This is a genomic window from Acinetobacter sp. YH12219, assembly GCF_013417875.1.
Classification (GTDB): domain Bacteria; phylum Pseudomonadota; class Gammaproteobacteria; order Pseudomonadales; family Moraxellaceae; genus Acinetobacter; species Acinetobacter amyesii.
The window spans coordinates 1-57,671 of record NZ_VPDC01000015.1 but is presented as its reverse complement, the minus strand read 5'-3'; the positions used below and the strand labels follow the sequence as shown (position 1 = coordinate 57,671).

Below are 57,671 nucleotides of genomic sequence, written 5' to 3'. Positions count from 1 at the left end.
CCGCAGGACATCAGTATTGGAAAGAAATTTGTACAGAACAACACAGTGCCGGTTTGGTCAGCGTGATATTTAATGAAAAATATAGTTTGCAAGATGTACGCCGCTTTTGCGATGCGCTGAAACTCTTTAAGCTCGGTTTTAGCTGGGGTGGCCCAGTCAGTTTAGTCATGCTATATAACTTAAAAGATATGCGTGTACTCGAACATTCACATATTCAAACCGGCTTACTGGTTCGCTTTTGTATAGGACTAGAACATCCTGCAGATTTAATACAAGATATAGAAAACGCACTACAACATTTAAATAAACAACAACTCGAATAAATACAGGAACATCTATGGGTACACCAATTATTATTGGCAAAAAGACACAAGACACCACACAAGATGTGGTGCTTCATTCACAATTTGCAAACCGCCATGGTTTGATTGCTGGGGCTACAGGTACTGGTAAGACGGTGACGTTGAAGGTGTTGGCAGAAAGTTTTTCTCGGCTGGGTGTACCCGTATTTTTAGCCGATGCCAAAGGGGATGTTTCTAGCCTTGCTAAAGCAGGTGAAAACAATCCTAAATTTGACGAACGAATTAAAAGTTTAAATATCGAGAGCATTCCTTTTGCAGCCTCCCCTGTGGTGTTTTGGGATTTGTTCGGTGAACAAGGACATCCCATTCGCACCACCATTTCTGAAATTGGCCCACTGCTCCTTGCCCGAATTCTCAACTTAAATGACACGCAAGAAGGTGTGTTATCTGCGGTCTTTCGTATTGCCGATGATCAGGGCTTATTGCTCATCGACTTTAAAGACTTAAAAGCCATGATCAGCTACGTCAGTGAACATGCATCCGAATTTAAAAATGAATATGGCAATTTATCACCTGCAAGCTTAGGTGCAATTCAACGTAATTTGCTCGCATTAGCCGATCAAGGCGGTGACAAGTTCTTTGGTGAGCCTGCACTCAATATTATGGATTTCATTCAAACGGATGCGCAAGGTCGTGGCAACATCAACCTGCTCGCCGCCGACAAGTTAATGAATACCCCTAAGCTCTATGCAACCTTTTTACTTTGGATGCTGTCAGAACTGTTTGAACAATTGCCCGAAGTTGGAGATATGGATAAACCCAAACTGGTGTTCTTCTTTGATGAAGCGCATTTATTGTTTGATAATGCCAGCCCTGCTTTACAAGAAAAATTTGAACAAGTGGTACGTCTGATTCGCTCTAAAGGGGTCGGTATTTACTTTGTAACGCAAAATCCACTTGACCTACCTGAGAGTGTTTTAGGACAACTGGGTAACCGTGTTCAACATGCGCTACGTGCATTTACCCCCAAAGATCAGAAAGCGGTCAAGACGGCAGCAGATACTTTCCGAGCCAATCCTGCGTTTAAAGTCGATCAAGTGATTACGGAACTGGCTGTAGGTGAAGCACTGATTAGCTGTCTAGATGAACAAGGCACACCTCAAATTGTTGAACGTGCTTGGGTGATGCCACCCTACTCTTCATTTAGCCCAATTGCTGTAGAAGAACGCAAAGCTCTGATGGCAAATAGCATTGTCGCAGGTGTGTATGACACCGAAGCAGATCGTGAAAGTGCCTATGAACTTTTACAAAATAAAGTGGCGGAGCGCCAACAACAAGCCGTCCAAGCGGAACAAGATAAAATAGAAGCCAAAGAACAAGAAGCGTTGGCCAAACAACAAGCAAAAGAAGCAGATGCACTCGCCAAACAGCAAGCACGTGAACAAGAACGCCTTGCGCGCGAACAACAAAAAGAAGCTGAGCGTTCAGCCAAACAACGTGAAAAACTGATTCAAGACACGGTAGGAACTTTTGCAAAAAGTGCTGCACGCAGCTTGGGCGGGTCGACAGGTCAGAAAATTATCCGTGGCCTCTTAGGTTCTATCTTCGGCAAGAAATAATCTAAAAGCCCAATTAAAAAGTACAAAATTATGGAATCTTTTTATATTCCATAATTTTTTTATGGTTTTTACTAAAACATGTATTGCGCGGATGTATTTAAAAATGTATTTTAAATACATCTTATAAATAACAGCCATGAGAGATCAGCTATGACTCCGCAGCAAATTGACCTAGTAAAAGCTACTGTTCCTGTTCTACGTGAAAATGGTGTCGCGCTGACTGGTTACTTCTATAACCGTATGTTGGGCAATAACCCTGACCTCAAAGAAACCTTTAACATGGGACATCAGCGCAGCGGTGCTCAGGCACAAGCCTTGGCGGGTGCTGTATTGGCTTATGCTGAAAATATTGAGGACCCATCTGTACTTTTACCAGTTGTAGAATTAATTGCGCATAAACATGTGAGTCTTAACATTCAAGCGCCAGACTATAATATTGTCGGCGAAAATTTGCTGCACTCGATCAGTGAAGTATTAAGCATTTCAATGGAAGATCCACTGATTGCAGCTTGGGCAGCAGCATATGGACAATTGGCAGACTTGTTTATCAGCACTGAAAAAGCGATTTATGAGCAACATCAGCAAACTAAAGGCAGTTGGTTAGGTTGGCGTAATTTCAAAATCGCGAAAAAAGTGGCTGAAAGTGATGAAATCACCTCATTCTACCTTGAGCCTTCTGATGGTGGTGATTTACCAAAATATGAAGCAGGTCAGTACATCTCTGTACGTGTATTGGTCGATGAGCTGGGTCTAAAACAACCACGTCAATATACACTGTCTACCAGCCCACAAGACAACTACTTACGTATCTCTGTAAAACGTGAAGATCAGAAAGGTGACTTGGTTCCAGGTTGGGTATCAAATACACTGCATGGCTTGGAGATCGGTTCAGAAATCGAAGTGTCTGCACCAACAGGTAATTTCTTCCTGATTGATTCACAAAAACGCAATGTCTTTATCAGTGGTGGGGTAGGTCTAACACCAATGATTGCGATGCTAAATCAGTTGGTGACTTTAGACATGCCACAACCTGTAACATTTATCCATGCCTGCCGTAGCAAACAAGTGCATGCAATGCATAAACACATTCAGGATTTGGAAGCAAAATACCCACGTCTTAGTACCTTTACAGCGTATGAGTTCCCTCATGCTAATGATAAGTTAGGTGAAGATTATGATGCTGCTGGTCGTCTAGACTTAGGCAGCATGGATACTGCACTGTTACCGATCAATGCGGATTATTACCTTTGCGGTCCAATGCCATTTATGGCTGAACAACAGAAAGCTTTAATTGCTCGTGGTATTCCTGCTAGCAATATTCACAGCGAAGCTTTCGGCACTGGTGGTGTAAAACACTAACTAAGCTATTCACCTGAAATACAAAGGGTTAGTTTAGTTATGCTAGACTAGCCCTTATTTATTTCTCTCAGACTCACAGTATTATCATGCAACTCAATAAATTCACCGATTATGCATTACGCATTTTGCTCTATATCGCACGTCCTCGTGATGTGCCTTATAACATTGCTGAAATTGCAGAAGACCTGCACGTTTCGCGTAATCACTTGGTGAAAATTGTGCATTTTATGGCAAAGCAAAACTGGTTAATCACCAGCCGCGGCAAAGGTGGCGGCATCCGCCTTAACCCTGAAGCACTTGAGGCTCAGCTCGGTCAAATCGTACGGATTTTGCAAGGTAATCACCAGATTGTTGAATGCAATGACCCACCCTGCGTACTGCGCAGTCAGTGTGGTTTAAAAAGCATTTTAGACCAAGCTTTAGAACAGTTTTATCAAAGTCTCGATCAGTACAAACTTGCCGATGTTTTACAACCAAGCAGCGCATCTAAATTTACAACACAATCTCCAATTCAAATGATCAATCTCTAATTTCACTTTGCCTGCGACAAAATTCGCTTGCCTGCCCGACTTCCTTTATAATGCGTGTTGTTAAATCAGTTATTGAAGTTGGGTTATGCATCAGCACAGAGGAAAATCACGAAACAGTAAGGCGGCCAATGCGCCGAAGCAAAAGATTACTTATGAGAAAAAAGTAGACTCTGCGATTACTGAATATGCTGTGCGCTCGCTCAACTGGCTACGCAAAGCTGAGTTCTTAATGAGTGCGCCTAAACTCAACCTCTGCGTTGAAGATACCGGCTATGAAATTGCCTTTGCTGGCCGCTCAAATGCGGGTAAGTCGAGTGCCATTAATGCGCTCACCAACCAAAAGCAATTGGCTCGTGCGTCGAAAAAACCGGGTCGTACCCAAATGATCAACTTTTTCAGTCTAGGAAATCCTGATCAACGTTTGGTCGACTTACCGGGTTATGGCTATGCCGCTGTACCTGAAGCGATGAAAATCGTGTGGCAAAAAGAGTTAGAAAACTATCTGATACACCGTGAAAGTTTACAAGGTCTTGTGCTGTTGATGGATATCCGTCATCCACTACAACATTTTGACGTCATGATGTTGGAATGGGCACATTCACGTAAATTGTTCGTGCATGTACTGCTCACCAAATCAGATAAATTAAACCGTGGCCCAGCCTCTAAAGCACTACAAGAAGTGAAAGCGGCATTGAAAAAAATGAAACTTAACTTCTCTATCCAATTGTTCTCATCATTGAATAAACAAGGTTTAGAAGAGTTAGCGAGTGTCATGGCGGGTCGTCTAAACTTCACTCTAGAGCAATCCACAGAGTTTGATCTCGACAGCATACCTGAAGCATCGGAAGATGATATTGAAATCGATGCAGATGCGGAAGCATTCGATGACGTCGACACTACATCTGAAGATTTACCCCAAGCTGAAGACAAAAAATCAGACCACTAATCCATTATTTTTAAAGTCAGCGCAAGGATGATTGTCTGACAAAAAGTATCATCTGAAGATAATGAAATGTCCTGTATTGCTAATCACAATGCAGGATTTTTTTTGGATACTGAATACATCAGATGTGTACTCGATCACATAAAAACAAGGATAGGTCATGAAATTACTCTCCCGCTTGAGAAACACAAAACTTGGATCATCAATCGAATATAAAATTAAGCCACGTAAAGTGAAATTTGAGTGGCAAGATACTCAAGTTGACTGGGTACCCAACCAACCTTTTGTCAGCTATTTTATTAATGAAATTAATATGATCTTACCGGCAGGTGAGTTTTGGTTTTGCCGTCTGTATAACAAAGTATTGCCACAAATTAGAGATGAAAAACTAGCAGAGGACGTTAAAGCATTTATCCGCCAAGAAGCCATGCATGCTCAGGCGCATAACTCTGCCAATAAAGAATATCTATCTCAGCACAATATCAGTATTCAACGCAACCTTGAAATCATGGACTTTCTCTTTGGCAAACTGCTTGCGGACCAACCTTTAGGGCTCAACGTACCCAAAGCCTTGGATCATCAATGGGATCTCTTTCGTTTAGGCGTAATTGCAACAGTTGAGCATATGACCTGTGTATTAGGCAAATATGCTTTATACAACAAAGAGTGGGAACGCCTCGGTGCCGATCCGAATATGCTCGATCTAGTAAAATGGCATGGTGCAGAAGAAATAGAGCATCGTACCGTGGCTTTTGATTTGTATCGTCATCTCGGTGGGGGCTATATTTCTCGCTATTATCAAAGTGTGATCGTGATTGCTGCCGTACTTGGTCTATGGGTCGATGGTGCTGCACATATCATGCAGCAAGACTCACGCTATGCATCGATTAAACCTGCCGTATACAAACCGTGGATTTGGCGTGAATGGGCGCGTATCGCGCAAAAAGACAATCGCTTATTGCCACATCCGCTTTGGTTAGTGTCACAGCAATTGGGGTATTTAATGCCTTGGTACGATCCTGTTCATGAAGCAAAAACTGAAGATGCGATTGCCTATCTCGACAACTCTCCTGCTGCAAAACGTGCCGCACTGAAAGTTGCTTAAACACCATTTAAAATTTGTATTAAGCAGGGTTCGCCCTGCTTTTTTTTGTGCTCACATCCATTACGCTCCATTTTTATATTGAGCAATCAACACACTCAAGATGGATAGGCTCATAAGTTCGATGTTTAAAGTACAGGTATTCCGAGTTCCCTATTTTCTTTAAAATGCATCTATACTCAGTCTCATCCTAAAATAAAAATACACCGTTCAGGAGCACTCCATGCACGCTCACATCTCCGTTATTACACTGGCCGTGAAAGATTTATACGCTGCATTCGCGTTTTATCAGGAGGGTTTAGGTCTTAATAGCGCAGGGATTATTGGGACTGAATTTGAACATGGCGCTGTGGCATTTTTTGATTTACAACACGGTTTAAAGCTTGCACTCTGGCCGCAAGATAGCCTTAGTCATGACACCGGAATCAGTACATCAGCGTTTTGTCCAACTCAAATGTCTCTCGGACATAACGTTAACAGTCCCGCAGTCGTCGATCAAATCATGCAACAAGCCCAACGCGCAGGTGCAAAGACAATTAAGCCCGCACAGCCCACGTTTTACGGTGGTTATGCAGGCTATTTTCAAGACTTAGACGGGCATCTGTGGGAGATCGTCTACAACCCACATTTTAGCTCTTTATCTGCTTAATTCGACAACGCTGGTTCATCTACATCTCGCGTATGACGATCCACCACCACACTAATCATCATATCGCCCTGTACGTTCACCACAGTTCGCACCGTATCTAATAAGCGGTCAATCGGCAGCAATATCGCAATGGCTTCCGCAGGGAGCCCAACCGATTGTAAAACCATAATCATCGTTACCATTCCAGCGCTTGGAATACCCGGCGCGCCGAGTGACGCAATCATGGCGGTTGCACAGACAATTAACTGCTGACCCAAGGTTAAATCTAAGCCCATCAAGTTAGCAATAAATAACGCAGCAGCAGCTTCATACAATGCTGTACCATCCATATTTAACTGTGTGCCCAATGGAATCACAAAACCTGCTGTTTGAGGACGTACGCCTAAATTTTCCTGCGCACATTTCATCGACAGTGGCATCGTTGCTGAACTTGAACTAGTTGCAAAAGCAGTGATTAAGGCAGCTCGTGTTCCTCTAAAAAATGTCAGTGGGCTCATTTTCCCAAAAATCCATAGCAGCAGAGGTAACACCACTGCCCCATGGAAAATCGTCGTCCCTGTGACCACCGCAGCAAACTCGGCGAGGCGACTCAACACTGAAATATCTTCTGTAGCAATCAATTTAGCCAATAATGCAAAAATACCAATCGGTGCAAGCTTCATCACCCAGCCGATGATCATCATCATGATGTCGAAAAATTGCTGACTGAGCTTTCTCACGCTTCGGAACTTTTCACCGCCTTTGACCAAGGCCACACCTAGAAATAGTGAAAACACCACGACTGCGAGTACGTTGCCATCACTAAAGGCTTTAAACGGATTGATCAGTGTATTTTGAATAAAATTGGTAAAGAATGAACCTGCTGTGAGGGTGTCAGGACTCTGATGTTGTTGCATTGCATCTTGGAACATGACGATGTCCACGCCCTGCCCAACTTTAAAAATATGCGCACATGCTAGACCCAAGATCAGTGCCAAAGTCGTGGTGGTGACACAGCAAGCTAAGGTAATTTTCCACGTACGACTCAGCTGACCACCCGCTTGTAAATTCGATACCCCCACCACAATCGAACTAAAGATCAGCGGAACCAAGATCATTTTCAGCAAGCCAATAAAAATACTACTGGCAATCCCCAGGCCATACAGGCTGGCGGATAAAAACTGCGTCTCTGGAAACTGAATTAATAAAAAGCCAAATGCCACACCCAATATTGCGGCAATTAAAATCTGCGTATTTAAGCTCATTGTGCCTTGCATTTATCATCCTTTATTCAGGCACTATGCCATGCGACCCATTGAGAATCGAGGAATTTTTTGTCACATATACTGCTACAATTCTGCAAAGCATGTATTCAACCCAATTCAATTTGTACTGCACCCTAATTAGATAACTCGATTCCGTGAGTAGTTGCATAACCCCAAATTGACGGAGATAAAAAACCGAATCAGAAGATTCGGTTTTTTCAGTATTTAGCTTTTACGACTTAACACATAGTGCTTAAAGTTTATTGGGTTTCAATTTCGCGTAAACGGATCAAGCCTTCTTGTGTCGTACTACAGACCAACTCACCGTTTTGCCACATGCGACCGAAATTTAGACCACGTGAACTAGCACTGACCGTGGCATCCATGTCATAAAGCATCCATTCATCCACACGGAATGGCTTATGGAAATACATGGCATGGTCAATACTCGCACACTGCAAACTTGGTGATAAATAACTTAAACCATGTGGACGTAGTGCAGTCGTCATCAGCGTAAAGTCTGAATAGAATGCCGCAATAGCCTGATGTAAAGAGATGTCATCAACGTCAGCAGCAATTTTGTCATGGGTACGAATATAGTGTGCATACGATGGCGCAGCAGGCTGCGGTTGGTACGGGTTTTGCGGATCAATCGGGCGAATTTCCACATGACGGTCGCGCATAAAAGATGCACGGACGTTTTCAGGGACAAATTCCACCATCATTCGTTTCAGCTCAGCTTCAGATTTTAAATCTTCCACGGCTGGATATTCTGGCTCTGCAACTTGATAGTTCAACCCGTCTTCTTGCTCTGCAAATGACACCATACACATAAAAATCGTTTTACCATGTTGAATCGCACGCACCTGACGACTCACAAAACTGCGTCCATCGCGAATACGATCCACTTCATAAATGATCGGTGCATTGATATCACCGCCGAATAAGAAATATGCATGTAAGGAATGAGCTGGTCGATCTGTCGTATAAGATGCCGCACGGAGCGCCTGACCTAAAACCTGTCCACCAAAGACACGTTTCCCGACCAAATTTCGGCTTTGCCCACGAAAAATATTTTCTTCTAATTTTTCAAGGCTGAGTAAATCAACCAACTCTTGTGTTAAGGCATTCATAACAAACCTATCTATCATTCGGGATTAAGCTAACGCAGGCAACATCAACAGATGTTTAAATATATTTTCCATTTTGCCATAAATCCAGACTAAAACCCTAAAGATTCGCTGACTGATCTGTCACCTTGCTGATGCAATATAACTGCTAAAAATACGTTTTTTAACGATAAAATCTTACAATATCTATGCAATTTGTCAGAAAATGACATACAGTTTTTAAGTACAATTACGCAGAATAGATTCCCCTCAGAATCTCTGTGGTTTGGTCATGAAAAGTAGGAGTTTGTATGTCCAAGAGCGGCTTTGGTCAGATGTATCGAAAGCTTTCGAGTAAACTGCTTGACCTTGTGGTAACACCGCATGTTTTAGGTGAAGTCCCTGTAGAACCTGTAGTGACTGAAACCGATACAGATACCGGCGTACAGACAACGAAAATTACCTGCTACGTTCTGCAAAATCATTCACGGAGTAATGCTTTAATTGTCGATGGTGAAACCCGTCGTTTAAAGCTACACCCTGCACTCGACCCAATGACAGTGGGTACGCAAACAGAAAAAGCCTCTGTGGTGTTTTTACAACATCATGATGAAGACAACTTACTCAATCCACCGCCACATGCATTTCCACCTCGTTTATTACGTTTAATTGAGGTTTTGGAAAAAAATCCTGATGCGGATGTTGAGCTCGTTCCTGTAACCGTGCTGTGGGGCCGTGAACCCGATAAAGAAGACTCTTGGTTTAAATTATTATTTACCGATACCTGGTCTACACCAAGCAAAGTGAAGCAGTTGGTGAATATTGGTTTGCACGGTCGTCAATCGTACCTCGAATTCCATGAGCCACAGTCTTTGCGTCGTTTGGTTGAATATGCCAAAACTACACATCCGAACCTGTCACCTGCGACTTATATTGTCAGCACACTGAATGATTATTTAGATGCACAGCGTGAAGTGGTTTTGGGGCCGGATTTATCTGACCGTCGTAATGTGATGCACGGCCTGATCAAATCTACGGATGTGCAAGATGCGATTCGTCGTGAAAGCATTCGCAGTAAAATCAGTATGGTTGAAGCTGAACGTCGTGCGATTGGTTATTTAAATGAAATCGTTTCTGACTATTCTGCATCAACAGTACGTTTTGCTGACTTAGCACTGACTCGTCTGTGGACACAGCTTTATGATGGCGTCGAAGTGCATAACTTCAGTACCGTTCGTGAACTGGCCAAAGACTACGAGATCATTTACACCCCATGCCATCGTAGTCATATCGACTATTTATTATTGTCATATGTGATCTATAAGCGTGGCTTGATGGTGCCGTACATTGCTGCGGGCGATAACTTAAACATGCCATTTGTCGGGCAAATTTTACGTGGCGGCGGCGCGTTCTTTATTCGTCGTTCATTCCGTGGCAATGGTCTCTACACCACCGTATTTAAAGAATACCTCTACAGTATTTTGGCGCGTAATACGCCGCTTGAATACTTCATCGAAGGGGGTCGTTCACGTACTGGTCGTTTATTACCACCGAAGACCGGCATGCTCGCCATGACTGTCCATGGTCATTTACGTAATCCAGCCAAACCGATCGTGTTCTTACCGACCTATATTGGTTATGAGCGTTTAATGGAAGGTGCGACCTACGTTGGCGAAATGAATGGTAAGCCGAAAGAAGGCGAATCGATCATTGGGATTATGAAAACTCTGCGTAAGATCGAACGTATTTTCGGTAAAGTGCATTTGAACTTTGGTGAGCCGGTTTTCCTTGATGATATGTTGAAACAGCATAATGCAAGCAACATCAAAATCGAGAAAAATGACGACCCAATTCCGCCAGAAGTTTCGGATGCCATTAACAGTTCTGCACACGTGATTTTAGAAAATATTAACCGTGCAGCAGTGGTGAACCCAGTTTCATTGCTTTCACTGATTTTATTGGCAACATCTAAACATACTTTAGATGAAGAGATTTGCATTAAGCAGTTAGATACCTATCGTGATCTTTTAACTGCCTTACCTTACGATGAGCGCATGCAAGTAACACCGCTGTCAGGTAAAGAAATCATTGCTTATGGTTTAAAACTCAAGCTGATTAAACGTGTTCATCATGTCCTTGGCGATATTATTGCCATTGCTGATAATCAAGCGGTGCTGTTAACCTACTTCCGCAACAACATCCTGCACGCATTTATTTTGCCATCACTCATTGCCGCTTTGGTTGAACATAATGGTTCTATTCGCCGTGGTGATTTAATTAATGTCATTCGTACACTGTATCCGTTCTTAAAAGCTGAGTTGTTCCTTAAATGGAATGATGAAGAACTTAAAGATCAGATCTGTGCGTATGCAGAAGTACTGATCAAAGCCAAGCTAATTTCTGAAGATGCAGAAGGCAACCTGATCTCCCCTGCGCCTAACTCAGAGCAGCACAATCAGTTAGTGGTCTTAGCTGCACCCGTGATGCAAAGTCTTGAGCGTTACTACATGACTTTGGCCTTAATCACACAACGTGGTTCGGGCAATATCTCTACGCGTCAGGTTGAAGAACTCAGTCACTTGGTTGGTCAACGTCTATCTGTGTTGTATGAATTTAACTCGCCTGAGTTCTTTGATAAGGCCTTATTCCAAAGCTTTATTAAAGTCTTAACCCAACAAGGTTATATCAGCACCAATGAAAACAACGCCATTGTGTTTGATGAAAATTTCCAAAATGTTGCGCAGTATGCCAACCTCGTTTTGGATGATGTGACCCTGCAAATGTTGCAGCACATTACAACCTTTAGTGATGAAGAGTTAAAAGAAGCACTAGATAAAGTTGCTGCGGAACAAGCTAAAAAGCGCTTGAAACGTAAGAAAAAATAAACGGTTCTGATTTTTTTCACTATAAAAGCAAAAGAATTTGAGCAAAATTAGGGACAAGTTGTAAAAAGCTTGTCTCTATTTTTTGGACTATACAAAAGTATTTAATATTTTCTTTTTTAAAATTAAGGTATGTACATTCCAAAATTTTGGATTTCCATTGGCTAGCGGTTTATTGCCTTTAAATTCATCGATATAAATAATATCAAAGTCCGCATCAAACAATTGTTTAAGCTCTTCCTGTTCAAAACCTATAAATTTTTCAGAAAAATTATTTACCCAATCATCATCTTTCCCTAATAGTTGTATGAGTAAAATGCCTTGCTCACTTAAGGATTCCTGCATTTTCTTTAAAACACTTTCAAGCGAATCCGTAGAACAAAAAAATAAACTGAATAAAGCAATAATTAAACTAGCTTTAGGAAAGCTATAGTCTTCAAAGGCCTGATTAGAAAATAAAAAATTCTTATTGTCTTTAAATTTACTTAGACAGATATTTTTAGCTTCAACAGTTGGATCAAATGCATATACTTTAAAATTATGACGGAGTAGAAATGATGATTCATTTCCTGCACCACAACCACAATCAATCGAGATCTTTGGTAAATTTTCAAAATAACTCAAAGCTTTTTCCAGAATCGGTCTATGGGGTAGATTCTAAGTAAGTTCAGCAAATGATTTTGTCATTATTTAATTTTTATCCTTTGAGATCCATCCGAAAATTTGAACAATACATGTTGTAAAAGACCTATCTTATTCATTTATAGAATTTCTTTTAATACTCACAAAGCTGCTCTGAATTTTATACGTCACGCCAATTTTACATACACATCACAATCAATCGTGCGCTAACTTAAAACCACTCTCCATCATCCGCGTTGCATAAATCTTTTTACCTGTTTCTACTTCACTCTCTAAAACCAATTCGGGTAAATGCATAGCTCTTTGCAATTCCAAGATTCGCTCATGCAAAGGTTGAGGTTGGTTATTAGTACAAATATATGATTTTTCAGGATGTTCCACGTGAAGTAGATGACACAGAAATTTTGCCAAATCATCGATATGTATTCGATTTGACCAATGAATATTGGGATAGCGATTAGTCGTTTCTGCCAGTTTCTGCATTCGTGTTGTCGATGTGCCATAAATCCCAGAGGGACGTACGATCACGCATTCGTTAGGAAATGCTTGTGTGTAGCGATGCTCCATTTCCAGTAACAACATGCCCTGCTCATCGATCGGATGTGGCACAGTGTCATCATCAATCCGCTCCCCCGCATGTTCACCATAGACACGAGTGGAAGACACCACGATTAAACGTTGTATTGGATGATGTGCTAATGCTTGAACAATCGGCTGTACAGAATCGACATAAGTGTGTCGGTAAGCATCCACAGCATTGAGTTGAGCATGACGTGCAGGAGCCAAAAGAACATAGACTACATCAATCGGTTGAACCTGCGACAAATCCAGTTGGTGAACATCTTGGATTAAATGTTCTGCAAAATCATCCTCTTTCGCACTACGACTCACTGTGGTAATTTGGTGACCTTGCTGAAATAATTGTTTAGCAACACGTTGCGATGTTTTACCATAACCGATAAATAGAATATGCATCAAACGACCTATTCTCAGAACTGATCCATTTAGATCATATAAACCGAAGTTGAGGGGACATGGCTGCCGTCCATCAATTGCAAGGGGTTGGCAATGCCGCCGCTGCTTTACTTGAAAAACTAAATATTTTCACGACAGATGATCTTTTGTTTCATCTGCCACGCGACTATGAAGATCGTAGCACGATCATCCCCATGAACCAATTAACCGTGGGCCGCAGTTATTTACTAGAAGGCACGGTCAAAAATATCGACTTCCCACCCGGTAAGCGTAAATCGATGGCCGCCCTTTTGGATGACGATTGTGGCAAAGTCACTTTACGTTTTTACCATATCTACAAAGGCATTACTGATCGGGTAAAACCGGGAAATCGTTTACGGATTTTTGGTGAAGTCCGTGTTGGTGCTCGTGGCTTAGAAATGTATCATCCTGAACTACAGGTGATTACTGAACACACGCCTTTACCTCAAACCCAACTCACTGCGATTTACCCTGCAACTGAAGGCTTAACACAGCCCAAACTGCGTGAATACGTCAAACAAGCACTACAGTTATATAGTGATGACTTACCTGAATTATTGCCAGAAAAATTCACCAATGGCTATGCCCTAAAACAAGCACTGGACTATATTCATCACCCCCCTGTCGATGCCAATATGTTGCAACTCAGCCAAGGTTCTCATCCTGCACAGCAACGTTTAATTTTCGAAGAATTGGTTGCCCATCAGGTCAGTTTGCTCAGCCGCCGTGCTTATATTCAACAAATCGAAGCACCGTCATTCTCTGCAAGTAAGAACTTCACCAAACAGCTTTTAAGTACACTACCGTTTGAAATGACCGGCGCACAAAAACGCGTGTCCAAAGAAATTGCGGTCGATCTGAAAAAGAACAAACCTATGCTGCGACTCGTACAAGGCGATGTAGGTGCAGGTAAAACCTTGGTTGCAGGCGTTGCAGCCTGTCATGCGCTTGAGGAAGGTTGGCAAGTGGCCATGATGGCGCCAACAGAAATTTTGGCCGAACAACATTATCTAAATTTCAAAAAATGGTTTGAGCCTATGGGTCTGACCGTGTCCTGGCTTTCAGGCAAGCAAAAAGGTAAAGCTCGAGCTGCAGCAGAACAAAGTATTCAAGATGGTTCCGCCAATTTAGTGGTCGGCACACATGCTTTATTTCAAGACAATGTTCAATTTGCCAAATTGGGTTTAGTGATTATTGATGAGCAACACCGTTTTGGTGTCGATCAGCGTTTGGCACTTCGGAACAAAGGTCTCAATGGCATGACACCACATCAACTGGTGATGACAGCAACCCCTATTCCTCGTACCTTGGCGATGTCGGCTTATGGCGACTTAGACACCTCTGTCATTGATGAACTACCACCCGGTCGTACACCGATTCAAACGGTCACCATTCCACTGGATCGTCGTGAAGAAGTGCTACAGCGGATTGCCAGCAATTGTGCTGAAGGCAAACAAGCCTATTGGGTCTGTACCCTAGTGGAACAATCCGAAACCTTAGATGCTCAAGCCGCTGAAGCAACTTTTAATGAAATTAAAGAACGCTTCCCAGACCTCAATATTGGTCTGGTTCACGGCAAAATGAAGGCCGATGAAAAGCAAGCAGTGATGCAGCAATTTAAAAATAATGAATTGCAATTACTAATTGCAACCACCGTCATTGAAGTCGGTGTTGACGTCCCGAACGCCTCAATCATGGTGATTGAAAATGCAGAACGCCTAGGGCTTTCACAACTACATCAGCTACGTGGTCGTGTAGGGCGTGGTGCCAAAGCCAGTTTCTGTGCCTTGCTGTATAAAAATCCCTTGTCGCAAAATGGGCAAGAGCGTTTACGCATTATGCGCGAGACCAATGACGGCTTTATTATTGCTGAAAAAGATTTGGAAATTCGCGGCCCCGGTGAGCTCCTCGGCACTAAACAAACGGGCGATATGGGCTTTCGTGTAGCAAAATTAGAGCGAGATGATCATTTACTCAATCAGGCTCACTATGTGGCTCAACAAGTCTTGAATGACCATCCTGCACAGGCTCAAGCGCTTTTAAAACGATGGCTGCCTGAAGCACCCCGTTATGCCTATGTATAAAATTAGGATGATGGATCGATTATCCTAAAAATGCAGATTGGCTTTAAGCAGTAAGCTTGTCGAACAGATTGCTGTAGTGTCGTGATTGCACTTCACAGCAATCTGTGCAAAATACTCAAAAAAGAATGATTAGAATAAAAACATGCTCCAATCTATCCAACACTTCATCCAAAAAGGAATACAGAGCGTTTCCCCTTGCCTGCTCTGCGGTATCGATCGACAACAACATCATTCGCTTTGTACCGACTGCTGGGCACAACTGCCTTGGTTTAAACAAGCGGTTGATCGCCATGAACACAGCATCTCTTGTGCCTTTTACTATGATTTCCCTATAGATCGCATCATTCAAAGCTATAAGTATGAGCAACAATTGCACTATCAAAATTTACTGGCACAGAGCCTTTTAAGCTTGCGCTTAGCTAGGGTTCAAGCCATCGTCCCCATGCCTATTTCAGTAGAACGCCTTAAAGACCGTGGGTATAACCAAATGCTGCTCGTTGCACAGATGATGGCAAAGCAATTGCGCATCCCTGTTTGGCAACCAGTGATTCGTCAAGCACAGCACGCTCAAAAAGGTTTAAGTCGGCTAGAACGCCTAGAAAATATCGAACAGCAATTTATTATCAACCCAACCGAAAAACGCCGTTTCCGTAAAGTCCTCATCATTGATGATGTGGTGACCACGGGGAGTTCAATCCATGCATTAAGTACGCTGTTACATCAGCTACATTGCACGCAGGTATATGCCGCATGCATTGCTGCGGCACAGCCTTAGTTTCAAACATCAACCACTAATAAAGAAACTGAGCAAGCGAAGCGGTTTAGCTTTCAGCAAGAGATCGCGCCTGCTGCTTCACCCAAGGAATCACCACCTCACGTGTTAAAGGTGCAAGTTTTGTTTGTGTATCATCCAAGCTGACCCATTGCATCGCTGCAATTTCCGCATCAATTTTCGGTTCACCTTGCAACTGGACCAGATAGACATAACTCACCAGTAGATGATCGACTTCGTTCGCAGCAGCCGTTTCAAAACGACCAATGAATTGCTCAATCTGCGCAGCGCAGCCAATTTCTTCCTGAATTTCACGCAGCATGGTGATTTCAGGAGCTTCATTGGGTTCTAATTTTCCACCCACTTGCATAAAGAATGCCGTGTGTTTTTTACGAACCACTAAAAGTTCATGCTGTTCATTTAGAATAATGGCTGCGGCAACGGTTATGGTTTTCATCAATCTTGTTCCAAATCCGCGATAAAGGCTGTACGTTCAACCATGCCCCATTTCGGCTCTGGCGCAGTGAAATGTTGAAACTTTTCAACAATCGTTTCAATATTATCTTCTGTAATTAAGCCTTCGATAAAACGCGGATGGGTAAAGCCTTTTTCTGCAGTTGTTTTTAGAAAATTCAATAAATCGTCATAAAAACCATCTACATTGAGAAAGGCACATGGCTTTAAATGAATGCCCAATTGAGCCCACGTCCACTGCTCAAAAATTTCCTCTAAAGTCCCTGCTCCACCTGGAATCGCCACAAAACCATCCGAGAGTTCAGACATTTTAGTTTTCCGTTGTTGCATATTTTCTACCACATGCAATTCGGTTAAATCTGGATGTGCCAATTCTTTATCGACCAAGACTTTTGGAATCACCCCAATGACTTGCCCACCTGCACGCAAAGCACTATCTGCCACGACACCCATCAAACCTGAACGGCCACCACCATAGACTAATGTAATACCTTGGGCCGCTAAATGACGACCGACTTTTTCAGCCACCTGTAAATAGGCAGGATTGTTACCAAGGGCGGAACCACAGAAAATTGCGATAGATTTCATTTATAATCACCATCAGATCAGGAACGCTATGCTGGAAAAATCAACTTTAAACAGATTTTTTCATAAATTAAGCATTAGAACAGTGTTTTTCAGCAAATCCTTGTCTAAAATACACCCATTCATTTTTAACTTACTGCGTAAGGGGAAAAGACAACATGCTTGAAGCCTTTTACGCCACAGAGCGCGGTAGCCTGGAAGATGTCACCATCAATGGTGACTTCGATTTACATCAGGATTTAGTCTGGCTCGATCTCATTGCCCCGTCTCAGGAAGAACAGCAATGGATTATGGATGCCTATGATCAGAATTTACCTACATTAAAATCATTAGAAGATATTTCGTCGAGTGCACGATTCTACCGTGATGACGATGGTATTTTGCACATCAGCACCTATTTTTTAACGAAAAATAAAAATTTTCAGGTCGATGGCGAACCCGAAGAAAATGCCAGCACCTTAGCTACCGTGCAGACAGTTGCCTTTATTTTGCATAAAGAACGCTTATTCACTTTACGGGGTGAAAAGCTGGTGGCTTTCCGTGCCTTTCGTGCCCGCGCGCGTCGTAACGATTATGAAATTGACTATAAAGATCCAACTTGGATTTTATTGGGTCTTTTAGAAGCCAAACTCGATGAACTTGCAGATATCTTGGAAGATATCCACAAGGACTTAGAAAAGTATTCCACAGAAGTACTGAATAACCGTCATCGTGAGATGATTTTAGACTTAGATGACATGATTACCCGACTTGCGCATTTAGAAGATATGCTCGGGAAAGCTCAGCTGTGTCTGATCGACTTACGTCGTGTTCTCACCTTCCTATCACGTCCTCGCGCCTTGGGTAGTCATATTTATGATGCCGACATCCGAGAACTCAGCGAAGACGTACGCTCTCTTGTTGAGCATGATGCCTTCTTGTTCCAAAAGGTTCGATTCTTACTGGATACCACTTCTGGGTTCATTAACACCGAACAGAACGATACAATTCGTCGATTCTCGATTTTACCAAGTATGCTTGCGCCACCGATGTTAGTAGCTAGCGTCTATGGAATGAACACCGATGTACTGCCATTCGCGCATGGTACAACCAGTTTTATCGTGGTCAGCTTAATCATCGTGGCATTCTTTATTGGCCCATTGATGTACTTCCGCTGGAAGAAATGGATTTAATCCGTTCCTATTGCGTAGACTTGCGAGAGTTTCTTATCCCGCTAAAATAAAAAAAAGCACCTTACGGTGCTTTTTTTTTATTTAGATCAATTGCAAGTCATGCTCAAGATGACAGGCTTGAATAATCTTCATCATTTTTTCAGGGACTGCTTTAAACTGTAAACCTTGCGCTTTTGGCGTTTGACGTAACCAACGGACCAAAACAGCTAAAGCCAAAGTACTGCCATGCTCAAGCTCAGCAAGATTGACCACTAAGGGAAAAGCTTGCTGTTGTTGAATCAATTTCAAGCCGTCTTGATAGTACAATTCGGCATTGTTGTAATCGATTTTGCCTGAAACCATCAATTCTTGTTGATGAAGTTTAATCACACATCACCTATCTTATTTTTTCTTGTCTAATGCAGCATCAGCATCAGGTTTGAAGTTCGCAATTGCTTTATCAATGTTACCGCCATTACGTTTTACAGTGGCCGCAAACTGATTACGGAATTGTAAGCCTAGATCGATACCCGAAACGTTGATATTACGGATTTTCCATTGTGAACCTTTATCCGCCAACTGGAAAGAGACTGGAATTTTTTCACCGTTGTTATGGAAATCAATCGTTACAACAGGGTTCTTACTGTTCGATGCTTTATAAGGACGCATGCTATATGTTTGGTTACTAAACTTAGCAAAAGCTGAACCATAGTTTTCGATCAGTGTTGCACGGAAGTTACGTTCAAACTGCGCACGTTGAGCCGCTGAGCTGTATTGATTCGTTGCATAAGTACCCATCACGATACGTGTGAACGCTTGTGAATCGATATACGGGTCTAAGTTTTGACGAACAATCGTTTTCACAACCGCAGGGTTATTTTGTAGTTTTGCGTGGTCTGCTTTTAAACGTGTAATGAGGCCATCAGCCACTTTTTTTACAAATGCAGGTGGTGCTTCGCTTGGAGCAGCAAAAGCTGTACCTGCCATCATAGTTGATAAGATACTTGCTGTAAGCGTCTGTTTTAACAATGTATTCACTTAATTTCTCCTAAAAATTATTCAACAAATGCAGGTTCTTCTGCCGTTGTTGTGTCAGCAGCTTCTGTTTTTTGTTCAGCATCTGCTGTGTTGTCAGATTTGTTCCCTGCACCACCGGTCACAAATTTAGACACCAAATCTTCGATTTCCATCGTACCTTGGGTATTACCAATTTGGTCACCACGTTTTAAGAAGTTGACACCACCACCCGGTACAATTTTCAAATATTTCTCGCCCAATAAACCATTGGTTGCCACCATAATGTAAGCATCTTCATCGATATTGGTGATGGATTTCATGTTAGCAATCAGTTGCTGTTCCATTTCTTTTTGTTTCGCAGGTGTTGCTGCTTCATAGTCTGATGTGTAACGCAGCTCTTCGAGTGCATTCTTTTGCACTTCTTTTAATTGTTCTGCGTTGTAAGAGGTTAATGAGCCATCCATAATGAGATGTGCTGTCACTAAGCGCGTCACAGGATCGAGTTTCAACGACTCCACTTGACCGACTTTGACACCGCTTAAGGTGACTTTGGCACGGGGTTTAATCCCGTTTACATTTTCAAATGTCGCGGTTAATTCATAACTGTCTTCGATGTTATTGCCGACCAAACCACTCACACGCATCGCCAAGAAGAAAATAGCGATAGCAAACAGAATGACAAAAAAACCGACGGCCAGTTCACTCGTACGTGATTTCATTAAATACCTCCGAACATGACCGCAGTCAACACGAAATCTGATCCTAAAACACACAACGAAGAATACACGACAGTACGTGTGGTCGACGTTGCAATACCTTCTGAAGTTGGGACACAGGCATAACCCTGATAGACCGCAATCCATGTACAAATTAATGCAAAAACAAAACTTTTGATGATGGTGCCATTAAAGACGTCTTTAAAGAATTGCACACTGTTCTCGATGCCACTCCAATAAGAGCCTTCATCTGCACCCAGAAAATCAACACCCACCAATTTACCGCCCATGATACCGACCGCAGCGAAAATCACCGACAACATTGGCAAGCTAAAAATACCAGCCCAAAGTCGAGGCGAGATCACACGTTTTAATGGATCGACCCCGATCATTTCCATACTCGACAACTGCTCAGTGGCTTTCATCAAACCAATTTCAGCCGTTAAAGCAGAACCTGCACGACCTGCAAAGAGTAAAGCCGCAACCACAGGTGCAAGTTCACGCAGTAAAGTCAGTGCAACGGCTGTGCCGAGCATCGCTTCACTACCAAAGGTTGACAGAATGCTATACATCTGCAAACCCAGTACCGAGCCAATAAATAACCCAGATACCACAATAATTAGTAATGAAAGCACACCAACACGGTACATCTGATAAATAAACAATTTCACGCCAAGTAAAGTCGGCATGGAAAAAAGAATCTGCAGCAACATAATGGTTGCTACGCCGATTCCTCGAACACGTTCAATGACGCGTCTACCTAATGCGGCAATAGCATTCATGAACGAACCTCATGATTTAAATAGGGCTGATGACTGAATTGATAATCGACCGGACCTTCTACCGAACCTGTCAAGAACTGCTTCACAAAAGGCGAAGCATGTGCTTTTAACTGCTCAGGTGTTCCCTCGCCCTGCACTTTCCCTTCAGCTACCACATAGATGTAATCTGCAATTGATAATGTTTCAGCCACATCATGCGAAACAATAATCGTGGTTAGATCTAAAGCTTCACGTAGCGAACGAATCAAGCGAGTTAAAACCCCCATCACAATCGGGTCTTGCCCTGCAAAGGGTTCGTCATACATGATCAGCTCAGGATCGAGTGCAATTGCACGGGCCAAAGCCACACGACGATTCATACCACCTGAAAGTTCAGAGGGCATCATTTTTTCTGCGCCACGTAAACCAACAGACTCTAATTTCAACGCAACAATTTCAGCGATCAAATGCTCTGGCAACTTGGTATGCGCACGAATTGGAAAGGCTACGTTTTCATATACCGACATATCGGTAAATAATGCGCCGCTCTGAAACAGCATCCCCATACGCGCACGCGCAGCGAAGAGTTCCTGACGTGACATCTGTGCAATGTCCTGCCCATCAAGCAACACTTCTCCATTATCGGGAGTCAATTGACCACCAATTAAACGGAGTAAAGTCGTTTTACCTGTACCAGATGGACCCATAATTGCAGTGATCTGACCACGACGAATTTTTAAACTGACATTGTCATAAATGACGCGCTCTCCTCGCTTAAAACTCAGGTTTTTCACTTCGATCAGTGCCTGAGTCTGAGAAGACGTTTGATTATTCATAGCTGAGGATTTTCCTGCATTTTTTTCAGCATGCATACTATAAAGGATTGAAGTTTAAAATGTTACCATTGCATGAGCGCATATCCCTGCATTCCATCAGGTAAATTGTTTTTTATTATTAATGCGATTTTATAGAGGCTGCTTTCAACCCAATAGAAGAATTTAGTTAAAATAATTGTATATATAGTAAACGATATTACACAATAAGAGTGTCAAACCGATATAAGGCATAAGTACCTCGATCATCACTGTACGCATATTTGCCAACGCGTTTCCGTTCATATTAATTATCATTAAACACATAAAGTTTGATCAAGTATACATTTTTCTAATTAAAAAGCTAATTTAAATCCATAAAAAAAACCGGTGTTTCCACCGGTTTTTTCGATATTTCTTTCGAAATTCAATTAGTCATTGAATTTACGACGTGGACGGTCTTCACCGAAAGTGCGTTCGCCACGTGGTTTATCATCACCGAAACGTTTTGGACGGTCATCGCCGAAACGTTTTGGACGATCTTCACCAAATGAACGTTGAGGACGGTCACCGTTGAATTCACGACGTGGACGATCTTCACCAAATGAACGTTTTGGACGATCGCCATAACCTTCACGAGCTGGTTTGTAATCTACACGGTTACCACGGTTGTCATCGTTAGAACGACGGTCAAAACCACCTTCACGACGTGGACGATCGCTGTTAAATTCGCGACGTGGACGATCTTCAAAACCGCTTTCACGACGTGGACGATCGTTGTTAAATTCGCGACGTGGACGATCTTCGAAACCGCCTTCACGACGTGGACGATCGTTGTTAAATTCGCGACGTGGACGATCTTCGAAACCGCCTTCACGACGTGGACGATCGTTGTTGTATTCGCGACGTGGACGATCTTCGCCACCGAATGAACGACGTTCGCCATCACGGTTGCCTTCACGACGTTTGAAGTTTGATTCACCTTCAAAACGACGACCGCCACCGAAACCACCACGACCACCGCGACCGCCATCACGACGACCACGACCGCCATCACGGCTACCGCGTGCAGGAGGTGGAGATGGCTCAAGACCTTCAATTTCAGATACATTTAAACGTGCATCTAAGAAGTCTTCTAAAGCACGGATTTTACCGCGTTCACGGTAAGTCGCTAAAGTAATCGCGTTACCAGTACGGCCTGCACGACCTGTACGACCGATACGGTGTACATAGTCTTCGTTCTTCATTGGAAGACCGAAGTTAATTACGTGTGAAATAGTTGGTACGTCTAGACCACGTGCAGCAACGTCAGTCGCAACTAAGATTTTTGCACGACCTTCACGAATGCTACGTAAACGACGGTTACGTACAGTTTGTGGCATTGCACCGTGAAGAGCGACAACTGAGTGACCTGCTTCTGCAAGTTCTTCAGCCAACATATCTGTATCTTCTTGGGTAGATGCGAATACAACTGCTTGATCTACAGACTCATCAGATAACCAGTGAGTCAAAAGTTTTTTCTTGTGTTCGAAACCGTCAGTCCAGTGAAGTGTCTGAGTAATGTCAGTATTTGTAGAATGACCAGTTTCAATCGCAATACGCTGTGGATCATTCATCATGCGTTCTGCAAGTGTAATGATACGCGGCGCAAATGTTGCAGAGAACATTAATGTTTGTTTACGGTTAGCAGCCAAGTCGCTGATCGCTTCTAGGTCTTCAGAGAAACCTAAGTCAAGCATACGGTCAGCTTCGTCAACGATTAACGCATCAACGTTGTCTAGTTTAATTTGACGACGGTTAACCAAGTCAAGTAAACGACCTGGAGTCGCTACGACAACTTGTGCACCTTTAAGCTGTTGGATTTGTTTACCGAAAGGCATACCACCCATAATTGCAGCAATACGAACACCTTTCATGTGACGTACTAAAGCAATTGCGTCTTGGCTCACCTGTTGAGCCAATTCACGTGTAGGGCAAAGTACAAGAATAGACGGTGCAGTTACCGCTTTCATGCGCTCTTTGAAAGACATCAATGTGTCTTGACCAGCCAAAGCATTCACAGTTGGGAGTAAGAATGCAGCAGTTTTACCAGAACCAGTTTGGCTTGATACAAGAAGGTCTTTACCTTCTAATGCAGCTGGAATTGATTGTTCTTGCACTGGAGTCGGAGTAGTAAAACCTAGACCTTGTAATGCTAGTTGTAACGACTCATGTAAAGGAAAATCAGCAAAAGTTTTGCTCATAGAGTATTTCACCCCAAAAATGGGTGCTCCATTAAAAATATAAATTCAGATGGACATCGGCAAAAAGCGGCACAGCAAAAGACGCTGAAAATATAGAATCAGCGGCGATCCGAGAACGACGATGCGTATAACGCACACATGATTACAGCCGCAACCTGAAGGAATCGCTTAGCGATTGGGTGGGGCGCGAAATATCGTCCTCTCTTTGGACCGGAACGCGCATACACAATGATAGAAGAGAATGTTCAGGTAATGAACGAAATTTAGTGCGTGCGGGGATTATAGCAGAAAGTTTTTAAATGTCACCTGTTTTAGTCAACTTCAGAATATTTTTTGTAAGAAGCTTTAAGTTATAGGTGTTTAAGCCATTATTTTTGACCGATTAGACAAAAATAAAGCCCTCATAAAGAGGGCTTTATTTCATTATTCTGTCAATAAACTCGAACTAAGCGTTCTATTATTTAGCAGCTTCGCCCCAAGCTGGAACTACAGCTTGCATAAGCGGTTTAAGCATTTTCATAGAACATGCAAGTACTTGACCATTGTCCATTGAGTCGTTACCACCACGAGCATCAACCACAGTACCACCCGCTTCTTTCACAATAAGTTCGCCTGCAGCGATGTCCCAAGGTTTCAAACCAAGTTCGAAATAACCATCGAAACGACCTGCAGCAACATATGCTAGATCAAGAGCAGCAGAACCTGAACGACGGTATTGAGCACCGGCTTCAGTCACATTTAACAATGAGTTGAAATGGTTTTTCGCATAAGAAACCACTTCGCCATTACGAATTTTACGATACGCATGACCCACTGAAAGGAAAGTGTTTTCTAAGCTGTCTTTTACATTTACACGAATACGGCGTTGGTTCATCATCGCACCGCGACCACGGCTTGCAGAGAACAACTCATCTTTCACAGGGTCATAAATAACACCGTGCTGAGTTACACCTTTATGTTGAACTGCAATAGAGATACAGAAATGTGGAACACCATTGACAAAGTTTAATGTGCCATCAAGTGGGTCGATGATCCAACACCAATCAGCGTCGTGACCTTTGCCTTCTTGAAGACCAAACTCTTCGCCTAGGAAACTGTGATTTTTATAGCTTTTGCGTAGGGTATCGATAGTCAATTGTTCCAAATAACGGTCTACACGCGTTACTGGACCATCAATTCCTTTTTCTTCGACTTGTAGATCGAGTTTATGACGATTTTGATGCGCTTTTAAAAGCTCTTGACCAACTAATTGAGCCGCACGCGCAGCCATAACCACCATAGGTTCCATTGAACACCCACTACAAATTTGAAGATACTGATAAAGAATAATGCATAAAAGCCCTTATATCTTATCAAATATAAGGGCTTTTAGGGAAAAAATGTTTCTAAAAATTAGAAATTCAACAAACCACTGTTTGCTTATGTTTTAGCCAGCTCTGTGTCACTGAAGCGCCAATGCCTTCAGCATCCAGTCCAGCCTGATGCAACATTTGAGCATGTGTTGCTTGATGCATGAACTCGTCAGCCAAACCTAAATTCAGCACAGGCTTAACCACGCCTGCTTGGGCTAAATATTCATTTACTGCACTGCCCGCACCCGCCATGACTGCATGCTCTTCAACTGTCACAAACAGTTGCGTACTTGCCGCGATTTGATCAATCAACTGTGTATCTAAGGGCTTCACGAAGCGCATATTAATCACACGCACAGCCACATCTAGCTTTGTCGCTAAAGCCTGTCCTGCCTCTAGTGCCGCTTGAACACGACTACCAAATGCCAGTATAGAAATGGTGTCCTCTTGCTGATCATTGAAGTTTGCAACAATTTCACCACGGCCAATTTCAAGCTCAGTCATCTCTTGCTGAATCTCAACACCCAGCCCATTACCACGTGGGTAACGTACTGCAGCTGGACCTTTATACAAATAAGCCGTATGCAACATTTGACGACATTCATTTTCGTCTTTCGGCGCCATGATCACCATGTTTGGCACGGTACGCATAAAGGCATAATCATATGCACCGGCATGCGTTGGGCCATCTTCACCAACCAAACCTGCACGGTCGATACCAAATGTCACATCAAGATTTTGCAAAGCAACGTCATGAATCAGCTGGTCATAACCACGTTGTAAGAAGGTTGAATAGATTGCAACAACCGGTTTTACCCCTTCACAGGCCATACCCGCAGCCAAAGTCACCGCATGTTGTTCTGCAATGGCAACATCAAAGAAACGCTCAGGGAACTGCTTGGCAAATTGCACCATGCCTGAACCTTCACACATCGCTGGGGTAATCGCCAATAAACGATCATCCTGTGCAGCTTCATCACATAACCACTGACCAAAAACATCTGAATATTTCGGTGCAGTTGCCACTGCAACGGGTGCATTCACTTTACTGATGGCATGGTATTTGATTTGATCTGCTTCGGCAGGTGCAAAGCCTTTACCTTTTTTGGTATAGACATGCACTAAACGTGGGCCTGTGCGTTTTTTTAAGGCTTCAAACACATGTGTTAATTGTTCAACATCGTGCCCATCAAAAGGACCAAAGTAGTCAAAGCCAATGGCTTTAAATAAGTTATCTGCAGCATCGGTCGCAGCACAATGTAGGCGTGAGTTATACGCCCATTCAGGATGCGGTTGAATATAGGCTTCGCCATTTTCAGAAATATTAACCGATTGACCACTTTCCCAAATCGCAGCCAAATGTTTGGCAAAACCACCGGTACTGCATGAGATCGACATATCATTGTCGTTCAATACCACCATGAGGTCAGCATTGTGTGCCACCGCATCGTTCATGGCTTCAAAAGCCATGCCCGCTGTCATCGCGCCATCACCCACGATTGCAACCACATGACAGGGATCTTGCTTGAAGCGACGTGCCAATGACATCCCAAGACCAGCAGAAATCGCTGTTGATGAATGGCCTACACCAAAGGTGTCAAATTCAGATTCTTCACGGGCAGGAAACGCAGCCAAACCATCTTTGGCACGAATCGTCACTAATTGTTCACGACGACCGGTTAAGGCTTTATGCGGATAAGCTTGATGACCCACATCCCAAATCAAACGATCACGTGGCGTTTCAAAACAATAATGTAATGCCACGGTTAATTCGATCACCCCAAGATTGGCACCAAAATGCCCACCACTTTGTCCGGCCGCATACAAAATAAATTGACGTAACTCATCCGCCACTTGCTCTAATTGGCTGCGCTCGAGTAAACGAAGTTGTTGAGGATGGTTAATCGTATCCAGCAACGGTGTTACAGGGCGTTGAGATGGTATTTCTTTATACAGCATAATGTGGCAAAGCCTTCTAAAGCCTGGCAAATTCCTAAGCTCGGTCTAAATGGGTAACTCGATCATATCGTCGAATTGTATCACCTTACAATCAGCCAAACTTGTAGCGATGTAATTTTTAGCAATGATCTCGTTGGGGAGATTTTGAATGAGTCAGATTATCCTGAATAATCTTCCTATTTATCAACTATTATCGTTCGCTTTATACAAAAAAGAAAATGTTCTGCATAAATTCGTCGTTGCAATTCTACCAATGTCCAAGCATTACGCTATACTTTAGCCAATTTATAATCGAATAAACGGGTTAAGCAGTGCCTATAGAATTTGTCGCAACGTCAAGATTACCGACCGCTTTTGGTGAATTCAATATTACGGTTTTTCAGGATCCTGAAACCGGTGAAGAACATGTCGCACTCTCTAAAGGACTAGAACAAGCTCCCACTGAACCTGTGTTAGTACGTATCCACTCCGAATGCCTGACTGGTGATGCCTTCGCTTCACTCAAATGTGACTGTGGCCCACAACTTCAAGCCACCCAAAAATTAATTAATGAAGCGGGTCAAGGGGTGATTTTATATTTACGCCAAGAAGGTCGCGGTATTGGTTTAACCAATAAAATCCGTGCCTATGCCCTACAAGACCAAGGCCATGACACAGTGGATGCCAATTTATTATTGGATCTTCCTGCCGATGCACGTCGTTATGATATGTGTCCTATCATGTTGAATCATCTCAATATTACGGCTGTGCGTCTCATTACCAATAACCCGTTAAAAATTAAAGCGCTCCAAGAACAAGGGGTGAATGTCGTCGATCGCGTTCCGCTGACTGTGGGTTTAAATCCATTTAACGAACAATATTTAAAAACCAAACATGATCGTATGTCGCATATGTATCAAAAGGATGATTTTTAAAAATCCTTTAAATTCTCCATCTATAAATCCCTCCAAACCTCCCTTTACAAAAGGGAGGCTTTCCCCTCTTTAAATAAAGAGGGGTTAGGGGAAATTCAAATCGTCATCGAAAAAATACGATTTTCCGGCACACGGCGTTTTAACCTTAAGTCAAAAGCCATGCAGATATTACGTACAAAAGGCTTGCCTGCATCACTCACCTGAATGTACTGATCAAAAATTTCGAGCAAGCCATCTTCTTGCATTTCAGCCAATTGCGCTAATACTTCATCAAGCTCAGGAAATTGCATTTCTGGACCTGCCCAAGAGGTTTGGAAACTACACATCAAATTGAGAATATGCTTACGGATGATTAAGTCCTCATTTGTCAGCACATGCCCCCGATAGACTGGAATTTCATTCGCTTCTAAACGTGCATAATAGTCTTCAATTTTCTTTTCATTTTGCGCAAAGCTGTACCAACTATCACTGATCGAGGATAAGCCGAGTCCAATCATTACTTGGGTTTTCGATGCGGTATAGCCCATAAAATTACGGTGCAAACTGCCCTGCTGAAAAGCTTGATACATCGGATCTTGGGTTAATGCAAAATGATCCATCCCAATTTCATGATAGCCCTGCGCTAGTAGCTGTTTTTTACCTTCCTCATAGCATTGACGCTTTAAATCATCTTTCGGGACATCAGCATCTTTAAAACCACGCTGACCATTGCCCTTAATCCACGGCACATGTGCATAGCTATAAAAGGCTAAACGATCTGGCATCAAACGATTGGTCTGTTCAATGGTATGCAACACGTCGTTTAAATCCTGAAATGGCAAACCAAAAACCAAGTCATGCGAAATAGAGGTATAGCCAATATCACGTGCCCACTGTGTCACTTGTTCAACATGTGCAAAGGGCTGAATACGGTGGATGGCTTTTTGCACCTTCTCATTATAATCCTGCACTCCATAACTTACGCGTCGAAAACCAACATCATACAAAGCTTGTAAATGCTCACGTGTGGTATTGTTCGGATGCCCTTCAAAGCTAAATTCATGTGTATCGGCAATATCAGCATGCACTAGAATGCCTTGAATCAACCGGGTGAGATGCTCAGGAGAAAAGAAAGTAGGCGTTCCCCCGCCCAAATGAATTTCTTTAATCATCGGTCGATCGACCAAGAGCTGACAATATAAGTCCCATTCTTTCAGCACCGCCTGAATATAAGGCAGCTCCATCTCATGTTTTTTTGTGACTTTTTTATGGCAACCACAAAACGTACATAAGCTTTCACAAAATGGCAGATGAATGTACAGACTGATGCCTTCGCTGTGATTGGTCTCATCAAATGAACGCTTTAATCCCTGTTTCCACTGTTGTAATGAAAACTCAGCTTCCTCCCAATACGGTACGGTTGGATAACTGGTATAGCGTGGACCCGGTACATTATATTTTTGAATTAAAGAACTCGCTTGCTGAGACATCGATGCACCATTTCAATCAATGAGATTCAATTTAAATCTACTTAATGATTATTGTGCTGGGCTTCAGAAGTGAATTCAACCTAGCAAATTTGTCGGAATAGTCCCAATTTCAGTCTGAGCAATTGCTGCTAACTTTGCATGATCTTTTGGTTTAATCACTAGATTTCCAGATTTAAAGCATAGATCCGATGCTGAGTATCGGGAAAAATGCCTTAAGTTTTTACCTAATTTATGCTTTGATGACACTTATCTTTAAATTATTTTAATAAAGGTCACCATGCAGAATCCAACTTCAGCCGATATTCAACGTGTAGATGAATTCCTTCGCGATTTACAGGCACGGATTTGTGCCGCATTGGAACAGCAAGAACGTGCTGGTGGCGGAAGTGCCGAATTTGCGATCGATGACTGGGAACGCCCTGAAGGTGGTGGTGGTCGCTCACGTGTTCTTCAAAATGGAACTGTGATTGAAAAAGGCGGCGTGATGTTCTCGCACATCAACATTTCAAAATTACCGGCCTCTGCGACTGAACGCCATCCCGCTATTGCAGGTGCTAAAGCGCAAGCCATGGGCGTGTCATTGGTAATTCACCCGAAAAACCCCAACGTCCCGACCTCCCATGCCAATGTGCGTTTATTTGTCGCGGAAAAAGAAGGCCAAGATCCGATTTGGTGGTTTGGCGGTGGTTTTGACCTCACTCCATTTTATCCAAATGATGAAGATGTCTTATCTTGGCATCAAACTGCCCATGATCTTTGTGCCCCATTTAGCGATACACTCTATGATGAACATAAGAAATGGTGTGATGACTATTTCTATCTAAAACACCGTGATGAACAACGTGGTGTGGGTGGCTTATTCTTTGATGATCTCAACCAATGGGACTTTGAAACCTGTTTCAAATATATGCAGGCCGTGGGTAATGGTTATTTAGAGGCGATTTTACCGATCTTCCAAAGAAACCAAGACAAAGCCTATACCGAAGCACAACGAGACTTCCAACTATACCGTCGTGGTCGTTACGTTGAATATAACCTGGTCTATGACCGTGGTACCTTATTTGGCTTACAAACTGGTGGACGTATTGAGTCGATTTTAGTGAGTATGCCACCCTTGGCAGGCTGGTCGTATCGTCCTGAATGGGAAGAACATTCTGCCGAGAAAAGGCTCACCGACTTTTATTTAAAACCGCAAGATTGGCTGAATACGCTGAAATAAAACCGATAAACATGTATTTGCCCCTGTCCGTCAGGGGCTTTTTATTGCCTGAGGATTAGAGTATTCATTTGTATGTAATATCTTGATGCATAAATAAATTTTTTAAGCATTTACTTTGTAATCAGATTGCTCAACAATGACACATCTTTTAAACAGCTTTAAGCTATGTCATTGCACAATGTGTCAATAAACTCATGGCTGTAATTTTCTTGTACGGAGTACAACGCACATGACACATCAAACACTCAATAAAAAAGCAGTCAGTCTTACTGCATTGGTGTTTTGGAGCTTTGCTGTTGTGCTGATTAGCGCTATCAGTACCAATATTTTTTCCGAAACGTCTTTGAATGATAATTTGGCTATTGGCTTCATGGTGGTTGCCTTGATTGGTTTAGTCATCAGTGCGGCGAGCATCTTGATTCAAAGCGTCCTAGATATTTGTAATCCTTAATTTTCCGCCTTTATTTCACGATTTTAAGACTGCCCGAACTTTAGCCATCCTCGGTTTTGGCGTATATTGTCTGCTCTTTCACATCTACATGGACGCTGTGCAATGAGCAAACAATTTGCCGTGATTGGCAACCCGATTGAACAATCACGCTCACCTGAACTTCATCATGCCTTCGCTGAAAAAACAGGCCTCGACATTCAGTACAGCAAACGACTTGCGCCACTCGATGGTTTTCAGCACAGTGTCGAATCCTTCTTTGCCGAAGGTGGCATCGGTATGAATGTCACTGTTCCGTTTAAAGAACAAGCCTATGCACAATGTGCCGTCCTTACTGAACGTGCCAAAATTGCAGGTGCGGTCAATACACTATGGATGCAAGATGGCACACTCCATGGCGATAATACCGATGGACAAGGCCTAGTCGATGCCATCCGTGCCTTAGATTGGAATTTAGAACAGACCGATATATTGATCATTGGTGCAGGCGGTGCGACACGTGGCGTGATTTACCCACTGGTACAAGCTGGGGCCAAAAAAATCGTCATTGCCAATCGTACTTTAGCGCGTGCTGAACAATTGGTCGCTGACTTAAAAACTGCTGTCCCCAATGCAGAACTTGCAGCCATTGCCCTCACCGACTTAGCAGGTCAATTTGATCTGGTGATTAATGCCACATCGGCCAGCTTAACGGGTGATGCACTGATTTTGCCTGAAGCTTTACAATTCACGCACGCCTATGAAATGGCCTATGGCAAACCGTCGACGTTTTTGGATCAAGCCAAAGCACGCCATGTTCCGACCTCAGAAGGTTTTGGCATGTTGGTTGGTCAAGCGATTGAATCTTTTTCCATTTGGAATGGCATTAAACCTGATCTAAAAGACTTTCTATAATTCAAAATGATTTGCTCAATTCACTTTCTGAGCAGTCGAAACACCTAAAAAAAGAACCTCAATTGAGGTTCTTTTTTTGATCCAACTTAGTTCTTGTGTTTTTGTATCACCTTATAGGTCTCATAATAAGCCGATTGGCTGAACAACTCTTCGTGTTCTGCTGCTAGGCCTTGCAATGACGCTTCTGATAATTTTCCTTTGATATCATCAGCAAAGGCTTGCGCATAGATTTTTGATGCTTTCACCAAATGCGCTTTTTCAGTTCCTTCCAGTTCATAACTGGCTAAAAAGTTTTGTTGATATAAATGTGCAAATATCGCCTGATCAGTCTTATAAGTTTTTTGCAATTGTTTCCACTCAACCTGAGCTTTGTACTCACCAATCCCCGACTGCACATAATGATTGACTGAAGAACCTAAGTTATCAAAGTCTTGATAGCGATGCAAAGCATGCTTATCACGTAATTGATTTAAACGTTTCAGCGCATTGCCTGTTGGCTCTTTTAAGCCATCAACAAATCGATATGCATAAACTTCTGCAATTTCATTCAAATCATTGGCTGAGTAATAACGCACATACTGAGCGCGATAATTAGCAAATGCCACGACAAATGCCGCTTGATAGGCTTTCACTTCAGATTGATGACGTTTATAACTTTGCAAAGCCACAGTACTTAGATATTCAGGAAGTTCGATTTCTTCATTTGCAGCACGGACATCATCAACCGATGCAGTTTCTGCTTCAGCAAGCAGAGGATCATTTCCCGTGATTGGTGCAAGCAGACCTTTCAACATATTTTCAAAGAGTGAATCTTTACTGACTTCCTCAATGGATTTTGCCTGTTTCATGGCTTGACGATCAATTTTAGTCGCATTGCCATAATTCAAGATTTGGTTGCTACTTTTCAGCTTTAATTGACCTAAACGTGGCTCATTAAAGGCCAATTGATAGTCCATTACTTGGACGCGGCCTTTGTGATCTAAGCCTACATCCATCACAACATTCGAAGATGATTTATCCTGTGCATTCAGCACCTGCGCAATTTCAGCTTGATGCTTTTGCCATAATTGCTGAAATTGTTTTACATCGATAAGTTGTTCACTTTGATATTGCTGGAATACTGGCTTTAACTGCTCAACAGCATCCGAAATCTCAGAATCTGTGTTGGATGCGTCCGCATCAGAGGCCGATGGTACAGAATCTGTTTGCAGCGGTATCACCCGAACATCTTGATAATCCTGACACAGCGTGACTTTACCAATCGGCACCTGTTTGGTGTTCATCAAGGCCTGACAGACTTCCTCAGATAAGTTCGCTGTTTCATCATCTTCTTCGGAAGCCGCATAAACTTCGGTTACTTCAGTATCCGAACTATAGGCTTCTTCGTCATCACCCGCGGTTGCCTCCGCATATGCACTTGCAGTATCAATCGCCTCTTCAGCAGATTCAGCGGCAGAAGACGTTTGTTCGTCTTCCGTTTCGTGTTGGTGATACATCAGGCCATGCATTTTCGCATTGAGCAGCTCATTCACACGTTCTACAGATGCATAAGCCGCATCATAGTCTTCATCCTCAGCTGCTGCCGCTACTGCAGTCCCTCCCGCCGCTTCAGCCGCAGCCATCGCCTCTTCGGAAGCACTGAGATGCGCAGCAGCGTCCACAGATTCATCTTGCTCAGCGTCACTATTGCGCTGACCTTTGATTTGCGTGGTGTAATAGTTGGCGTTCACAAAATCAAAAAGTTCAAGCTGGGTGTAAAGCGCATCGAGATCACCCACATAGCGGATTTTTTTAGTCAGCCCTGCATTTTTTTCATCACGTGTTAAAGCAATATTTTGCACTTGATTCGGCTCTGCCAAGACATAGGGCAAAGCATTCATCTGTTTTAAATAGTCAGCAAATTTTTTCAAATCGTACTGAGCAATCGTCTCTTTATGTTTTGAAAAATCCACATAAGCCAAGCTGCTTTGGCTTTCGCGATTCACCATAAACGGCATGAACGCAAAGTAGTTGGTATAAAATTTATGTTGATTAAAATCAATGATCATCGGCAACTGTGCATTCACCTGCAAGGTCGGTTTTTGATAACTCAATTGCAAGGTTAAGGCAGCAAGTTTTTCTCTAAAATGTACTGAACCGCTATAGCTAAACTGTAAATCATTCAACACATTCAGTAGTGATTGTGCAATTTTGGATTGCGGAGAAACGCCATCATCTTCATCGCTATAGCGCGCTGATGGTGGGATCGATTCATTGGCAATCGCTTGATAGAGCTGTTTCTTTTCTTTTTGGCTAAATGGAATATTTTGGGTTTTAATCAACTGATCCAGTTGTTTTGTAAGTTTAGGATCCAGCTCTGGCTGTGTGCTTATCGCAGGTTTTGACTTGGTTTCAGGCTTTTTTTCATCGAACTGAATATCGGTCTGAATTGAAAATTGCCCTTTCATGTCATAACTGGCATTTTCAAACATTGCGTTTAAGCCTTGAGTGGCTTGTTGCCCGAGAGACTGCTCCGTTGAATTGGTTTTTATGACATGTTGAGCACACCCAGTAATGCTCAAACCCAGTAAACAAAGTGTTATATATTTTAATCGCATAATTGTACGAAAGACCTAAGTTCTTTATGATTTATTAAAAGAAAAAAATGATCAAAAGATCAACATTAAGTCTATCAGAAGTTTATTTTTCACATGTTGGTTAAATATTACAATTCGCCTTTCTGACATTTTTTAAGGGCGTATTCATCAATGTTTTTTTGATGAAATTATGAATAATCAAATCATCAATACAGATAATCCAAAAAAATTTAGATATTAGGATTAAGACTATGCCTGCATATAAAGCGCCTTTACACGATATTCGTTTCTTAATGAATGAAGTGCTCGATTACCCAGCACATTACAAAACTTTGTCTAATGGTGAAGCTGCTGATGCAGACACTGTCGACATGATTTTAGAAGGTGCAGCAGATTTTTGTGAAAATATCCTTTCGCCTTTGAACCAAACGGGTGATGAAGAAGGCTGTCATTTTGAAAATGGCGATGTGAAAACACCAAAAGGGTTTAAAGAAGCCTATGACCAATTTGTACAGGGTGGCTGGCAAGGTCTGTCTTTCCCTGAAGAATTTGGCGGTCAAAACTTACCACAGTCGTTGAATCTCATCAAATCTGAAATGATGGGTACAGCAAACTGGTCATTCCAAATGTATCCGGGTCTCAGCGTAGGTTGTATCAACACCATTCTACAATTTGGTTCAGAAGAACAGAAAAACCAATATTTACCGAACCTTGTTGCTGGAACTTGGTCAGGCACCATGTGCTTAACTGAACCTCAATGCGGTACCGACTTAGGTCAGGTAAAAACCAAAGCGGAACCTCAAGCTGACGGTAGCTATGCAATTTCTGGTACAAAAATCTTCATCTCTGCGGGTGAGCATGATTTAACAGATAACATCGTGCATATCGTACTTGCTCGTCTTCCAGATGCTCCTGCAGGTACTAAAGGGATTTCATTGTTCATCGTTCCAAAATTCCTTGTGAATGCAGACGGTTCAGTGGGCGAACGCAACCCTGTGACTTGTGGTTCGATTGAACACAAAATGGGGATCCGTGCTTCAGCAACAGCTGTGTTGAACTTTGACAATGCGATTGGTTACTTGATCGGTGAAAAACACAAAGGCCTACACGCAATGTTCACCTTTATGAACACTGCACGTATTGGTACAGCGATCCAAGGCATTGCACATGCTGAATTGGCATTCCAAGGCGCTCTTCCATATGCCAAAGAACGTATGTCTATGCGCGCACTTTCAGGTAAAAAAGATCCTGAAAAAGTAGCCGATGCGATTATTCACCATGCAGACGTACGTCGTATGCTTTTAACTCAAAAAGCGATCGCTGAAGGCGGCCGTTCAATGATTTACTATGCAGCTCAAATTGCGGACAAAATGACTGATGCTTTAACCCGCGGTGATACAGCAGCGTTTGAAGCACATGATGACCACTTAGGCTTCTACACCCCGATTCTCAAAGGTTTCTTAACCGAAATGGGTTATGAAGCTGCAAACCATGGTATGCAAGTATACGGAGGTCATGGTTATATTAAAGAATGGGGCATGGAACAAATTGTTCGTGACTCACGTATCTCTACTCTCTACGAAGGCACAACCGGTGTTCAAGCACTAGACTTGATTGGTCGTAAAGTTCTGTTGACCTCTAAAGGTAAAGTGATTCGTGACTACACAGCTGAAATTTTGAAGTTCTGTGGTCAACATGCACGTAACAAATACATGCGTCGTTTTGCGTGGGACTTAACGAAGCTTTGCGCACAATGGAATGCATTAACGGTTCGTATCATGCTTGCAGCACGTAAAGACCGTGACATCGTATCTTCTGCATCTGTAGATTTCTTGATGTTCTCTGGCTACGTGATGATGGCTTATTTCTGGGCACAACAAGCTGCCGTAGCTTCTGAAAAATTAGCAGAAGGCAATGGTGTAGAAGTTCCTGAGTTCTATAAAGCAAAAATCAAAGTGGCAGACTTCTACTTTGAACGTCTATTACCACGCTCACAAGGTCACGCTGAAGCAATGGTCAACCCATCGAAGACCATGACTTCTTTGGCACCTGAACACTTTAGCTTTGACTACTAAGCTTTAAACCGAGTTAAATGACTCAATAAAAAGACCGCTTCAGCGGTCTTTTTATTATCTTCTCTTTTAATTTTGATCTATAGGAATTACGAGTAGTATTCTTAATTTCTTCATGAGGTAATAACAATGTATAAAGATGAACTTTATATGGAGAAATATTGTTGTATTTTTCAAAAAAATAGAACACTTTATCACCAAAACATAATTGTATTTAATAAATATTAAATACTTAAAGTAAATTTAACTCCATAATTTTAGCTTTACATTTGTATCTCATACAACTTCATATCTTCTCCATAGCCTCCCCCTATGATGACTTCATTGATTCATAAAGAGCGTAACCATGAAAAAATTGATGTCTTCATTAATGATTGGTCTGATTGCAACAACTGCGACAATGTCTGCAATGGCAGCGCCTGCATTCGATCATAAAAATCCACCACCTGCTCCACACTTTGATAAAAAACCTGTACCGCCTAAAGCAATACATCACAAATCTGCTGGGCCCCACATGGTGAAAAAAGAGCATCAAAAAGTTCATGCAAAATTTGCCAAACAAAATCATAAAGCAGTAGCTTTTAAAGCTAGTCAACCCAAGCCTGTTCCGCATCATAAGTTACCGCCTATGCCACCGAAACATCGTTAAGCTGAATTCAAAAAAGACCGCTCATGCGGTCTTTTTTAATATTTACTTTGCTTTATCAGCAATAAATTCTTTAATCTCTATGGGTTTATCTTTTACCAACTCAACTGTCCCTTCATTCACACCATTAAAGTTCTTAAAGTGAATTGAAACACCTTGGTCGTTGGCAAGTCGTACACCACTTCCTGAAACTGCTCGTTTCAATTCATACACACGATCAGAATTATCAGTCAATTGTGCGGTTTCAAAATTATCTTTGGTTTTTAACTCAAGGCTTAGATCTTGTGGCCCTGTAAAGTGAATCACTTGCTCATCTTGAGCTACTGCAACATCGTTTGTTTGTGTAGTTGCGATCGTTGCCTCTGTTGCAACATTTTGTTCTGATGGTGCTTTTTTATCGGTGCAACCCACCAAAGCTATAGTTAATAACGTCGTAGTTAAAATATATTTCATTTTCTGAAGTTCCTTTATGCCATGTAAATTCAATTATCAACTGAATAATTTCATACACATTCTGCAAATTACATTCGAAATATGAAAAATTACTTGTCGCTCAAATTTTAAAACAAGTTTGACATAGCTTTCATTACAGGAATTCTTCCAATACTGAATTTAAAAAGATATGTCCCTGCTCGGTACAAGACAAAAGTGTTGGATCACTGACCATCAATTTACGTTCACGTAATGAGTTCAATAACTCGGCAATTGGCTCTAAACTTTCCCCTGTACGCTCACTATATAGCTTGGCTTCCACCCCATGATTTAAACGAAGTGCATTCATCATAAATTCAAAAGGCATATCGGCTGCTTCGATGCGCTTAAACTGAAGATGTTCAGCAGGTACTTTGGCTAAATAGTCTTTCGGCAATCGGGTTTTTTGGAAACGATACACCCCGTCTGGCATGGTCACTTTACCATGTGCGCCTGCGCCAATCGCCAAATAATCGCCAAACTGCCAATAATTTAAATTATGTGCCGACGGCTTTTCTTTACGCCATGCCGATACTTCATAATTGATAAAGCCTTGCGCTGTTAAATAGGCTTCGCCCTGTTCTTGAATATCTTCAAGCACATCATCGACAGGTAAAATTGGTTTTGTGCGGAAAAAAACTGTATTGGGTTCAATGGTCAATTGATACCACGACACATGGGTTGCCCCATTTTCCACAGCAAGTTTTAAATCCAAAAGCGCTTGCTCAATGGTTTGTTCAGGCAGGCCATGCATCAAGTCGACATTTACTCGTTCAAAACCCACCTCTTTTGCATGCTGAATGGCAGAAATCGCATCATCATTCGAATGAATCCTCCCCAGCTTTTTCAGCTGGTCGGTATTAAAACTTTGCACACCGATAGATAGACGATTGATCCCTGCATCTAAATAACCGGAAAAAGGATCGTGCTCAACCGTACCGGGATTGGCTTCCAAGGTGATTTCACAACCTGCTTCAAACGGTAGCAACGCTTTGAGCTGAGCAAATAACCATTGATAGCCTTGGGCAGAAATCAAAGATGGTGTCCCACCACCAATAAATACACTATGGATCAGGCGACCCTGAGCAAAATCGACTTGGGTTTTAAAGTCTTCAACCAACGCCTGTAAATATTCTTGTTCTAAGTCCAAAGACAATTCACCATTCGGCACCGCATGCGAATTAAAGTCACAGTATGGACATTTGCGCACACACCACGGCATGTGAATGTATAAAGATAACGGAACAACTGCAGGATTTAATTCAGCCAAGGAAAATGCTCAAAAGGAACAAAAGAAGTAAGCGCATTTTAACATGACTGCATCAGAGCGCTTATGAAAACTCATCCACAATACAGTAGACTAATAAAATTAAAGAAGAATTAGATGATTAGAAGATGAAAATAAGCAGCCATTTATTGTACTTACTGCCGCTCGCGATGGGTGTTGGTATCGCTATGACCATTCAAACAGCGATCAACAGCCAATTGCGTGAATATTTATATTCACCGCTGCAAGCTGCCCTTTTTTCTTTTTTGGTTGGTACAATAGTCCTCGCCTTTATGGTGTTTTTTCAATCGGCCGAAAAACCGGACTTTGCAAGTTTTGCTCAAATCCCTTGGTATTTATGGCTGGGGGGATGTTTGGGTGTTTATGCCATCAGTATCAGTATTTATACCGCACCGAAACTGGGTTTTTTATCCCTCTCCGGTCTGATTATTTTTGGACAGATCTTAATGTCGATGGTATTTGACCATTTTGGCTTGCTCGGCACTGAAAAAACCCCGATTAACTGGCAACGCTTATTGGGTGGCGTGGTGATTTTTATTGGTGTGCTTCTCACTTTCCAACGCTAAGACCTCATTCCTAAGCACCTCACAAGAAATGAGTACATTCTGTGTCTACTGTCACGGCTGTAACAAGCAGCAAGTATGAATTAAAACAACTGTTTCATTTAATGATCCCGATATTGATCACGCAGTTTGCGCAAGCGGGATTTGGTCTCATTGATACCATCATGGCTGGACACATGTCCGCCAATGACCTTGCAGCCATTGCGGTCGGGGTCGGTTTATGGATACCGGTCATGCTGCTGTTCAGCGGCATTATGATTGCAACCACCCCATTAGTGGCAGAAGCCAATGGTGCTCGCACGCCTGAAAAAATTGCCACCATCGCCCGTCAGTCTTTGTGGGTCGCATTATTTTTAGGGATCATTGCCGCATTAGTCTTACAAGCTATGCCGCTGCTTTTACCGTTATTGGGTGTCCCTGAAGTATTACTTCCGAAGGCGAGCTTATTCTTACACGCCATTAGTTTAGGTATGCCTGCTGTCACCATGTACGCAGCTTTACGTGGTTACTCAGAAGCATTGGGGCATCCACGTCCAGTCACTGTGCTGAGTCTGCTGGCCTTATTGGTGTTAATTCCACTGAACTTTATTTTTATGTATGGTTTAGGCCCAGTCCCTGAACTGGGTTCAGCAGGATGTGGTTTTGCCACCGCGATTTTGCAATGGTTAATGTTCTTTGCTTTGGCGATGTACGTTTTCAAAGGATCGGCCTATCAAAAAACCCAACCTTTCGCTGCTTTTGAAAAAATGAACAGTGAATGGATCAAACGTATTTTAAAACTCGGCTTTCCTATTGGCTTAGCCATTTTCTTTGAAGTCAGTATTTTTAGTACAGCCGCTATTGTGTTGAGTCCCTTGGGCGAAGTCACCATTGCAGCGCATCAAGTCGCCATTTCGATTACCTCGCAATTGTTTATGATTCCAATGTCACTAGCGATTGCGCTGACCATTCGGGTCGGTACTTATTATGGGGAAAAGAACTGGCTGGCTATGCGAAAAGTCCAGAAAGTCGGTATGTTGACAGGGACGGTATTTGCCCTGATTACCATGTTGCTGCTTTGGCTTTTACGTAATGAAATTGTGTCACTGTATACCAATGACTATGATGTGACTCAGCTTGCGGTGTACTTGGTGTTGTTCGCGATTGCCTATCAGTTGATGGACGCATGGCAAGTCAGTGCCGCAGGGTGCTTACGCGGTATGCAAGACACCAAAGGACCAATGTGGATCACCATGATCGCGTATTGGATCATTGCCTTCCCTGTCGGGATCTATCTTGCACGCTTCACCACGACTGGTGCTGCAGGCGTTTGGATTGGCCTAATTGTGGGTCTGACTGTCGCCTGTATACTGCTACTTACACGTTTATTTATGATGAATAAACGTTTAGCTCAAGCGGGATAAGCCCTTAAAAATCATCTAAAAAGTTACTTAAAAATACGGCTACGCTATGCAGAAGATTAATGCAAATTAACACCCTGCATAGCAATGCCATAAATAAAAAGCATGAAGAAGAGGAAAATAAACATGTCCCATGTATTTCGCTCGATCAGTCTCTGTCTGAGCTTAGGCTTTTCCATGTCACTACAAGCTGAACAAACGATCAACCGACATGAATTTCCTTTATATCACGCACCCATTAAAGTCCAATCACAACCCGAATTTGATTACATCAATCAAGCACTTTGGACAGCCTTTCGCTTTTATCATGAACAACAGGCGGACTCATATACCGCACGTTTAAAATTAAGTTGTCAGCAGTCTGGTATGGCGTATACCTATCAGGACTTCATCAAGGCCAATCAAAAGTTTACCTCTGCGGATGATCAGGATTTTATCGTGACGCAAAACCTCATCACCTTGAATGAAAATTTACACCATAACCAATGCAGTAAATATCTCAGTCCACATTTAGAACTGGAAAAAACTGAATCGAGCGAAGCAGCAAAAACCAACTAATTAAGCGCCTCGATGGCATTTTTTAAACCTTGTGGCACTTGGCTGTCGTCCTCTACGTCTTTCACGATCGCCTGCCCAACAATCACATCTGTCCCATTAAAACTCATGGTCGGTGAGCCATACAATTCATAGCCTTCATTTAAAGCTTTGGTCACACGGGCACAGAAATTGACATCATCTTTACCGGTTAAATAGCGATACACTTTCATCGTTCAGTTCTCTTCTAGCGACGCGATATTTTAAACCATTCAGCGCGTGGCTTAAATTTGCCTGAATTATTTTCAGTATTTACATTTTTGCCCATCGTTTTATCAATGGAAATAAAGTCTTAACAATTTAAAGTAGGCAGTTTGTGTTTTGTCGCCTATGATCGGTAATAGATAATAAATGATGATCTTGAGGAACATCACATGGCAAAAACGGCTAGCACACCGGGTCGTCGCTTTATGAAACTTGCCAGTATGACGGCAAGCATTGCTACTAAAACCGTTTCCAATTCCATCCGCAATATCACTGCCGATGAAGAACAGAAAAATGCATCTCGCAGTAAACTTTTTCAGGACATCGGTCTGCAAATTGCAGACACTTTGGGTGAAATGAAAGGTGCGGTGATGAAAGTCGGACAAATTGCCTCGCAGTACAAAGACATTTTTCCACCTGAAGTCGCAAAAGCCATTAGTAAATTACAACGCCAAGCGCCAGCCATGCCTTTTGCTGAAATTAAGGCCCAAGTAGAACAAGAACTCGGCAAACCCCTCGCGCAAATTTTTAAAAGTTTTGAAGAACAACCTTTTGCCGCTGCATCCATTGGGCAGGTGCATAAAGCCGTGTTACCTAATGGTCAGCAGGTTGTAGTGAAAGTCCAATATCCGGGTGTCGAAGAAGCCTGTGACAGTGACTTAAAACAAGTTCGGCTTGCACTTCGTCTGATGGGCGTATTGAAAATTGATCGGAAGTTACAAGACAAGCTATTTCGTGAAATTCAGGACAGTTTGGACAACGAACTGAACTATGAAATTGAAGCACAAAACTTAGATGTGGCCCGTGCGTTTCATAGTGCGCTGGATGACAAAATCATTATTCCACAGGTCTATAAGGATTATTCTTCACGTCATATTTTGACTCTAAGTCTAGAGCTTGGCGACAGTATAGAAACTGCCAGCACATGGTCACAAGAAACACGAAATGCCTTGGGAAGACGGTTATTCCGTGCCATTGGCCGTGAAATTTTCTTCCTTAAACGTTTCCACTGTGACCCACATCCGGGCAACTTCGCCTTTCGTGAAGATGGTTCAGTCATCGTATATGACTACGGCGGTGTGAAAACCTTGTCTCCTGAAATCGTGTCGCACTTTAAGCAATTGATCAATGCTGCACGCAAGCACGATATTCCGCTGATGGAACAGCAACTCGATGCCCTACATTCCCTCAATGAACTCGGTAAATTCCCTGCGGAGTTGTATGAACAATGGCTTGAAGTACTGATGCGTCCACTGACCACACAATACGACTTTGCTGAAAACTCAGCGCACCATGACGGGGTAGAATTAATTAAACCTTCTCTTAAATACTGGGATGTGTTTAAACCGTCACCGGATACCTTGATGGTGAACCGGACTGTTTCAGGGCATTATTGGAATTTGATTCATTTGAAAGTGAATGACAATCTCAATGATCTCTTTGATGAGTTGGTCCCACCTAGCGCTTAAGGGAGCGTAAAGCGCTGATGATTGCCCGATGAATTTCGGGCAATATTTGCATTTTGTATTGTTATGTTATAACATTTCTTTAATCAATAAGTTTAAGGAACAGAAGAATGCGTGCCAACATCCATCCCGAATACCGTGAAGTGCTCTTTCATGACACCAATGCCAATGCCTTTTTTGTCATTGGCAGTACTTTAAGCACCAATCAAACCAAAGAGTTTGAAGGCAAAACTTATCCCTATGTGACACTCGATATTTCAAGTGCATCACATCCTTTTTATACAGGTGAACAACGCCAAGTAAATAATGAAGGACGTATTGCGAACTTTAATAAACGCTTTGCGCGTTTCAAACGCTCACAATAAGTTCAGTTTCGATTAAGTTTTTGCTTTTAAAATTAAAGCATTGAAGAAGTTCAGGGTTCCCCTCCTCCAGCCTGAACTTCTTTTTTTATGTCTGAAATTTTGAGGTTTTCAAGCGTTGTTTTAAACATCTATTTTTAAAATCGACTGAAATAAGTAATATCCCAGCCCCAATACGATGACACCAATCACCACACTGGAAATGGCATAACTAAATGCCAGCCCACTTTGCCCTTGTCTGAGCAGTTGAAAGGTTTCTAAGCCGAAACTGGAAAATGTGGTAAAGCCACCTAAGATTCCGACCATAAGCAATAAGCGTGCTTCATTTTGTAGAACGGGATATTTTTGGCTAAATGCAAAGAACACACCTGCACAAAAGCAACCTAAAATATTCACCCACCATGTTGCCCACGGAAAGAGTACTGTTGGCTTGGCCAATAACAGTCCTGCTGCATAGCGAAGTGTTGCCCCAATTGCGCCGCCACATGCGACCAAAAGCCAGTTCATAGTTGTCCTACTTCAACATCATTGGTATCTACAATTTAGGCAACAGACTGCCTAAGGTCGCCCTTCAATATACACGCATTTAATTTACGCAAATAGTGTTAAATGTTTGGGCCAAAGCTTGCTATAGTCTGCAACACTTTGCGGTATTTTTTATTGAAAGAGGACATTATGGCTCAGGAATTATTAGATCAACTTCAAGCAGGGACTGCGAAATTTTCAGATGTGATTGCATTTATTGAAGCGCGTTATAACCACACAGCAACCGCTTTTACCAATGGCAAACAAGCCAATGCAGCAACTGAAAACCAAGGCAGTGCCAAAGTATTTTCTTTTGCCCAATTGAATGGTCTAAACCAAGCTGAAACCTTAAGTCTTTTTGCTGAACATTATGCTGCTGTATTGGCAACACCAGACGCAACTGACCACCAAAACATTCGCCAATTTATGCAAAATGGTTGGGAAGGTATTCAATTTGACGGTCAAGCGCTCAGCGCGAAATAATGCCTAGGTAGACGTTCTAAATCAGTTCGTCTGCAATAAAAAAGCCAGTACAAATACTGGCTTTTTTTATCGTTCATCATCTGTTCACATCAGGACACTCGAACTCTGCAAGTCCATTCAGCCATCGCGGTTTTTTCCCAAGCTCGTGCATGCTTCAAATGTAGTAATTCTTCACCCGCAGTCGTTGCGGTAAAACGATAAGTTTTTTGACCGCCTCCGCCTAGTACTGGTGTCGTATCCGCAGCATCTTGTTGTTGAGCTGACTGAAACACTTCTTCAACTTTAAAAAGTTTCGGTTGCTCAGCCAAAGACCATACATACCCAGTACTTGGATTTTCGTTTAACAGCACTTCCAAAGTCTGTCCACGATCCATCTCAAGCAAGGTCGGACAACTTTGCTGTTCAGTAAATACATGGGTTTTCCCATCTACAGTTGAACTCATACTGGTACATCCACCAAGCGCCAAACTACTCGCCATCATTAGACTCAAAATAAACTTTTTCTTTATCGTCATTTTCATCATCAAATTATTTTACCTTGAATCTAATGCACACCGATTTCAAATACGATCTCGATGCAATCGAAATTTAGCCTTTGACTTTTTCAATCCACTGAATCGAACTGACACGAAAAACTTCACAAGCCCCATCACCCGTATCTGTTGGGGTCAAAGATGAAGTCCAAACCAAATCTTTGTCTTTCACCTCAACCAAATCCCCTTTTAAACGCACAAGATCTCCACGTTTCACTTGAGTAATTTGTTTCGCAATTTGCGGGTTTGCAGGAATGATGTGCATATTCGACACCATCATCATGGCTTGCTTTTGCGGTACAGGAACACGATCCATTTTCCAATTTAAGAAACGGTCATATTGATTGACTGAAATCGTACGAGCAATTTCTGGCTCTGCAAATAAGCCCCAACTGACCGCATAATCGATCGGAGAAAATTTTGCTTGTTCATCTGTTTGGTAGGTTTTTGAACCTAAAATTCGGAAATCACCTTTAAATTCTTTCAAGGTGGAAATCGACTGGCCTTTGGCAGCAGGTGCTAAGCCTTTGGCAATATTATAATCTGAAGACGCTTGGACACCGACATTCAATAAAAAGCCTGCAAGCACAGTACTTAATGCAATTCGCTTGATCATCGCGTTATCCTCTTACCCTGTAATACTTCACATTACTCAATTTTAATTCTGCAATTGAGCCGACTTCATCTATACATAATGCCCCAACCTGAACATGAGCTTAAAATCCCGTAGGTTGAGCATGATGAATGTCGTTTTCACTAGTTGTAACTCTATATTACGCACACAGTCTGCATAAACCTTATGAACTTGGTAACAAAATGCTGTTATTCAGTCAATTGGCCCATATCCATGCCCTACCACATGATTTAAAATTAAAAAGACATGAATTACACTTTAAAAAAAGCCAACAACAATACTCGCTATGATTTATAAATTTTATCAACAACACATTTTTCCGCATCTTTTAAATCAAGTCATGCAAGTGCCGAGCCTGATGGATAAACGACGCGAACTCCTGTTAGCCGTGTCTGGTGAGGTACTCGAAATTGGCTTTGGTACAGGTTTGAATTTAGCCTTTTATCAAAATGTCGATACGGTTTTTGCCCTTGAGCCCAATCCCGATATTTTTCATTTAGCTGCTGAACGTGTACATGCTGCGCCCTTTGAGGTACAGCATATTTTAGCCGGTGCTGAAAAATTACCCTTTGCAGATGAAAGTCTAGATCATGTCGTGAGTACATGGACCTTATGCAGCATTGCCGATATTGAAACTGCGCTTGAAGAAATCTACCGTGTCCTTAAACCAACAGGGACATTTCATTTGGTTGAGCATGTACAACACAATGAAAATCGGAAAATTAAGCAGTTACAACACCTACTGACGCCCATTCAAAAGAAAGTCGCGGATGGCTGTCATCTGGATCGTCATATGCAAAAGTTGCTTGAAGATGCCCAGTTTGAATGTTTTGAAACGCAGTATTTTGATGCAGAAGGCATTCCAAAAATTGGTCAGCGCATGTTGCTCGCCCGCGCACGGAAGTTGAGTTAAAGCGTCCAAGGCCATGTTTAAGCAAAATCAAATCTAGATAAAAGTACCTAGTCTTTGATTAGTCGAATGGCATTAATTTTTAGGATATGACAGGGCTTTTTATTCAACACATTATAGGTGTTATACGACTTCCCTGTTTTGATGGAATGCACATCCACCCATTCACCCAAAATCTCCACGCGATCACCTGATTTTAAACGCCGAATACGATTTGCGACATCTTCGGATTGAGCAATCACACTAACATTTTGCAATTCGGACTTGAGCTGTTCAATTTGTGTCGAGGGCGCGTCTTTCGCTTGCACACTAAAACAGCGGTTCTGCGGAGACCATTCAAGATGGTATTTTAAAGATTGGATATCATTTGCGCCTGAACTCAGTAGCAGATCAATATTGCTGACATAGGCCAAGTCTTGAAAGCCACCCACCACGGTCGGTGCTGCCGGATGTAATGTACGACTACTCGCACTGTAGTAGCGTTTATCCAACAGCAAATATTCACCGGAAAATGCCTGAGTCGCTGTGACCTGAAAATTTTTCAGCACACCTGTCTGCTCTAAATGTGGAATGGCACGAAAATATTCAGACCATATCCACAGCATGAGCGCAAAAACGGCTGCAGTCGCTAAGAGTTTTTCCATGTGAATATTCTGTCCTTATTACTTTTCGACGGTTCTGAGCCTGAATCACGCGAGCTTAAATATGCTCAAAATCAATTCGGATGGTTTCAAAACGCACTCGCCCTTCGGCAATGGCTTGAGCAATCGCTTGTTGCCCTTTGGTCAAACGTGCGCCACCACTTTTAATATCAATCAGCACCACTTCGATGTCTTCAGCGAGGCCATCGCCATCACGAAAGTCGGTATAGCCATCAAAAACCACATAATCGATCGGGTCACCGAGAAACTTTGCATCGCTAGGTAAATACTGAAATTCAGGCATGATCGGCGCCATTTGTTCGGCCATTTTGCCTTTTAAAACAGCACGACTGGTATTTACACTGCGTTTTTGTGCATGGGCCAAGGCCTGCTGATGTTCCAATTCTAGTTCTGCAATATATTGCTCGTATTCTGCCTTAATCCTTCCATTGCGACTGCCACTTAAAATTAAGGTGGTCAGTACAATCCCAATACACGCGCCAATGAGCATGGCCATCCAGACAGACATTTAAAATTCCTAATCTTTTTAAGATATTACAGCGAAACGTATAGAAAAAACTTAGACTTTGGTTCTTTGTCATATTCCCCGCATTAAACAATGATATGCTAGGGATGAGCAGAATAAAATCTATTTAGGTCGATGAAAACGATATTAATTGCCAATCAAAAAGGTGGTTGTGGCAAAACCATCACAGCAATCAGTTTAGCCTCTGCACTTGCGCAAAAAGGTTATAAAGTGGCCTTGGCAGATGCTGACAATCAAAAGTCTGCACGTCAATGGCTCAAACAGCGCCCAGAGACTGCCGCCCCGATTCAGAGCCTAGATTGGCGTCATGAAAAGTCGATTGGTGATGTACCAAAAGGGATTGAATATCTAATTATCGATGCACCGGGTGCGTTATCGGGTGAACATGCAGATCAGTTGGTCAGTGAAGCCCATGCCATCATTACCCCGCTACAACCATCTTTCTTTGACATCGACTCGACCCGTCGTTTTTTAAAGCATTTGCAAGAAATTAAACGGATTCGTAAAGGTAAAGTCCAAATCTTATTACTGGCCAATCGTGTTAAACCCAATTCTGCTCATTCCAAAGAAATTCAAGATTTTTTCAATAAAGTTGAACAACAGCCCGTTGCTTGGATTTCTGAACGTACCGCTTATGGTCAACTTGCCATGCAAGGTCTTTCAGTTTTTGACAAAACGCAAAAATTGTACCTCGGTATGCAACAACAATGGCAACCTGTGCTCAATGCCATTATTGAAGACGAAGCCGAGTGGTTTTAACCCATCATTCCACATTTCGCTGATATAAAGGCCAATCTTGCAAGGATCTAGCCTGAAAGATATTCACCATAAGTTAACAAGCTCTCGTTTTCGGGAGCTTTTTTTTCGGTTAAGATTGAACACAACATGATGAAAAAATCAGAGCACGCATTGCCAACGTTCGCACCTACATTACAAAAAGTCTTATTGTTCGGATTATTTTTTATCCTGATTTTTTTGAGCTTTAGCGTACTCAAATACTTTATTGTGCCCGTCGTTTGGGCTGCGATTATTGCTTATATGACATGGCCGCTGTATCAATCAGTACATCGTTTTTGTGGCAATCGTGCAAATCTAAGTGCGGCGCTGATGATCTTATTGGTGGTGCTCGTGGTAGGTCTGCCGGTGATTTTTGCAATCTTCTTGTTACAACATGAAGGCCGTAACTTGTATTTTGAATTACAAAAGCAAGTTTTCTCTGGTCATGTCAATGTGCCTGATTTTATTCGCCAACTGCCGTTTATTGGTAAAGAAGTCAGTCGTACCCTGCATGAACTGAACAATGATCCAAACAGTATTATTCAATCGGTACAAATTTGGATTCAGGGGCATTTGAACTACGGTAAAGTTCTGGTCGGCGAAGTCAGTAAAAATATCTTTAAGCTGTGTTTTGCCGTGATGTCTTTATTTTTCTTCTATCGTGATGGTCAAACCATTTTAAGTCAGGTCAGTAAAGCCCTCGAAATGGTCATTGGGCCACGTATTCATCATTATCTTGCCACTATTTCGGATACTACACGTGCCGTCGTGTATGGCATCGGTCTCACCGCCATTGCCCAAGCTTTACTTGCCGGTCTCAGCTATTTTGTCGCCGATGTGCCTAACCCAATGTTATTAACCATCATTACCTTCATGTTGGCACTGATTCCGTTTGGTCCACCGATTTCATATACCGCTGTGTCGTTGTGGTTATTTTCACAAGGTCAAACCATCGAAGCCATTGGCGTCATGGCTTGGGGTGTTTGTGTGGTGAGTACGGCCGATAACGTGATTCGCCCTTTAGTGATTTCAGGGGCAACGCAGATTCCATTCTTATTAATCATGTTTGGTGTTTTGGGTGGGATCGCCAGTTTCGGTCTTGTCGGTTTATTTATCGGGCCAGTGATCTTGGCGGTACTCTTGGCGATTTGGCGTGAATGGTTACATGAAACCCAAATTGAACCCGTCATGATGCCCAAAGCAACATTGGCACATAACTTAGACAATATGGATGATAAGCCTGAACAACCTTAATTCAGGCTTGAATTCATTAAACAAATATTACAATCAAATACTTAAATTATCTGTCATCCTGTATCCGCATCTGTTTCAATGGTTGAAATTCCATAAAAACAGACAGGATGCCAAACATGTCTTCACTATTTAAATTCGGCGCGCTTGCTGCGGTCAGTGCCCTGATGTTTACAGGCTGTGCGAGTACCTCGACTTCAACAGGTCTGAATGCAAAAACCGTGACGGTCAATGCCGTGACTGCTCAAGGTATTGGTCAAAGCATCGGTCAAATTAACTTGGTTGATAGCCCTGCTGGCTTGGTTATTCATACCAATTTAACCCAGCTTCCTCCGGGTCCACACGGTTTCCATATTCATGAAAAAGGCTCTTGTGCCCCAGCTGAAAAAGATGGAAAAGTGGGTGCTGCACTCGCTGCGGGTGGTCACTTTAACCCTAAAGCGGCACCTCACCACGGTACACCGTTAACCGGTCACATGGGTGACTTACCGATCCTTCAAGTTCAAACGGATGGCACAGCAAAAGTGAATTTAATTGCACCGCGTTTGAAATTAGCGGATGTACAAGGCTTAGCCATCATGGTCCATGCCGGTGGTGATAATTACTCTGACGACCCTAAACCTCTAGGCGGTGGCGGTGACCGTATTGCCTGTGGTGTGATTCAATAATCGACCTTGCATATAGATTTGAACAAGCGGACTTTAAGTCCGCTTTTCTATTGAATAAAAATTGACAGTTCACAGAAAAAAGCTCAGTCTAATTTACAAAATCATTCGAATACTTCATAACTCTGTGAACACGCGACTCTCTTGGTTTCAACAGTTTCAATCCAGTGCAATCATTATGTATTGCCTGCAAATTTGTATTGTTTTGAGTGGCACCACGCTCGGATTATATTTTCTCGGTTTTCATAGTTTTATTGTGCCCGTCACCTTAGGTGCGATTGCTACCGCGCTCACGGACTTTGATGACCGACTCAGCATCCGACTGCGTAATTTGCTCTATGTCTGCGTACTCTTCTTTAGTGTCAGTAGTATTTTAGATTTTCTCTATCCCTATAAGCTGCTGTTTATCTTGTATCTTTCACTGTCCAGTGCAGGATTTATTTTATTAGGAGCTTTGGGGCAACGCTATGCCACGATTTCTTTTGGCACGATTTTACTATCGATCTACACCATGTTCGGCTTGGGCGAATATGACACCTGGTATTTTCAACCCAGTTGCTTTGTTCTAGGGGCAATATGGTATGGCTTCACCTCAATTCTTTTTTACCTGATTAAACCCACCCTACCCGTACAGGACAATCTCTCGCGTTGTTTTTTACAAATCGCCGAAGTACTGAATGCAAAAGCACGCTTATTTGACCCAGATAATGTCAACAATGTGGAACATTTACTGTATGAATTATCACTCAAAAACAGTGATGTCATCCCGAGTTTAAACACCACCAAAGCTTCTTTACTCACCCGTTTAAAAGCCTCAAGAGCCAATAAAAACACCATCTACTGGCTGAATTTATATTTCTTGGCACAAGATATTCACGAACAGGCCAATGCGAATTATTTACACTATGAACAAATTCATCAAAATTTTAGCCGTACCGATTTAATTTTCCGTTTTCAAAAAAATATTCGATTACAGGCGCAGGCTTGCCAACAGTTGGCCTACTGTATATTGCATCGGCAGCCCTATCAGCCTGATCCCATTACTGCGCAAGCACTGGCACATTTGCATGCCTCTTTGCAGGAGTGGATGACCAACAATCCGCAAAATATAGAAGTAAAAAACCTACAGCTGATCTTGAGTAATTTGGACAGTGTACAAGAACGCTTTTCGCATGTTCAGGATTTAGATCATTCACAGCAACAGGCCTATCAGCAGCATATTGATAACCTCAATTTACTTGATGACGATATTCATGGGTGGCATGATTTATGGCTCAAACTGAAACAGCATTTGAGTCCCGAATCTGCCTTATTTCGCCATGCCGTTCGCATCGCTTTTGTCTTTGCGATGGGCTATGCCATTTCGCTATTGCCCTTTGCTAAAAATGGCTACTGGATATTATTGACCAGTTTATTTGTCTGTCAGATGCGTTATTTTGCGACCAAAAGTCGTTTAAAAATGCGGACATTGGGAACCATATTAGGGGTCTTACTTGGCATTCCTATTTTGTATTTTGTGCCGAGTGTCGAAGGTCAATTGCTACTGACGATTATTTTTGGCGTGTGCTTTTTCTATCTGAGTGCCAAAAAATATGCCATGGCGACCCTCATGGCAACCTTAATGGTCTTGCTGATTTTTAATTTGAAAGGCGCAGGTTATGCGGTCATTTTACCGCGTATCGTTGATACCCTACTCGGCTGTTTTATTGCATGGTTTGCGGTGAATGTGATCTGGCCAGATTGGGACTTTCGCAATATTTCCAAGACCATTCAAAAAAGCTCTGCTGCGACCCTGCATTATTTTGATGCCGTGGTTGAGCAATATCTCCATGGGAAAACCAATAGCATTGATTATCGGCGTGCCCGTCGTTCAGCCCATAATGCTCAAACTGAACTGTCGAGCATGATTTCAAGTTTAAGTACCGAGCCTGAACCCGACCAAATTTTGATTCAACATGCTTTTCGCTATTTGGTCTATAGCCATAGTCAGCTCAGTTATATTTCGGCACTGGGGAGCCACCGTGAACAAGTACAAGACCAACAAGTCCTTGAACTACTGCAATGGTGTCAAAGCACCTTAGACGACGTCTTAATTCAGCAAAAACCGCTCAACCCTGAGAAAATTCAGCAAAAACTTTTCGAAATTCAAACACTCAGCACTGAAGAAATGCGGTCTAATCACCTACAACTGGTGCTCAAGCAGATCAGTTTATTATTAGAAACATTAGCCGAACTGATTCAGCTCAGAACACAGCTAATTCAGGCGGAAATTAAATAAAATCATTTGGGACTCTTGATGAAAATGCTTAGTTTCGGTCTTAAACGCCTCATCTTAACCACGATTATGGCGACCTCATGTTTAGCTGCGTCTTCTGTTTTTGCAGCACCGACAGCACAAGATTTAAAGCGTATTCTGGAATGTCAGGCCGATTACGACACCTACCATGACACTTTACTCGACTATGAAAAGGTTCTAGGGCAATTGGGTTGGAAACGCCATGATGACCCACATCAACCGTTTATTTATATCTATAAAAATAAGCAGGCTGTAGAGTTTTTTGGCATGCCGACCCAAGAAATTGGCCTGTCTTCCAATGCAGTATTCGCAATCTATCGCCAAGCCGATGTGAAAAAACTTGCCCAAAAGTATGGCATTGAGCAGCATCCAATGTTTGCCAATATGCCATTTTTCCGTGGTGAAAAAATCCTACGCACGGAAGCTGAAACGGATGATCTGCATGCCATCAATCACAAACTAAGCCTGTCTGAAATGCCCGGAAAAAGCCCGATGATTTTACTCGGCTGTAACTATGAATTTGATCAGGGTTCAATTGAGGATGCCTTAGCGGATCTAGAAAATTAATCCGAGCAGATGACTCAGAATTAACTTTAAAAACATTTACTTAGATTCAATATGCGGATCAATTATTTCAACAGGAACGCTTCGTTCCTGCTGTGCTTTCAGGTACACTCAAGGCTGAAATCACTTTGAATTTAGACTTCGCATGAATATCAAGACCTTACGCTTTGTGGGCCTACTCGAAGGCATCTCCTTTTTATTATTGTTGTTCATTGCTATGCCAATGAAGTACCTGATGGATAATCCAATATTGGTCAAATACGTCGGTATGGGACATGGCGTCTTGTTTATCGCCTTTTTGGTGGTGCTATTTGTGGTCTGTGAAAAACAAAAATGGTCGCTCAGCGTATTTCTAATGGGCTTGATTGCATCGATTTTACCTTTTGGCCCGTTCATTTTCGATCGCAAATTAAAAAATGCAGAACAACCTGCAACATCAAATTAAGACGGAATACAACAAATAAAAAAGCCCAATGTTGTTCTACACAGCATTGGGCTTTTTCTATGATTGCATGAACTCGAATTTAAAATTCACCCGACAATTGACGTTGTCGTATAATATCTCGCACCACCAAGCGTGGTAGGCTGAACCACAACATAATGAGGGTAAATCCTGCCAAACTATAGGCCCAAAGGCCAAAGTTTTCATACAGCACGCGCACGATTTCGATCACGGCAAAGAACGTCAGCATCATGATCACAGACACTGCCGCAGCCACTGTGCCCTTCGACATTTCAGACGACATTAAGGCAAATCGATAGAGCACAGAAAAGCTAATCCCTTCACCAAAACTGACCAAACTCATACCAAGAATGAGCAATGTCAGAAAATAACTTTCAGTCATCGTCCCAATCACCACGAGGCTCGTCCCGAGTAACATCAGCGGTAGCCCGATCATCACAGACTGACCTAGAGGCAGTTTGTCGATGATTTTAATCAGGACAATATTACCGAGGATCAGACCGCCCAAAACGGGAAACTGTGCCATGCCGTATTGCATGCTACTCAGTCCTAGTTGCTCCACCAATATGACCGGAGATAGCGCAATCCACAGCATCAGTGGCATAGCCACCATCGGTAGACCCAGTGTCAGCGCCAAAAAGCGTTTGTTTTTTAACACCTGTTTAAAGTCATCAATGATATAACCTACCGGTTGCTTTGGGATGCTGATGTGCTGAGTCGGCATCTTGGCTTTTAAACCAAACCAACTCAGAAAAGATAGAAATGCGATTCCTATAAAACCCCAATGCCATGACACGTGATCAATCATAAAAGCACCGAGGACAGGGCCGATCAGTGGCGCCAGTAGTGAAATATTCGCCATGATCGCCATGACTTTGATGGCATCACGCTCTTCAAAAGTTTCCTGAACAGCAGCATAGCCCACGGCAGAAATGACCGACAAACCAAAACCTTGTAAAAAACGCAACGTTAAAAAGCTTTCGATATTATGCGTGAGCAATATCGCTAGACAGCATAAGCTAAAGAATGCCACACCACCCAACAGGACTTTTTTACGGCCTAATCGGTCTGACAATGGCCCTAATATCGCAGCGACACAAGCACCTCCCAATAAGTAAAATGACATCGACGAGGGCGCCCATGCACTACTCACGCCAAACTCTTGGGTAATCGCAAGCATGGCGGGTTGGACTAAGTCGTTTCCGATATAGACAGAAAATTCAAATAAAACCAGTGCCAAGGGAAACATTAAGGTGGCACGACTTAATTTTGTGGTTTGTACGTTTTGCATTGTTATCTACATATCAAATGTGTGCTGTCGAGCTTGAAATGACAAATAGGGAGAGACACTTCAGCCCAATGACGAGCATTGTAATATTAATTTTAAAAATGAATTTGCGGCATATCCGCCATATGTGCGTCGTATTCACAAGACGCTAGATAGAGATAAAATGAACTTCAACGAACCGATCTGTCGGTTTGAGTCCGACTATTTTAACAGTGTTTACTGGCGTTGTATTGGTCTTTTTAAACTACCGCTTTTATGATTTTTCATTGTCTGCTTTTTTAGATAAAGCGACCTTGTTTTAGGTCCTCATAGGCTTGCATGACTTCTGCAAAATGATTCATCACAAAATAACCCCGCCCATAGATGGGTTCATTTAAAGGCTGCGCTGATAAATACAACATGTGGCTATCTTCAACTGCCGTCAATTCGACATTTTCACCTTGGCTCGACATGACTGCCATATGCTGTGCATTTAACTGTTCATCTGTTTCAGTAAATTTCAGCTTGCCCGAACGTAAATATACCAGCGTGGTATCCCCGTCCTGTGCAGGCAGTGTGATGCTTTGATTGGCTCTGACAAAGACATCAAATACTTGCATGGGTGTATGTGTCTCTGCAGGGCCGTGGGCTGTTAAATATTGCCCTGCAATGATTCGTATATAACCTGCATCTTGGGCTAAATCGACCTTTGGAATACTGGCTTTGGCTAAGCTCTGATAGCGTGCGGCATTCATTTTACTTTTGGCAGGCAGATTGACCCAAAGTTGCAATATTTCAAATGCTCCGCCCTGCTGTGCAAAGGCTTGGCTAAAAACTTCTTCGTGTTGAATGCCTGAAGCAGCAGTCATCCATTGCACATCGCCCTCTCCAATGAAGCCACCGCCACCAGTCGTATCATGATGTTCAAGTTCGCCTTTAAACACCAATGTGACGGTTTCAAACCCTCGATGTGAATGTTCCAGCACGCCTTTTTTCAGTTTGGTTGGTTTTAGCACTCCAGGCCCTAAATGGTCGAGCAATAAAAACGGCGAAACGGTATTGCCCAACTCATAATGGGAAAAAACTGAAGTCACTGGAGCAAAGTCACCAACGGGTAAACCTGAATCATTGACGTGAATAAAAGCGAGGGTTTTCATATTGTTTTAAGTGTATTTAGGATCGTTTGATCTTAGCCTACCAAAGATAGCTGATTCGATAGGCTAAATGGTTTTCAGTATCGCAGTTTTAGGATGCTTCCTCTAAGTTTGAGTCAACTTCGAATTTCACTTCGGGATTAGGCTTAAACTCTAGCCATTTATTTTTCATCCATTGTTCTACTTTGTCTTTACCTAGAATGGCTAATAGATTATTGAGTAATGAAAATTTTGCTGGCTTGTCAAAATAGAAAATTGTTACTCGGACATTTCGATCCATATCGTTATTTAAGCTAAATAAATCAATGATGTAATCCTTATCAGACACATCTAATGAATGCCCCCAAATCAGAAAATTTAGATTAAGTACACCTCTTTTTTCCCATACTTTACGTTGTGAAGACTTTTTTACGGGCGAATCTGACTGGCTAGAATCATATGCACTTAACTCATATGCACTTTCTTTAATAATTTCTTTATAACTATCGAGAAATAAATAATCTGTATCTTTAAAGAGTTTCTGGTGATACTTGGTAAAACCATAAGCTTTTAGTTTTTTGAGAGTATCATCTTCTAAATCTGAAATACCTAAAACAATATTTTGTTGCTCACCATGACGACCATGCAGATATTCAATATCAACTAATTCATGAATTCTCTGAAATGTATTCGTATAATTAAAAGAATAAATATGATCAGGTTGAACCCAGTCTTTATTGGAAATTATAATTTTTTGTATTAAGTTCAATTTATTAATAATCAACTCTAAATATGAATTAAATAAATCACTAAATTTTTCCAATTCAAGCAGCAAAAAAGATAAATATTTTTCTTGTGAAAAACCATACTCACTTTTTTCTACAGACACAAACCACTTACTATTAATATTAGCGAATTTTTCATCTGTCCAAAAATCTTTATGTTGTCCATAATTAGGGTTTTTACTAGGGTGTGTTGACATTTACAGCCGATAAATTGAGCTAAAGAGGCAACCATATAAATATACAAGCTAAAGCAACAGCGCTTTGATAGTTACGTTTTAGCTTATCGTATCTTGTGGCAATTCCTCTAA

The 57,671-nt window shown here is 42.2% G+C and carries 57 protein-coding genes and 1 pseudogene (1 of these 58 running past the window's edge); 30 read left to right on the top strand and 28 right to left on the bottom strand.

Features of this window, described 5'->3' with window-relative positions; translation table 11 throughout:
* The 7 genes from FTV04_RS11135 to FTV04_RS11105 form a co-directional block, all read left to right on the top strand.
* Nucleotides 1–323, top strand: the end of a protein-coding gene (locus FTV04_RS11135) for a PLP-dependent transferase (protein ID WP_180089571.1). It extends 880 nt beyond the left edge of the window; the window shows 323 of its 1,203 coding nt (coding positions 881–1,203); its start codon lies beyond the left edge, outside the window; the stop codon is at nucleotides 321–323.
* 14 nt (nucleotides 324–337) lie between these two features.
* Nucleotides 338–1,921, top strand: coding sequence for a helicase HerA-like domain-containing protein (locus tag FTV04_RS11130; RefSeq protein WP_180089569.1), 1,584 nt, complete (start codon nucleotides 338–340; stop codon nucleotides 1,919–1,921).
* A 150-nt stretch (nucleotides 1,922–2,071) separates the two neighbouring features.
* Entirely contained in the window at nucleotides 2,072–3,280 is a 1,209-nt protein-coding gene (gene hmpA, locus FTV04_RS11125; RefSeq protein WP_078192460.1) for an NO-inducible flavohemoprotein, read from the top strand.
* Between the two features lie 86 nt (nucleotides 3,281–3,366).
* Nucleotides 3,367–3,810 carry an Rrf2 family transcriptional regulator gene (locus tag FTV04_RS11120; RefSeq protein ID WP_078192461.1) on the top strand — a complete coding sequence of 148 codons (444 nt, stop codon included), beginning with the start codon at nucleotides 3,367–3,369 and terminating at the stop codon, nucleotides 3,808–3,810.
* 85 nt (nucleotides 3,811–3,895) lie between these two features.
* The gene (yihA, locus tag FTV04_RS11115; protein WP_180003454.1) at nucleotides 3,896–4,756 is read left to right on the top strand and encodes a ribosome biogenesis GTP-binding protein YihA/YsxC; all 861 of its coding nucleotides are present in this window, start codon (nucleotides 3,896–3,898) and stop codon (nucleotides 4,754–4,756) included.
* Between the two features lie 157 nt (nucleotides 4,757–4,913).
* Nucleotides 4,914–5,858, top strand: coding sequence for a metal-dependent hydrolase (locus FTV04_RS11110; protein ID WP_180089567.1), 945 nt, complete (start codon nucleotides 4,914–4,916; stop codon nucleotides 5,856–5,858).
* 220 nt (nucleotides 5,859–6,078) lie between these two features.
* Nucleotides 6,079–6,504, top strand: coding sequence for a VOC family protein (locus FTV04_RS11105; RefSeq protein ID WP_180049253.1), 426 nt, complete (start codon nucleotides 6,079–6,081; stop codon nucleotides 6,502–6,504).
* Here FTV04_RS11105 and FTV04_RS11100 read toward each other — a convergent pair.
* The gene (locus tag FTV04_RS11100) at nucleotides 6,501–7,760 is read right to left on the bottom strand and encodes a dicarboxylate/amino acid:cation symporter (protein WP_171525930.1); all 1,260 of its coding nucleotides are present in this window, start codon (nucleotides 7,758–7,760) and stop codon (nucleotides 6,501–6,503) included. The genes FTV04_RS11105 and FTV04_RS11100 overlap by 4 nt on opposite strands.
* Nucleotides 7,761–8,008: 248 nt before the next feature.
* Nucleotides 8,009–8,881 (bottom strand): acyl-CoA thioesterase II, encoded by an 873-nt coding sequence (locus FTV04_RS11095; protein ID WP_168379112.1) that lies wholly within the window; start codon nucleotides 8,879–8,881, stop codon nucleotides 8,009–8,011.
* A gap of 287 nt (nucleotides 8,882–9,168) precedes the next feature.
* Between FTV04_RS11095 and plsB the strand changes: the two genes are divergently transcribed.
* Complete coding sequence (gene plsB / locus FTV04_RS11090; RefSeq protein ID WP_180010517.1) at nucleotides 9,169–11,742, top strand: glycerol-3-phosphate 1-O-acyltransferase PlsB; 2,574 nt, start codon at nucleotides 9,169–9,171, stop codon at nucleotides 11,740–11,742.
* Nucleotides 11,743–11,829: 87 nt separating this feature from the next.
* On the opposite strand, the gene FTV04_RS11085 is transcribed toward plsB, so the two are convergent.
* Both FTV04_RS11085 and FTV04_RS11080 read right to left on the bottom strand, forming a co-directional pair.
* Nucleotides 11,830–12,378, bottom strand: coding sequence for a methyltransferase domain-containing protein (locus FTV04_RS11085; RefSeq protein ID WP_373685436.1), 549 nt, complete (start codon nucleotides 12,376–12,378; stop codon nucleotides 11,830–11,832).
* Nucleotides 12,379–12,576: 198 nt separating this feature from the next.
* Nucleotides 12,577–13,356 (bottom strand): NAD-dependent epimerase/dehydratase family protein, encoded by a 780-nt coding sequence (locus FTV04_RS11080; RefSeq protein ID WP_180089565.1) that lies wholly within the window; start codon nucleotides 13,354–13,356, stop codon nucleotides 12,577–12,579.
* A 59-nt stretch (nucleotides 13,357–13,415) separates the two neighbouring features.
* Between FTV04_RS11080 and recG the strand changes: the two genes are divergently transcribed.
* Nucleotides 13,416–15,461: an ATP-dependent DNA helicase RecG gene (gene recG / locus FTV04_RS11075; RefSeq protein WP_180089563.1), complete on the top strand. Its 2,046-nt coding sequence runs from the start codon at nucleotides 13,416–13,418 to the stop codon at nucleotides 15,459–15,461.
* 142 nt (nucleotides 15,462–15,603) lie between these two features.
* A complete protein-coding gene (locus FTV04_RS11070; RefSeq protein ID WP_180089561.1) occupies nucleotides 15,604–16,236 on the top strand; it encodes a ComF family protein in 633 nt (210 codons plus the stop codon).
* 46 nt (nucleotides 16,237–16,282) lie between these two features.
* On the opposite strand, the gene FTV04_RS11065 is transcribed toward FTV04_RS11070, so the two are convergent.
* Together FTV04_RS11065 and FTV04_RS11060 are read right to left on the bottom strand one after the other, a co-directional pair.
* Nucleotides 16,283–16,690 carry an NUDIX domain-containing protein gene (locus tag FTV04_RS11065; RefSeq protein ID WP_180089559.1) on the bottom strand — a complete coding sequence of 136 codons (408 nt, stop codon included), beginning with the start codon at nucleotides 16,688–16,690 and terminating at the stop codon, nucleotides 16,283–16,285.
* Entirely contained in the window at nucleotides 16,690–17,295 is a 606-nt protein-coding gene (locus tag FTV04_RS11060) for a TIGR00730 family Rossman fold protein (RefSeq protein ID WP_180089556.1), read from the bottom strand. The genes FTV04_RS11065 and FTV04_RS11060 overlap by 1 nt, the downstream gene beginning before the upstream one ends.
* 155 nt (nucleotides 17,296–17,450) lie before the next feature.
* Here FTV04_RS11060 and FTV04_RS11055 point away from each other — a divergent pair, with 155 nt between their 5' ends.
* Nucleotides 17,451–18,464: a CorA family divalent cation transporter gene (locus FTV04_RS11055; RefSeq protein ID WP_078189297.1), complete on the top strand. Its 1,014-nt coding sequence runs from the start codon at nucleotides 17,451–17,453 to the stop codon at nucleotides 18,462–18,464.
* 81 nt (nucleotides 18,465–18,545) lie between these two features.
* Here FTV04_RS11055 and FTV04_RS11050 read toward each other — a convergent pair whose 3' ends face one another.
* The 8 genes from FTV04_RS11050 to dxs all read right to left on the bottom strand — a co-directional run bounded on the left by FTV04_RS11050 (nucleotide 18,546) and on the right by dxs (nucleotide 27,303).
* Nucleotides 18,546–18,806: a lipid asymmetry maintenance protein MlaB gene (locus tag FTV04_RS11050; protein ID WP_218945760.1), complete on the bottom strand. Its 261-nt coding sequence runs from the start codon at nucleotides 18,804–18,806 to the stop codon at nucleotides 18,546–18,548.
* Nucleotides 18,807–18,845: 39 nt separating this feature from the next.
* The gene (locus FTV04_RS11045; protein ID WP_180089554.1) at nucleotides 18,846–19,481 is read right to left on the bottom strand and encodes an ABC transporter substrate-binding protein; all 636 of its coding nucleotides are present in this window, start codon (nucleotides 19,479–19,481) and stop codon (nucleotides 18,846–18,848) included.
* Nucleotides 19,482–19,498: 17 nt separating this feature from the next.
* On the bottom strand, nucleotides 19,499–20,179 hold the full coding sequence (locus FTV04_RS11040) for an outer membrane lipid asymmetry maintenance protein MlaD (protein ID WP_180024337.1): 681 nt from the start codon (nucleotides 20,177–20,179) through the stop codon (nucleotides 19,499–19,501).
* On the bottom strand, nucleotides 20,179–20,958 hold the full coding sequence (gene mlaE, locus FTV04_RS11035) for a lipid asymmetry maintenance ABC transporter permease subunit MlaE (protein WP_078189301.1): 780 nt from the start codon (nucleotides 20,956–20,958) through the stop codon (nucleotides 20,179–20,181). Before mlaE ends, FTV04_RS11040 begins: the two co-directional genes overlap by 1 nt.
* Nucleotides 20,955–21,773, bottom strand: a complete 819-nt coding sequence (locus FTV04_RS11030; protein WP_218947263.1) for an ABC transporter ATP-binding protein — start codon at nucleotides 21,771–21,773, stop codon at nucleotides 20,955–20,957. The genes mlaE and FTV04_RS11030 overlap by 4 nt, the downstream gene beginning before the upstream one ends.
* 407 nt (nucleotides 21,774–22,180) lie before the next feature.
* Entirely contained in the window at nucleotides 22,181–23,992 is a 1,812-nt protein-coding gene (locus tag FTV04_RS11025; protein WP_180021587.1) for a DEAD/DEAH box helicase, read from the bottom strand.
* A gap of 457 nt (nucleotides 23,993–24,449) precedes the next feature.
* Nucleotides 24,450–25,280, bottom strand: a complete 831-nt coding sequence (locus FTV04_RS11020; RefSeq protein ID WP_078189303.1) for an inositol monophosphatase family protein — start codon at nucleotides 25,278–25,280, stop codon at nucleotides 24,450–24,452.
* 112 nt (nucleotides 25,281–25,392) lie between these two features.
* Nucleotides 25,393–27,303 carry a 1-deoxy-D-xylulose-5-phosphate synthase gene (dxs, locus tag FTV04_RS11015; RefSeq protein WP_180089552.1) on the bottom strand — a complete coding sequence of 637 codons (1,911 nt, stop codon included), beginning with the start codon at nucleotides 27,301–27,303 and terminating at the stop codon, nucleotides 25,393–25,395.
* A gap of 311 nt (nucleotides 27,304–27,614) precedes the next feature.
* Between dxs and ribA the strand changes: the two genes are divergently transcribed.
* Complete coding sequence (gene ribA / locus FTV04_RS11010; RefSeq protein WP_180008468.1) at nucleotides 27,615–28,217, top strand: GTP cyclohydrolase II; 603 nt, start codon at nucleotides 27,615–27,617, stop codon at nucleotides 28,215–28,217.
* 95 nt (nucleotides 28,218–28,312) lie between these two features.
* Here ribA and hemN read toward each other — a convergent pair whose 3' ends face one another.
* A complete protein-coding gene (hemN, locus tag FTV04_RS11005; RefSeq protein ID WP_180089550.1) occupies nucleotides 28,313–29,686 on the bottom strand; it encodes an oxygen-independent coproporphyrinogen III oxidase in 1,374 nt (457 codons plus the stop codon).
* Nucleotides 29,687–29,963: 277 nt separating this feature from the next.
* On the opposite strand from hemN, the gene hemF reads away from it, so the two are divergent.
* The 3 genes from hemF (at nucleotide 29,964) to aroE (ending at nucleotide 32,247) form a co-directional block, all read left to right on the top strand.
* Entirely contained in the window at nucleotides 29,964–30,905 is a 942-nt protein-coding gene (gene hemF, locus FTV04_RS11000; protein WP_078189307.1) for an oxygen-dependent coproporphyrinogen oxidase, read from the top strand.
* Nucleotides 30,906–31,134: 229 nt separating this feature from the next.
* Entirely contained in the window at nucleotides 31,135–31,356 is a 222-nt protein-coding gene (locus FTV04_RS10995) for a hypothetical protein (RefSeq protein ID WP_078189308.1), read from the top strand.
* 102 nt (nucleotides 31,357–31,458) lie between these two features.
* Nucleotides 31,459–32,247, top strand: a complete 789-nt coding sequence (gene aroE, locus FTV04_RS10990; protein ID WP_168379097.1) for a shikimate dehydrogenase — start codon at nucleotides 31,459–31,461, stop codon at nucleotides 32,245–32,247.
* A gap of 86 nt (nucleotides 32,248–32,333) precedes the next feature.
* On the opposite strand, the gene FTV04_RS10985 is transcribed toward aroE, so the two are convergent.
* Nucleotides 32,334–34,808, bottom strand: a complete 2,475-nt coding sequence (locus tag FTV04_RS10985; RefSeq protein ID WP_257221034.1) for a hypothetical protein — start codon at nucleotides 34,806–34,808, stop codon at nucleotides 32,334–32,336.
* Between the two features lie 266 nt (nucleotides 34,809–35,074).
* On the opposite strand from FTV04_RS10985, the gene FTV04_RS10980 reads away from it, so the two are divergent.
* On the top strand, nucleotides 35,075–36,898 hold the full coding sequence (locus tag FTV04_RS10980; protein ID WP_180089545.1) for an acyl-CoA dehydrogenase C-terminal domain-containing protein: 1,824 nt from the start codon (nucleotides 35,075–35,077) through the stop codon (nucleotides 36,896–36,898).
* Nucleotides 36,899–37,241: 343 nt separating this feature from the next.
* Nucleotides 37,242–37,544, top strand: coding sequence for a hypothetical protein (locus FTV04_RS10975; RefSeq protein WP_180026072.1), 303 nt, complete (start codon nucleotides 37,242–37,244; stop codon nucleotides 37,542–37,544).
* A 42-nt stretch (nucleotides 37,545–37,586) separates the two neighbouring features.
* Here the strand turns inward: FTV04_RS10975 and FTV04_RS10970 are convergent, their stop codons facing one another.
* Together FTV04_RS10970 and hemW are read right to left on the bottom strand one after the other, a co-directional pair.
* Nucleotides 37,587–37,994, bottom strand: a complete 408-nt coding sequence (locus FTV04_RS10970) for a hypothetical protein (RefSeq protein ID WP_180026073.1) — start codon at nucleotides 37,992–37,994, stop codon at nucleotides 37,587–37,589.
* 133 nt (nucleotides 37,995–38,127) lie between these two features.
* Nucleotides 38,128–39,282, bottom strand: coding sequence for a radical SAM family heme chaperone HemW (hemW, locus tag FTV04_RS10965; RefSeq protein ID WP_180026074.1), 1,155 nt, complete (start codon nucleotides 39,280–39,282; stop codon nucleotides 38,128–38,130).
* Between the two features lie 125 nt (nucleotides 39,283–39,407).
* On the opposite strand from hemW, the gene FTV04_RS10960 reads away from it, so the two are divergent.
* The 3 genes from FTV04_RS10960 (at nucleotide 39,408) to FTV04_RS10950 (ending at nucleotide 41,821) form a co-directional block, all read left to right on the top strand.
* Nucleotides 39,408–39,866 carry a DMT family transporter gene (locus FTV04_RS10960; protein ID WP_180003411.1) on the top strand — a complete coding sequence of 153 codons (459 nt, stop codon included), beginning with the start codon at nucleotides 39,408–39,410 and terminating at the stop codon, nucleotides 39,864–39,866.
* Between the two features lie 41 nt (nucleotides 39,867–39,907).
* The gene (locus FTV04_RS10955) at nucleotides 39,908–41,266 is read left to right on the top strand and encodes an MATE family efflux transporter (protein WP_306670494.1); all 1,359 of its coding nucleotides are present in this window, start codon (nucleotides 39,908–39,910) and stop codon (nucleotides 41,264–41,266) included.
* 123 nt (nucleotides 41,267–41,389) lie between these two features.
* A complete protein-coding gene (locus FTV04_RS10950; RefSeq protein ID WP_180049235.1) occupies nucleotides 41,390–41,821 on the top strand; it encodes a hypothetical protein in 432 nt (143 codons plus the stop codon).
* Here FTV04_RS10950 and FTV04_RS10945 read toward each other — a convergent pair.
* Nucleotides 41,818–42,030, bottom strand: a complete 213-nt coding sequence (locus tag FTV04_RS10945; protein WP_078189319.1) for a DUF1737 domain-containing protein — start codon at nucleotides 42,028–42,030, stop codon at nucleotides 41,818–41,820. The genes FTV04_RS10950 and FTV04_RS10945 overlap by 4 nt on opposite strands.
* A gap of 201 nt (nucleotides 42,031–42,231) precedes the next feature.
* Between FTV04_RS10945 and FTV04_RS10940 the strand changes: the two genes are divergently transcribed.
* Together FTV04_RS10940 and FTV04_RS10935 are read left to right on the top strand one after the other, a co-directional pair.
* Entirely contained in the window at nucleotides 42,232–43,530 is a 1,299-nt protein-coding gene (locus FTV04_RS10940) for an AarF/ABC1/UbiB kinase family protein (RefSeq protein WP_180055408.1), read from the top strand.
* A 107-nt stretch (nucleotides 43,531–43,637) separates the two neighbouring features.
* Nucleotides 43,638–43,892: a type B 50S ribosomal protein L31 gene (locus FTV04_RS10935; RefSeq protein ID WP_078189321.1), complete on the top strand. Its 255-nt coding sequence runs from the start codon at nucleotides 43,638–43,640 to the stop codon at nucleotides 43,890–43,892.
* A 120-nt stretch (nucleotides 43,893–44,012) separates the two neighbouring features.
* On the opposite strand, the gene crcB is transcribed toward FTV04_RS10935, so the two are convergent.
* Nucleotides 44,013–44,396 (bottom strand): fluoride efflux transporter CrcB, encoded by a 384-nt coding sequence (gene crcB / locus FTV04_RS10930; RefSeq protein ID WP_078189322.1) that lies wholly within the window; start codon nucleotides 44,394–44,396, stop codon nucleotides 44,013–44,015.
* Nucleotides 44,397–44,564: 168 nt separating this feature from the next.
* Between crcB and FTV04_RS10925 the strand changes: the two genes are divergently transcribed.
* Nucleotides 44,565–44,897 carry a HopJ type III effector protein gene (locus FTV04_RS10925; RefSeq protein ID WP_078189323.1) on the top strand — a complete coding sequence of 111 codons (333 nt, stop codon included), beginning with the start codon at nucleotides 44,565–44,567 and terminating at the stop codon, nucleotides 44,895–44,897.
* Nucleotides 44,898–44,986: 89 nt separating this feature from the next.
* On the opposite strand, the gene FTV04_RS10920 is transcribed toward FTV04_RS10925, so the two are convergent.
* Together FTV04_RS10920 and FTV04_RS10915 are read right to left on the bottom strand one after the other, a co-directional pair.
* Nucleotides 44,987–45,412 (bottom strand): protease inhibitor I42 family protein, encoded by a 426-nt coding sequence (locus FTV04_RS10920; RefSeq protein WP_257221033.1) that lies wholly within the window; start codon nucleotides 45,410–45,412, stop codon nucleotides 44,987–44,989.
* 73 nt (nucleotides 45,413–45,485) lie between these two features.
* Complete coding sequence (locus tag FTV04_RS10915; protein WP_078189325.1) at nucleotides 45,486–46,046, bottom strand: hypothetical protein; 561 nt, start codon at nucleotides 46,044–46,046, stop codon at nucleotides 45,486–45,488.
* 304 nt (nucleotides 46,047–46,350) lie between these two features.
* Between FTV04_RS10915 and FTV04_RS10910 the strand changes: the two genes are divergently transcribed.
* Nucleotides 46,351–46,977 carry a class I SAM-dependent methyltransferase gene (locus FTV04_RS10910; RefSeq protein WP_168378146.1) on the top strand — a complete coding sequence of 209 codons (627 nt, stop codon included), beginning with the start codon at nucleotides 46,351–46,353 and terminating at the stop codon, nucleotides 46,975–46,977.
* Nucleotides 46,978–47,024: 47 nt separating this feature from the next.
* On the opposite strand, the gene FTV04_RS10905 is transcribed toward FTV04_RS10910, so the two are convergent.
* Nucleotides 47,025–47,618, bottom strand: a complete 594-nt coding sequence (locus tag FTV04_RS10905) for a hypothetical protein (RefSeq protein WP_180089543.1) — start codon at nucleotides 47,616–47,618, stop codon at nucleotides 47,025–47,027.
* A 55-nt stretch (nucleotides 47,619–47,673) separates the two neighbouring features.
* Entirely contained in the window at nucleotides 47,674–48,144 is a 471-nt protein-coding gene (locus tag FTV04_RS10900) for a Holliday junction resolvase-like protein (RefSeq protein ID WP_078192492.1), read from the bottom strand.
* 132 nt (nucleotides 48,145–48,276) lie between these two features.
* Between FTV04_RS10900 and FTV04_RS10895 the strand changes: the two genes are divergently transcribed.
* The 6 genes from FTV04_RS10895 (at nucleotide 48,277) to FTV04_RS10870 (ending at nucleotide 54,160) form a co-directional block, all read left to right on the top strand.
* Nucleotides 48,277–48,921: a ParA family protein gene (locus FTV04_RS10895; protein WP_078192493.1), complete on the top strand. Its 645-nt coding sequence runs from the start codon at nucleotides 48,277–48,279 to the stop codon at nucleotides 48,919–48,921.
* Between the two features lie 150 nt (nucleotides 48,922–49,071).
* Nucleotides 49,072–50,193: an AI-2E family transporter gene (locus tag FTV04_RS10890; RefSeq protein ID WP_180089609.1), complete on the top strand. Its 1,122-nt coding sequence runs from the start codon at nucleotides 49,072–49,074 to the stop codon at nucleotides 50,191–50,193.
* A 116-nt stretch (nucleotides 50,194–50,309) separates the two neighbouring features.
* On the top strand, nucleotides 50,310–50,858 hold the full coding sequence (gene sodC / locus FTV04_RS10885; RefSeq protein ID WP_180003399.1) for a superoxide dismutase family protein: 549 nt from the start codon (nucleotides 50,310–50,312) through the stop codon (nucleotides 50,856–50,858).
* A 124-nt stretch (nucleotides 50,859–50,982) separates the two neighbouring features.
* Nucleotides 50,983–53,133: a YccS family putative transporter gene (gene yccS, locus FTV04_RS10880; protein WP_373688130.1), complete on the top strand. Its 2,151-nt coding sequence runs from the start codon at nucleotides 50,983–50,985 to the stop codon at nucleotides 53,131–53,133.
* A gap of 18 nt (nucleotides 53,134–53,151) precedes the next feature.
* Nucleotides 53,152–53,718, top strand: a complete 567-nt coding sequence (locus FTV04_RS10875) for a hypothetical protein (RefSeq protein ID WP_180089541.1) — start codon at nucleotides 53,152–53,154, stop codon at nucleotides 53,716–53,718.
* Nucleotides 53,719–53,860: 142 nt separating this feature from the next.
* On the top strand, nucleotides 53,861–54,160 hold the full coding sequence (locus FTV04_RS10870) for a DUF3817 domain-containing protein (RefSeq protein ID WP_078189335.1): 300 nt from the start codon (nucleotides 53,861–53,863) through the stop codon (nucleotides 54,158–54,160).
* 79 nt (nucleotides 54,161–54,239) lie between these two features.
* On the opposite strand, the gene FTV04_RS10865 is transcribed toward FTV04_RS10870, so the two are convergent.
* The 4 genes and pseudogenes from FTV04_RS10865 to FTV04_RS10850 form a co-directional block, all read right to left on the bottom strand.
* Complete coding sequence (locus FTV04_RS10865) at nucleotides 54,240–55,469, bottom strand: MFS transporter (RefSeq protein WP_180089539.1); 1,230 nt, start codon at nucleotides 55,467–55,469, stop codon at nucleotides 54,240–54,242.
* Nucleotides 55,470–55,744: 275 nt separating this feature from the next.
* The gene (locus tag FTV04_RS10860; protein ID WP_180089537.1) at nucleotides 55,745–56,602 is read right to left on the bottom strand and encodes a pirin family protein; all 858 of its coding nucleotides are present in this window, start codon (nucleotides 56,600–56,602) and stop codon (nucleotides 55,745–55,747) included.
* Between the two features lie 88 nt (nucleotides 56,603–56,690).
* A complete protein-coding gene (locus FTV04_RS10855) occupies nucleotides 56,691–57,560 on the bottom strand; it encodes an AbiH family protein (protein ID WP_180089535.1) in 870 nt (289 codons plus the stop codon).
* Between the two features lie 19 nt (nucleotides 57,561–57,579).
* A pseudogene (locus FTV04_RS10850) lies at nucleotides 57,580–57,671 on the bottom strand (IS5/IS1182 family transposase); the annotation flags it as partial.

Excerpts from the sequence above, each read along its gene's own strand:
- FTV04_RS11060 (WP_180089556.1), bottom strand. The coding sequence starts at position 17,295 with ATGAAATCTATCGCAATTTTCTGTGGTTCCGCCCTTGGTAACAATCCT.
- FTV04_RS11030 (WP_218947263.1), bottom strand. The coding sequence starts at position 21,773 with ATGAATAATCAAACGTCTTCTCAGACTCAGGCACTGATCGAAGTGAAA.
- FTV04_RS10960 (WP_180003411.1), top strand. The coding sequence starts at position 39,408 with ATGAAAATAAGCAGCCATTTATTGTACTTACTGCCGCTCGCGATGGGT.
- yihA (WP_180003454.1), top strand. The coding sequence starts at position 3,896 with ATGCATCAGCACAGAGGAAAATCACGAAACAGTAAGGCGGCCAATGCG.
- FTV04_RS10950 (WP_180049235.1), top strand. The coding sequence starts at position 41,390 with ATGTCCCATGTATTTCGCTCGATCAGTCTCTGTCTGAGCTTAGGCTTT.
- FTV04_RS11070 (WP_180089561.1), top strand. The coding sequence starts at position 15,604 with ATGCTCCAATCTATCCAACACTTCATCCAAAAAGGAATACAGAGCGTT.
- FTV04_RS11100 (WP_171525930.1), bottom strand. The coding sequence starts at position 7,760 with ATGCAAGGCACAATGAGCTTAAATACGCAGATTTTAATTGCCGCAATA.
- FTV04_RS10915 (WP_078189325.1), bottom strand. The coding sequence starts at position 46,046 with ATGATCAAGCGAATTGCATTAAGTACTGTGCTTGCAGGCTTTTTATTG.
- FTV04_RS11050 (WP_218945760.1), bottom strand. The coding sequence starts at position 18,806 with ATGGTTTCAGGCAAAATCGATTACAACAATGCCGAATTGTACTATCAA.
- recG (WP_180089563.1), top strand. The coding sequence starts at position 13,416 with ATGGCTGCCGTCCATCAATTGCAAGGGGTTGGCAATGCCGCCGCTGCT.
- hmpA (WP_078192460.1), top strand. The coding sequence starts at position 2,072 with ATGACTCCGCAGCAAATTGACCTAGTAAAAGCTACTGTTCCTGTTCTA.
- FTV04_RS11095 (WP_168379112.1), bottom strand. The coding sequence starts at position 8,881 with ATGAATGCCTTAACACAAGAGTTGGTTGATTTACTCAGCCTTGAAAAA.
- FTV04_RS11055 (WP_078189297.1), top strand. The coding sequence starts at position 17,451 with ATGCTTGAAGCCTTTTACGCCACAGAGCGCGGTAGCCTGGAAGATGTC.
- FTV04_RS10970 (WP_180026073.1), bottom strand. The coding sequence starts at position 37,994 with ATGAAATATATTTTAACTACGACGTTATTAACTATAGCTTTGGTGGGT.
- FTV04_RS11040 (WP_180024337.1), bottom strand. The coding sequence starts at position 20,179 with ATGAAATCACGTACGAGTGAACTGGCCGTCGGTTTTTTTGTCATTCTG.
- aroE (WP_168379097.1), top strand. The coding sequence starts at position 31,459 with ATGAGCAAACAATTTGCCGTGATTGGCAACCCGATTGAACAATCACGC.
- FTV04_RS10895 (WP_078192493.1), top strand. The coding sequence starts at position 48,277 with ATGAAAACGATATTAATTGCCAATCAAAAAGGTGGTTGTGGCAAAACC.
- FTV04_RS10935 (WP_078189321.1), top strand. The coding sequence starts at position 43,638 with ATGCGTGCCAACATCCATCCCGAATACCGTGAAGTGCTCTTTCATGAC.
- FTV04_RS11025 (WP_180021587.1), bottom strand. The coding sequence starts at position 23,992 with ATGAGCAAAACTTTTGCTGATTTTCCTTTACATGAGTCGTTACAACTA.
- FTV04_RS10975 (WP_180026072.1), top strand. The coding sequence starts at position 37,242 with ATGAAAAAATTGATGTCTTCATTAATGATTGGTCTGATTGCAACAACT.
- FTV04_RS10940 (WP_180055408.1), top strand. The coding sequence starts at position 42,232 with ATGGCAAAAACGGCTAGCACACCGGGTCGTCGCTTTATGAAACTTGCC.
- dxs (WP_180089552.1), bottom strand. The coding sequence starts at position 27,303 with ATGCTGTATAAAGAAATACCATCTCAACGCCCTGTAACACCGTTGCTG.
- FTV04_RS11020 (WP_078189303.1), bottom strand. The coding sequence starts at position 25,280 with ATGGAACCTATGGTGGTTATGGCTGCGCGTGCGGCTCAATTAGTTGGT.
- FTV04_RS10995 (WP_078189308.1), top strand. The coding sequence starts at position 31,135 with ATGACACATCAAACACTCAATAAAAAAGCAGTCAGTCTTACTGCATTG.
- FTV04_RS11065 (WP_180089559.1), bottom strand. The coding sequence starts at position 16,690 with ATGAAAACCATAACCGTTGCCGCAGCCATTATTCTAAATGAACAGCAT.
- mlaE (WP_078189301.1), bottom strand. The coding sequence starts at position 20,958 with ATGAATGCTATTGCCGCATTAGGTAGACGCGTCATTGAACGTGTTCGA.
- sodC (WP_180003399.1), top strand. The coding sequence starts at position 50,310 with ATGTCTTCACTATTTAAATTCGGCGCGCTTGCTGCGGTCAGTGCCCTG.
- FTV04_RS10905 (WP_180089543.1), bottom strand. The coding sequence starts at position 47,618 with ATGGAAAAACTCTTAGCGACTGCAGCCGTTTTTGCGCTCATGCTGTGG.
- FTV04_RS10860 (WP_180089537.1), bottom strand. The coding sequence starts at position 56,602 with ATGAAAACCCTCGCTTTTATTCACGTCAATGATTCAGGTTTACCCGTT.
- hemF (WP_078189307.1), top strand. The coding sequence starts at position 29,964 with ATGCAGAATCCAACTTCAGCCGATATTCAACGTGTAGATGAATTCCTT.
- FTV04_RS10870 (WP_078189335.1), top strand. The coding sequence starts at position 53,861 with ATGAATATCAAGACCTTACGCTTTGTGGGCCTACTCGAAGGCATCTCC.
- FTV04_RS10855 (WP_180089535.1), bottom strand. The coding sequence starts at position 57,560 with ATGTCAACACACCCTAGTAAAAACCCTAATTATGGACAACATAAAGAT.
- crcB (WP_078189322.1), bottom strand. The coding sequence starts at position 44,396 with ATGAACTGGCTTTTGGTCGCATGTGGCGGCGCAATTGGGGCAACACTT.
- FTV04_RS10980 (WP_180089545.1), top strand. The coding sequence starts at position 35,075 with ATGCCTGCATATAAAGCGCCTTTACACGATATTCGTTTCTTAATGAAT.
- FTV04_RS11110 (WP_180089567.1), top strand. The coding sequence starts at position 4,914 with ATGAAATTACTCTCCCGCTTGAGAAACACAAAACTTGGATCATCAATC.
- FTV04_RS10925 (WP_078189323.1), top strand. The coding sequence starts at position 44,565 with ATGGCTCAGGAATTATTAGATCAACTTCAAGCAGGGACTGCGAAATTT.
- FTV04_RS10900 (WP_078192492.1), bottom strand. The coding sequence starts at position 48,144 with ATGTCTGTCTGGATGGCCATGCTCATTGGCGCGTGTATTGGGATTGTA.
- hemN (WP_180089550.1), bottom strand. The coding sequence starts at position 29,686 with ATGTCTCAGCAAGCGAGTTCTTTAATTCAAAAATATAATGTACCGGGT.
- FTV04_RS10865 (WP_180089539.1), bottom strand. The coding sequence starts at position 55,469 with ATGCAAAACGTACAAACCACAAAATTAAGTCGTGCCACCTTAATGTTT.
- FTV04_RS11120 (WP_078192461.1), top strand. The coding sequence starts at position 3,367 with ATGCAACTCAATAAATTCACCGATTATGCATTACGCATTTTGCTCTAT.
- plsB (WP_180010517.1), top strand. The coding sequence starts at position 9,169 with ATGTCCAAGAGCGGCTTTGGTCAGATGTATCGAAAGCTTTCGAGTAAA.
- FTV04_RS10945 (WP_078189319.1), bottom strand. The coding sequence starts at position 42,030 with ATGAAAGTGTATCGCTATTTAACCGGTAAAGATGATGTCAATTTCTGT.
- FTV04_RS11130 (WP_180089569.1), top strand. The coding sequence starts at position 338 with ATGGGTACACCAATTATTATTGGCAAAAAGACACAAGACACCACACAA.
- FTV04_RS10875 (WP_180089541.1), top strand. The coding sequence starts at position 53,152 with ATGAAAATGCTTAGTTTCGGTCTTAAACGCCTCATCTTAACCACGATT.
- FTV04_RS10920 (WP_257221033.1), bottom strand. The coding sequence starts at position 45,412 with ATGACGATAAAGAAAAAGTTTATTTTGAGTCTAATGATGGCGAGTAGT.
- FTV04_RS11105 (WP_180049253.1), top strand. The coding sequence starts at position 6,079 with ATGCACGCTCACATCTCCGTTATTACACTGGCCGTGAAAGATTTATAC.
- FTV04_RS11080 (WP_180089565.1), bottom strand. The coding sequence starts at position 13,356 with ATGCATATTCTATTTATCGGTTATGGTAAAACATCGCAACGTGTTGCT.
- FTV04_RS10910 (WP_168378146.1), top strand. The coding sequence starts at position 46,351 with ATGATTTATAAATTTTATCAACAACACATTTTTCCGCATCTTTTAAAT.